Source organism: Variovorax sp. M-6 (assembly GCF_052114385.1).
Taxonomy (GTDB): domain Bacteria; phylum Pseudomonadota; class Gammaproteobacteria; order Burkholderiales; family Burkholderiaceae_C; genus Variovorax.
In genome coordinates this window covers 1-54,075 of the sequence record NZ_JBFREQ010000034.1, presented here as the reverse complement: position 1 = coordinate 54,075, position 54,075 = coordinate 1, and the positions used below count along the sequence as shown (strand labels likewise).

General features: G+C 68.3%; 60 protein-coding genes and 1 pseudogene (1 of these 61 only partly in view). 34 read left to right on the top strand and 27 right to left on the bottom strand.

Annotated elements, in window-relative coordinates:
- The 4 genes in view from AB4Z46_RS28815 to AB4Z46_RS28800 are tightly spaced (at most 7 nt apart) and all read right to left on the bottom strand, a layout consistent with a single transcriptional unit that may run on beyond the window.
- A protein-coding gene (locus tag AB4Z46_RS28815; RefSeq protein ID WP_442286977.1) for a class I adenylate-forming enzyme family protein crosses the window boundary here: on the bottom strand, positions 1-39 show its start. It extends 1,461 nt beyond the left edge of the window; 39 of the gene's 1,500 nt are visible here — the first part of the coding sequence; its start codon is at positions 37-39; its stop codon lies off the left edge, out of view.
- A gap of 7 nt (positions 40-46) precedes the next feature.
- Positions 47-469: a PaaI family thioesterase gene (locus AB4Z46_RS28810; RefSeq protein WP_442286976.1), complete on the bottom strand. Its 423-nt coding sequence runs from the start codon at positions 467-469 to the stop codon at positions 47-49.
- The gene (locus AB4Z46_RS28805) at positions 469-1,017 is read right to left on the bottom strand and encodes a hypothetical protein (RefSeq protein ID WP_442286975.1); all 549 of its coding nucleotides are present in this window, start codon (positions 1,015-1,017) and stop codon (positions 469-471) included. The genes AB4Z46_RS28810 and AB4Z46_RS28805 overlap by 1 nt, the downstream gene beginning before the upstream one ends.
- Positions 1,017-1,769: a GntR family transcriptional regulator gene (locus AB4Z46_RS28800; RefSeq protein WP_442286974.1), complete on the bottom strand. Its 753-nt coding sequence runs from the start codon at positions 1,767-1,769 to the stop codon at positions 1,017-1,019. The genes AB4Z46_RS28805 and AB4Z46_RS28800 overlap by 1 nt, the downstream gene beginning before the upstream one ends.
- 195 nt (positions 1,770-1,964) lie before the next feature.
- Between AB4Z46_RS28800 and AB4Z46_RS28795 the strand changes: the two genes are divergently transcribed.
- Together AB4Z46_RS28795 and AB4Z46_RS28790 are read left to right on the top strand one after the other, a co-directional pair.
- Positions 1,965-3,071 (top strand): M14 family metallopeptidase, encoded by a 1,107-nt coding sequence (locus AB4Z46_RS28795; protein WP_442286973.1) that lies wholly within the window; start codon positions 1,965-1,967, stop codon positions 3,069-3,071.
- Between the two features lie 37 nt (positions 3,072-3,108).
- A complete protein-coding gene (locus tag AB4Z46_RS28790; RefSeq protein ID WP_442286972.1) occupies positions 3,109-3,738 on the top strand; it encodes a VOC family protein in 630 nt (209 codons plus the stop codon).
- Here AB4Z46_RS28790 and AB4Z46_RS28785 read toward each other — a convergent pair.
- The 3 genes from AB4Z46_RS28785 to AB4Z46_RS28775 form a co-directional block, all read right to left on the bottom strand.
- Positions 3,701-4,129, bottom strand: a complete 429-nt coding sequence (locus tag AB4Z46_RS28785) for a hypothetical protein (protein ID WP_442286971.1) — start codon at positions 4,127-4,129, stop codon at positions 3,701-3,703. The two genes, AB4Z46_RS28790 and AB4Z46_RS28785, sit on opposite strands and share 38 nt — an antisense overlap.
- Positions 4,130-4,262: 133 nt before the next feature.
- Entirely contained in the window at positions 4,263-5,582 is a 1,320-nt protein-coding gene (locus AB4Z46_RS28780; RefSeq protein ID WP_442286970.1) for a heavy metal sensor histidine kinase, read from the bottom strand.
- Positions 5,579-6,262 carry a heavy metal response regulator transcription factor gene (locus AB4Z46_RS28775; RefSeq protein ID WP_442286969.1) on the bottom strand — a complete coding sequence of 228 codons (684 nt, stop codon included), beginning with the start codon at positions 6,260-6,262 and terminating at the stop codon, positions 5,579-5,581. The genes AB4Z46_RS28780 and AB4Z46_RS28775 overlap by 4 nt, the downstream gene beginning before the upstream one ends.
- Positions 6,263-6,417: 155 nt before the next feature.
- Between AB4Z46_RS28775 and AB4Z46_RS28770 the strand changes: the two genes are divergently transcribed.
- From AB4Z46_RS28770 to AB4Z46_RS28735, 8 genes are all read left to right on the top strand, one after another.
- Positions 6,418-6,843: a hypothetical protein gene (locus AB4Z46_RS28770; RefSeq protein ID WP_442286968.1), complete on the top strand. Its 426-nt coding sequence runs from the start codon at positions 6,418-6,420 to the stop codon at positions 6,841-6,843.
- A gap of 119 nt (positions 6,844-6,962) precedes the next feature.
- Positions 6,963-7,304: a hypothetical protein gene (locus AB4Z46_RS28765; RefSeq protein WP_442286967.1), complete on the top strand. Its 342-nt coding sequence runs from the start codon at positions 6,963-6,965 to the stop codon at positions 7,302-7,304.
- The gene (locus AB4Z46_RS28760; RefSeq protein ID WP_442286966.1) at positions 7,301-8,725 is read left to right on the top strand and encodes a TolC family protein; all 1,425 of its coding nucleotides are present in this window, start codon (positions 7,301-7,303) and stop codon (positions 8,723-8,725) included. The genes AB4Z46_RS28765 and AB4Z46_RS28760 overlap by 4 nt, the downstream gene beginning before the upstream one ends.
- A gap of 40 nt (positions 8,726-8,765) precedes the next feature.
- Positions 8,766-10,181, top strand: a complete 1,416-nt coding sequence (locus AB4Z46_RS28755; protein WP_442286965.1) for a multicopper oxidase family protein — start codon at positions 8,766-8,768, stop codon at positions 10,179-10,181.
- Positions 10,182-10,214: 33 nt separating this feature from the next.
- Positions 10,215-10,721 carry a cupredoxin domain-containing protein gene (locus AB4Z46_RS28750; protein ID WP_442286964.1) on the top strand — a complete coding sequence of 169 codons (507 nt, stop codon included), beginning with the start codon at positions 10,215-10,217 and terminating at the stop codon, positions 10,719-10,721.
- A 66-nt stretch (positions 10,722-10,787) separates the two neighbouring features.
- A complete protein-coding gene (locus AB4Z46_RS28745; protein WP_442286963.1) occupies positions 10,788-11,129 on the top strand; it encodes a copper-binding protein in 342 nt (113 codons plus the stop codon).
- 69 nt (positions 11,130-11,198) lie between these two features.
- On the top strand, positions 11,199-11,390 hold the full coding sequence (locus AB4Z46_RS28740) for a heavy-metal-associated domain-containing protein (protein ID WP_442286962.1): 192 nt from the start codon (positions 11,199-11,201) through the stop codon (positions 11,388-11,390).
- On the top strand, positions 11,387-13,489 hold the full coding sequence (locus tag AB4Z46_RS28735) for a copper-transporting P-type ATPase (RefSeq protein ID WP_442286961.1): 2,103 nt from the start codon (positions 11,387-11,389) through the stop codon (positions 13,487-13,489). The genes AB4Z46_RS28740 and AB4Z46_RS28735 overlap by 4 nt, the downstream gene beginning before the upstream one ends.
- Here AB4Z46_RS28735 and AB4Z46_RS28730 read toward each other — a convergent pair.
- The 16 genes and pseudogenes from AB4Z46_RS28730 to AB4Z46_RS28655 all read right to left on the bottom strand — a co-directional run bounded on the left by AB4Z46_RS28730 (position 13,486) and on the right by AB4Z46_RS28655 (position 29,467).
- A complete protein-coding gene (locus AB4Z46_RS28730; protein WP_442286960.1) occupies positions 13,486-13,617 on the bottom strand; it encodes a hypothetical protein in 132 nt (43 codons plus the stop codon). The genes AB4Z46_RS28735 and AB4Z46_RS28730 overlap by 4 nt on opposite strands.
- Positions 13,618-13,745: 128 nt before the next feature.
- Positions 13,746-14,123, bottom strand: coding sequence for a VOC family protein (locus AB4Z46_RS28725; protein WP_442286959.1), 378 nt, complete (start codon positions 14,121-14,123; stop codon positions 13,746-13,748).
- A gap of 22 nt (positions 14,124-14,145) precedes the next feature.
- Positions 14,146-15,621, bottom strand: coding sequence for an SRPBCC family protein (locus tag AB4Z46_RS28720; RefSeq protein WP_442286958.1), 1,476 nt, complete (start codon positions 15,619-15,621; stop codon positions 14,146-14,148).
- Between the two features lie 6 nt (positions 15,622-15,627).
- Positions 15,628-16,065 carry an SRPBCC family protein gene (locus AB4Z46_RS28715; protein ID WP_442286957.1) on the bottom strand — a complete coding sequence of 146 codons (438 nt, stop codon included), beginning with the start codon at positions 16,063-16,065 and terminating at the stop codon, positions 15,628-15,630.
- Between the two features lie 3 nt (positions 16,066-16,068).
- Positions 16,069-17,757 carry a flotillin family protein gene (locus AB4Z46_RS28710; RefSeq protein ID WP_442286956.1) on the bottom strand — a complete coding sequence of 563 codons (1,689 nt, stop codon included), beginning with the start codon at positions 17,755-17,757 and terminating at the stop codon, positions 16,069-16,071.
- A 15-nt stretch (positions 17,758-17,772) separates the two neighbouring features.
- Positions 17,773-18,603 carry a phosphoenolpyruvate hydrolase family protein gene (locus AB4Z46_RS28705; RefSeq protein WP_442286955.1) on the bottom strand — a complete coding sequence of 277 codons (831 nt, stop codon included), beginning with the start codon at positions 18,601-18,603 and terminating at the stop codon, positions 17,773-17,775.
- Between the two features lie 29 nt (positions 18,604-18,632).
- Complete coding sequence (locus AB4Z46_RS28700; protein ID WP_442286997.1) at positions 18,633-19,865, bottom strand: Tm-1-like ATP-binding domain-containing protein; 1,233 nt, start codon at positions 19,863-19,865, stop codon at positions 18,633-18,635.
- A gap of 510 nt (positions 19,866-20,375) precedes the next feature.
- A pseudogene (locus AB4Z46_RS28695) lies at positions 20,376-20,822 on the bottom strand (ABC transporter ATP-binding protein); the annotation flags it as partial.
- Between the two features lie 47 nt (positions 20,823-20,869).
- Positions 20,870-21,700 (bottom strand): ABC transporter ATP-binding protein, encoded by an 831-nt coding sequence (locus AB4Z46_RS28690; protein WP_442286954.1) that lies wholly within the window; start codon positions 21,698-21,700, stop codon positions 20,870-20,872.
- A 13-nt stretch (positions 21,701-21,713) separates the two neighbouring features.
- Positions 21,714-22,967, bottom strand: coding sequence for an ABC transporter substrate-binding protein (locus AB4Z46_RS28685; RefSeq protein WP_442286953.1), 1,254 nt, complete (start codon positions 22,965-22,967; stop codon positions 21,714-21,716).
- A gap of 16 nt (positions 22,968-22,983) precedes the next feature.
- A complete protein-coding gene (locus AB4Z46_RS28680) occupies positions 22,984-24,117 on the bottom strand; it encodes a branched-chain amino acid ABC transporter permease (RefSeq protein WP_442286952.1) in 1,134 nt (377 codons plus the stop codon).
- Between the two features lie 58 nt (positions 24,118-24,175).
- The gene (locus AB4Z46_RS28675) at positions 24,176-25,117 is read right to left on the bottom strand and encodes a branched-chain amino acid ABC transporter permease (RefSeq protein WP_442286951.1); all 942 of its coding nucleotides are present in this window, start codon (positions 25,115-25,117) and stop codon (positions 24,176-24,178) included.
- A gap of 90 nt (positions 25,118-25,207) precedes the next feature.
- Positions 25,208-26,491: an amidohydrolase family protein gene (locus AB4Z46_RS28670; RefSeq protein ID WP_442286950.1), complete on the bottom strand. Its 1,284-nt coding sequence runs from the start codon at positions 26,489-26,491 to the stop codon at positions 25,208-25,210.
- A gap of 16 nt (positions 26,492-26,507) precedes the next feature.
- The gene (locus tag AB4Z46_RS28665; protein ID WP_442286949.1) at positions 26,508-27,797 is read right to left on the bottom strand and encodes an amidohydrolase family protein; all 1,290 of its coding nucleotides are present in this window, start codon (positions 27,795-27,797) and stop codon (positions 26,508-26,510) included.
- A 2-nt stretch (positions 27,798-27,799) separates the two neighbouring features.
- The gene (locus AB4Z46_RS28660; RefSeq protein ID WP_442286948.1) at positions 27,800-28,597 is read right to left on the bottom strand and encodes an alpha/beta fold hydrolase; all 798 of its coding nucleotides are present in this window, start codon (positions 28,595-28,597) and stop codon (positions 27,800-27,802) included.
- Positions 28,598-28,600: 3 nt separating this feature from the next.
- A complete protein-coding gene (locus AB4Z46_RS28655; RefSeq protein ID WP_442286947.1) occupies positions 28,601-29,467 on the bottom strand; it encodes a fumarylacetoacetate hydrolase family protein in 867 nt (288 codons plus the stop codon).
- A gap of 170 nt (positions 29,468-29,637) precedes the next feature.
- On the opposite strand from AB4Z46_RS28655, the gene AB4Z46_RS28650 reads away from it, so the two are divergent.
- From AB4Z46_RS28650 to AB4Z46_RS28635, 4 genes are all read left to right on the top strand, one after another.
- A complete protein-coding gene (locus AB4Z46_RS28650; protein WP_442286946.1) occupies positions 29,638-30,345 on the top strand; it encodes a TetR/AcrR family transcriptional regulator in 708 nt (235 codons plus the stop codon).
- 17 nt (positions 30,346-30,362) lie between these two features.
- Positions 30,363-31,232: an alpha/beta hydrolase gene (locus AB4Z46_RS28645; protein WP_442286945.1), complete on the top strand. Its 870-nt coding sequence runs from the start codon at positions 30,363-30,365 to the stop codon at positions 31,230-31,232.
- A gap of 68 nt (positions 31,233-31,300) precedes the next feature.
- The gene (locus AB4Z46_RS28640; RefSeq protein WP_442286944.1) at positions 31,301-32,932 is read left to right on the top strand and encodes a long-chain fatty acid--CoA ligase; all 1,632 of its coding nucleotides are present in this window, start codon (positions 31,301-31,303) and stop codon (positions 32,930-32,932) included.
- A gap of 106 nt (positions 32,933-33,038) precedes the next feature.
- Positions 33,039-34,691: a sigma 54-interacting transcriptional regulator gene (locus AB4Z46_RS28635; protein WP_442286943.1), complete on the top strand. Its 1,653-nt coding sequence runs from the start codon at positions 33,039-33,041 to the stop codon at positions 34,689-34,691.
- Positions 34,692-34,708: 17 nt separating this feature from the next.
- Here AB4Z46_RS28635 and AB4Z46_RS28630 read toward each other — a convergent pair whose 3' ends face one another.
- Entirely contained in the window at positions 34,709-35,239 is a 531-nt protein-coding gene (locus AB4Z46_RS28630) for a Rossmann fold nucleotide-binding protein (RefSeq protein ID WP_442286942.1), read from the bottom strand.
- A gap of 253 nt (positions 35,240-35,492) precedes the next feature.
- Here AB4Z46_RS28630 and AB4Z46_RS28625 point away from each other — a divergent pair, with 253 nt between their 5' ends.
- From AB4Z46_RS28625 to AB4Z46_RS28555, 15 genes are read left to right on the top strand one after another with little or no spacing between them, the layout of a single operon-like run.
- Entirely contained in the window at positions 35,493-35,774 is a 282-nt protein-coding gene (locus tag AB4Z46_RS28625; protein ID WP_442286941.1) for a phenol hydroxylase subunit, read from the top strand.
- Positions 35,775-35,812: 38 nt separating this feature from the next.
- A complete protein-coding gene (locus AB4Z46_RS28620; RefSeq protein ID WP_442286940.1) occupies positions 35,813-36,808 on the top strand; it encodes an aromatic/alkene monooxygenase hydroxylase subunit beta in 996 nt (331 codons plus the stop codon).
- Between the two features lie 20 nt (positions 36,809-36,828).
- Positions 36,829-37,125 carry an MmoB/DmpM family protein gene (locus AB4Z46_RS28615; RefSeq protein WP_442286939.1) on the top strand — a complete coding sequence of 99 codons (297 nt, stop codon included), beginning with the start codon at positions 36,829-36,831 and terminating at the stop codon, positions 37,123-37,125.
- A gap of 34 nt (positions 37,126-37,159) precedes the next feature.
- Positions 37,160-38,746, top strand: coding sequence for an aromatic/alkene/methane monooxygenase hydroxylase/oxygenase subunit alpha (locus tag AB4Z46_RS28610; protein WP_442286938.1), 1,587 nt, complete (start codon positions 37,160-37,162; stop codon positions 38,744-38,746).
- A gap of 29 nt (positions 38,747-38,775) precedes the next feature.
- A complete protein-coding gene (locus tag AB4Z46_RS28605; RefSeq protein WP_442286937.1) occupies positions 38,776-39,138 on the top strand; it encodes a phenol hydroxylase subunit P4 in 363 nt (120 codons plus the stop codon).
- 19 nt (positions 39,139-39,157) lie between these two features.
- Positions 39,158-40,216, top strand: a complete 1,059-nt coding sequence (locus AB4Z46_RS28600; protein ID WP_442286936.1) for an NADH:ubiquinone reductase (Na(+)-transporting) subunit F — start codon at positions 39,158-39,160, stop codon at positions 40,214-40,216.
- A gap of 1 nt (position 40,217) precedes the next feature.
- The gene (locus tag AB4Z46_RS28595; protein ID WP_442286935.1) at positions 40,218-40,559 is read left to right on the top strand and encodes a 2Fe-2S iron-sulfur cluster-binding protein; all 342 of its coding nucleotides are present in this window, start codon (positions 40,218-40,220) and stop codon (positions 40,557-40,559) included.
- 26 nt (positions 40,560-40,585) lie between these two features.
- The gene (locus AB4Z46_RS28590) at positions 40,586-41,518 is read left to right on the top strand and encodes a catechol 2,3-dioxygenase (RefSeq protein ID WP_442286934.1); all 933 of its coding nucleotides are present in this window, start codon (positions 40,586-40,588) and stop codon (positions 41,516-41,518) included.
- A 10-nt stretch (positions 41,519-41,528) separates the two neighbouring features.
- On the top strand, positions 41,529-42,983 hold the full coding sequence (locus AB4Z46_RS28585; RefSeq protein ID WP_442286933.1) for a 2-hydroxymuconic semialdehyde dehydrogenase: 1,455 nt from the start codon (positions 41,529-41,531) through the stop codon (positions 42,981-42,983).
- A complete protein-coding gene (locus AB4Z46_RS28580) occupies positions 42,964-43,821 on the top strand; it encodes an alpha/beta fold hydrolase (RefSeq protein WP_442286932.1) in 858 nt (285 codons plus the stop codon). The genes AB4Z46_RS28585 and AB4Z46_RS28580 overlap by 20 nt, the downstream gene beginning before the upstream one ends.
- A 22-nt stretch (positions 43,822-43,843) precedes the next feature.
- Positions 43,844-44,626: a 2-oxopent-4-enoate hydratase gene (gene dmpE / locus AB4Z46_RS28575; RefSeq protein ID WP_442286931.1), complete on the top strand. Its 783-nt coding sequence runs from the start codon at positions 43,844-43,846 to the stop codon at positions 44,624-44,626.
- A gap of 13 nt (positions 44,627-44,639) precedes the next feature.
- A complete protein-coding gene (locus tag AB4Z46_RS28570) occupies positions 44,640-45,551 on the top strand; it encodes an acetaldehyde dehydrogenase (acetylating) (RefSeq protein ID WP_442286930.1) in 912 nt (303 codons plus the stop codon).
- A gap of 9 nt (positions 45,552-45,560) precedes the next feature.
- Positions 45,561-46,607 carry a 4-hydroxy-2-oxovalerate aldolase gene (dmpG, locus tag AB4Z46_RS28565; RefSeq protein WP_442286929.1) on the top strand — a complete coding sequence of 349 codons (1,047 nt, stop codon included), beginning with the start codon at positions 45,561-45,563 and terminating at the stop codon, positions 46,605-46,607.
- On the top strand, positions 46,604-47,392 hold the full coding sequence (dmpH, locus tag AB4Z46_RS28560; RefSeq protein ID WP_442286928.1) for a 2-oxo-3-hexenedioate decarboxylase: 789 nt from the start codon (positions 46,604-46,606) through the stop codon (positions 47,390-47,392). The genes dmpG and dmpH overlap by 4 nt, the downstream gene beginning before the upstream one ends.
- A gap of 11 nt (positions 47,393-47,403) precedes the next feature.
- Positions 47,404-47,595, top strand: coding sequence for a 2-hydroxymuconate tautomerase (locus AB4Z46_RS28555; RefSeq protein WP_286526486.1), 192 nt, complete (start codon positions 47,404-47,406; stop codon positions 47,593-47,595).
- Between the two features lie 4 nt (positions 47,596-47,599).
- On the opposite strand, the gene AB4Z46_RS28550 is transcribed toward AB4Z46_RS28555, so the two are convergent.
- Complete coding sequence (locus AB4Z46_RS28550) at positions 47,600-48,568, bottom strand: LysR family transcriptional regulator (protein WP_442286927.1); 969 nt, start codon at positions 48,566-48,568, stop codon at positions 47,600-47,602.
- Positions 48,569-48,658: 90 nt separating this feature from the next.
- Between AB4Z46_RS28550 and AB4Z46_RS28545 the strand changes: the two genes are divergently transcribed.
- The gene (locus AB4Z46_RS28545) at positions 48,659-50,053 is read left to right on the top strand and encodes an MFS transporter (protein ID WP_442286926.1); all 1,395 of its coding nucleotides are present in this window, start codon (positions 48,659-48,661) and stop codon (positions 50,051-50,053) included.
- A gap of 61 nt (positions 50,054-50,114) precedes the next feature.
- Here the strand turns inward: AB4Z46_RS28545 and AB4Z46_RS28540 are convergent, their stop codons facing one another.
- Positions 50,115-50,528, bottom strand: coding sequence for a type II toxin-antitoxin system VapC family toxin (locus AB4Z46_RS28540; protein WP_442286925.1), 414 nt, complete (start codon positions 50,526-50,528; stop codon positions 50,115-50,117).
- A complete protein-coding gene (locus AB4Z46_RS28535; RefSeq protein ID WP_442286924.1) occupies positions 50,525-50,812 on the bottom strand; it encodes a FitA-like ribbon-helix-helix domain-containing protein in 288 nt (95 codons plus the stop codon). The genes AB4Z46_RS28540 and AB4Z46_RS28535 overlap by 4 nt, the downstream gene beginning before the upstream one ends.
- A 178-nt stretch (positions 50,813-50,990) precedes the next feature.
- On the opposite strand from AB4Z46_RS28535, the gene AB4Z46_RS28530 reads away from it, so the two are divergent.
- The 4 genes from AB4Z46_RS28530 to AB4Z46_RS28515 form a co-directional block, all read left to right on the top strand.
- Positions 50,991-51,395 carry a DUF2784 domain-containing protein gene (locus AB4Z46_RS28530; protein WP_442286996.1) on the top strand — a complete coding sequence of 135 codons (405 nt, stop codon included), beginning with the start codon at positions 50,991-50,993 and terminating at the stop codon, positions 51,393-51,395.
- A gap of 237 nt (positions 51,396-51,632) precedes the next feature.
- The gene (locus AB4Z46_RS28525) at positions 51,633-52,712 is read left to right on the top strand and encodes a tartrate dehydrogenase (RefSeq protein WP_442286923.1); all 1,080 of its coding nucleotides are present in this window, start codon (positions 51,633-51,635) and stop codon (positions 52,710-52,712) included.
- Between the two features lie 24 nt (positions 52,713-52,736).
- Positions 52,737-53,687, top strand: coding sequence for an ABC transporter permease (locus AB4Z46_RS28520; RefSeq protein WP_442286922.1), 951 nt, complete (start codon positions 52,737-52,739; stop codon positions 53,685-53,687).
- Positions 53,684-54,075: ABC transporter permease (locus tag AB4Z46_RS28515; protein WP_442286921.1), on the top strand; the 392-nt coding region annotated here is incomplete at its 3' end. The genes AB4Z46_RS28520 and AB4Z46_RS28515, both read left to right, overlap by 4 nt.

The window sequence follows — 54,075 nt, the reverse complement described above, 5'->3', positions numbered from 1 at the left end:
GGCGATCACCTCGCCCAGGTTGTGGTGAGGAACCGGCATGCGTGCCTCAGCCTGGCTGAGCGCCGTAGCAACCCCGGCCCACCGCGGTCAAGCGGCCCTGATCGTCGAAGACGTCGATGTCCACCACCCCGACCGTGCGGCCGACGCGCCGTGTGCGCGCCTTCGCCAGCAGGTGGGTGCCGGTCGAGGGCCGCAGGTAGTCGACGCGAAAATTGATCGTGGGAACCCCGCCCTTGACGACCACGGCGACGGCGAAGTCGCCGACGGTGTCGATCAGCGCGGCGATCGGCCCCCCATGGAACTGCCCGCCGATGCCGCCGCCGCGCTCGAATTCGGCGCGCATCGGCATCTTCATGGCCACCTCTCCGCCCTGCGCATCGACGCTGACGACCTCGAGGTTCATGAAGGCGATGAAAGGTGACTGCTTCAGCCACGATTCGATGGTTTCAGGCGTCAATTCGGCGGGCATCAAATATCCTCAGCGTGCGGTTGATGAACAAAACACTGCTCGATCGAGTCTGGGTGGCGATCCGGTCGATAGGCATAGATATGCACCGACACCGCGGTTTCGGCGCGCGTGTTGAGCATCTCGTGGACCAGGCCGCTGTCGAGCGACCCTCCGCCCACATAGCCCGCATCGCGGGTGAAGCGGGCTGTCTCGATGGCGGCGTCGCTGCCCGGCTCGGTCGCATAGCTCACCTCGTCGAGGCTGCCCCGATAGACACCGAAGGCACAGGCGCAGTGGTGGCTGTGGATCGGCGTCTGGCACCCGGGCGGCCAGGTGAGCACCCAGATGCCGAACCGGTTCCCCGGATCGCAGAAGAGCAGCCTGCGCGAGAACTGGTCGACGGCCGCCGGCGGCAGATCGCGCAGCAGGTCGGCGTCGTTCAGCAGAGCGCGCAACGTGCGCTGCGACACCGAGCAGAAGGCCTCGTCGAGCCCGTTGCTGGCGTCGACCAGGCTGCGCATGGCGTCGCCCGACGTGCGGGGCCTGTCGGACAGCGAGAGCCCGGCCATCAGGTGCGCGCCGGCATGGCCGGCGTCCTGGAAATGCTCACGTCGAGCAGCGACTCGCTCGACATCAATGCGCTGGTCACCATGGCCCTTGACGATTCGAGTTCTTCTCGCGTGACCCGCTCGGCCTCGTCGGCATCGCCGCGTGCCAGCGCCGCGATCAGCGCGTGGTGTTCGTCGCCCATTTCTTCCGTCCGGTTGCGTATCGCCAGGCCGAAATGGAACAGGCGCTCCATCTCGCTCAGGGTCTGTGCCAGCATGAGAACCAGGCGCTCGTTGCCGCTCGCACGTGCGATCGCCAGGTGGAACTCGGTATTGGCCTGGAGGAACTCCGCCTCGGTGTCCCGATCGCCGGGTCGATAGCCCTTGGTGCGAATCAACGCCAGGCGCTGAAGGCTCGACTCGCCGATCCGCCCCGCGGCCAGACGCACCGCCGCCACCTCGATGATCGAACGCAGCTGGAACAGATCGTTGACGTCGCGCAAGGTGACCGGCTTGACCACATAGCCGCGCCGATGCACGGGACGCAACAAGCCGACCACCGAGAGCCGGTCGACGGCCGCCCGTGTGGCTGCGGTCTTCAGGTTCAAACGTGCCGCGAGTTCCGCTTCGGACACGATGCTCCCGGGCGCCAGATCGCAGCGGACGATCGCTCGCGTGATGGCCTCGTACGCCTCGTCGCTCTGCCGATGCCGAGCGCCGGTCGGAGCCGGCAGGTCGCTGCGTTCCGGACATTGAGGCGTTGGGGCGTCCATGACTGACATGTTATTAATTTCCCCATTCATTCAACTCAGGGAAAGCCCGGACAGAGGCTCTGGAGTGTGCTCTGTCATCATTCGGCAGTGAATATCCGCGTGAATTCGCAAGCCGGATTCCCGACTTCATACGACGGTTTCAAGCGCATCTGACATGGCTTGAGTCCATAACTAAGATGTTATGAAAGGCGTCCCATGTCCCAAGGCGATGTGATCGACTTCTATGCGGAGACCTACCCGGAGGCGCGCGCCAAGTTCCAGCTCGCCGTCGCGCAAAGCGCGGGGCAGTTGACGTCGTACGTGCATCCCGGTGCCGTCGGACCGGACCACGGCACGCTCGCCATGGACGTCGGCTGCTTTGGCGCCGTCGACGCGCCGAAGGCGTTCCTGATCCTGTCCGGCACCCATGGCGGCGAAGGCTATGCCGGCTCGGCCGCTCAGATCGCCTTGCTGCGCAGCGGGGCGCTCGACCACCTGGCGCCCGACACCCGGGTCGTCCTGGTCCATGGGATCAACCCCTACGGCTTCGCGCACTGGACCCGCACCACCGAGAACAACGTCGACCTGAACCGCAACTTCGTCGACTTCTCCGGCCGGCTCCCGCGCAACGATGCCTACCTCGAGCTCCATGACGCCCTGTGCCCGAAGGAGTGGACGGAGTCGTCGCGTGCGAGTTCCCGGCGCGCGATCGACGCCTGGATCGCGGCGCACGGGCAGCAGGCCTGGATGCAGTCGATCATGATGGGCCAGTACGACGAACCGACCGGCTTGAACTACGGGGGGAGGGCGCCGGAATGGTCGCATCGCACGCTCGAAGCGATCCTCGCGCAGCATCTTCCGTCGGTGAGGAAGCTGGCATTCATCGACTGGCACACCGGGCTTGGCCAGCCGGGCCAGCCCTTCTTCCTTTGCTTCAACCAGCATCGTGACCCCAACTGGGAGCGCGCCTGCAGCTGGTGGGGGCGGGACCGCATCGAAACCGCGGACGGCTACGACGGCGCCGCTCGCCCCACCTACAACGGGCTCATCTTCTACGGCGTGCAGCGCTTCGTGGCGCCCGCGGAAGTAACGGGGGCGGTGATCGAATTCGGCACCTTGCCGGTGCAGGAGTCCTTCGATCAGTTGCGAATCGACCGCTGGCTGAAGTTCGGCCACACGCCGGATGATCCGGACCGACTGGCGGCCATGCGGCGCGGTGTCCGCGATGCCTTCACGCCGCCCGATCCGGCCTGGCGGCGCGGCGTCGTCGCACACGCCACCGAGATCCAGCTGCAGGGCCTGGCCGGCGTCGCCGCCTGGTGACCGGATACGCATTCCAACCCACTCTCAGGAGCATTCCATGACCCTACGCCTCGATCACTTCATCTACGCCGGTCGCGATCTGGATTCGATGAGCCGACAGTTCGAGCAACTGTCGGGCGTCGTGCCGGGAAAGGGCGGACGGCATCCGGGCCTCGGCACTCGCAATGCGCTCGCCTCGCTCGGGCCGGATATCTATCTCGAACTGCTGGCGGTCGATCCGGAGCAGGCCAAGAGCCTCGACGGCACGATGGGCAGCCGCATCGACGCGCTGCCGTTTCCCCGCATGTTCGCCTACATGCTGAAGGGGCAGGAACTGGAGCGCCTGAAGGAAGTGCTGGCGCAGCATGGCATCGGTGCCGATCTGTTCGATGCCTCGCGCACCACGCTGGATGGCCAGACGCTCAGGTGGCGGCTGCTGGTCCCGCATGACAACCCGCTGGGCGATTTCGTGCCGAAGTTCATCGACTGGAAGGACACGACCCACCCCGCGACGACCTCGGTGACGGGCTGCACCTTCGAGAGCTTCGAACTCGGCCATCCCGAATCGGACCGCCTCAACGCATTGCTGAGCGCACTGGGCACGGACATCCGGGTCCGGCGCGCCGACCAGGGCTACTTTCGGCTCAGGATCAAGACCCCGAAAGGCGACCTGTCGTTGGTCGGCTGAGTTCGTTGCCGCCCAGTTCCGGACCGCCGCGCAGGCGCGCGTACTCGGCGGCGGCTTGCCGGTACGCGGGCGTAGACATGTCGGCGCCGGCTTCGCCGTTCTGTGCGGCGGCCAGTCCCGAGCGGATCCAGATCGCGGTGTCGGCCTGGACCGCCGCCCGGCCGTTGGCGGAGACGCTCACCGCGGCGCGCGGATGGCCTTCGGGATACCCGGCGCCTCCCGCGCTCCGCAGCCAGCGCCGGGTGTCGGCCGCGACGTCGGCGCGGCTCGCGGCCGAGGCCAGCGGCGCGGGCCGTGGGTCACCCTCCGCATAGTTGCCGGCCGAAGCGGGGCCCGCGATCGCCGCGAGCAGGGCGGTCAGCAGCAGGGAGTTCTTGAGGGAGAGGTTCATCTTCGATCCTTTGACAGGTAGAGGGGCGTTGTTGCCGGACGAGACAAGCACCAGAGGCTTGTCGCTTTCGGTTCACCCACTCTAGGTTGCGGATCGACGGATTCCCGAACAGGAAGATGACAATCGCGTCATGTCAGCCTTCGGAGGTCGCCACCGAGAAGCTGATCTCGGTGACCCCCGATCGCGACGTGGCCTGCGTCTGCCCCCCATGCATCCGCGCGATCGCCGCCACGATGGCCAGGCCGAGCCCGTGGTGCTCGGACGAGTCGGTGCGCGACCGCTCCGCCCGGAAGAACCGCTTGAACAGATGGGGCAGCACATCGGCCGCCACCGGCTGCCCCCGGTTGGCGACCCTGACCCAGACGCTGGCCGGCTGCGCTTCGATCGCGACCGCGATCGTGGAGCCGCGCACGGCATACCGGCTCGCATTGCTCAGCAGGTTCGAGAGCGCCCGGCGCACCAGCCCGGTGTCGATGCCGACCTGCGCATCGCCGCTGACATGCACGCGCAGTTCCGCGACTTCCAGCATGGCCTCGTGGAAATCCAGCACCGTGCGCACCTGCTCGGCGAGGCTGACCGGCGCCAGGCGGCGCGCGACGGCGCCCCGGTCCGCCTGGGTCAGGAAGAGCATGTCGGTCACGATCGCGGACACGCGTCGCGCCTCTTCCAGCGCCGACAGCAACGCTTCCCGCAGTTCGTCCGCCGATCTCGGCCGGGCCAGTTCGACCTCCACCATTCCGATCAGGTTGGCCAAAGGCGTCCGCAGTTCGTGCGCCACATCGGCGTTGAACGCCTCGAGTTGCTGGTAGGCCTGTTCGGCCCGATCGAGCACCGCGTTGAACTGCGCCACCCAGGGCGCGATCTCCGAAGCGTAGGGCGATGGGTCGATGCGCCGGCCCGGATGGGCGGGGCCGGTGGCCGCCGTCTGTTCCACCAGCTTCTGCAAGGGCTTCAGCCCCCGGCGCACCAGCATCGCGCCGGTCGAGGCGATGAGCATGGAACCGAGGACGACCGCGCCCAGCAAGGTCCAGGCGAGCCGGGCCAGCAGCCGGGCGTCGTCCTGGACGTCGATGCCCAGTCGCAGGTCCATCACGGCATCGCCGGACTGGATCTTCTGTTCCTCGGTGGGCATCCACAGCCAGCGCGCCGAGGCGCGGCTCGGCGTGGTCGCGTAGATGATCTCGCTGCCCTGGCGCAGCACGAGGCTGATTTCCGAATGCGTCAGAAAGAAATCGTCCAGCTTGTGGCGCAGGCCGTCCCGGCCCGTCTCGCTGCGAGACTCCTCGATCAGATGCCTGATCAGTTCGGACTGCCGCTCGAACTCGCTGGCCTGCTTCAGCTGGAAGCTCCAGGCCGTGACCGCATAGATCGCCGCACAGACGAGGCTCAGTCCGAGCAGTGCCTGGACCGCGAACCAGCGGGACAGCGCGGCCTGAATGGAGCCCGCATTCACGGCGAGCTGCCTTGTCGGCTCTCCAGCACGTATCCCATGCCGCGCACCGTGTGCAGCAGCTTCTCCTCGAAGGGATCGTCGATCTTGCCGCGCAGCCGCCGGATGGCGACCTCCACCAGGTTGGTGTCGCTGTCGAAGTTCATGTCCCACACCTGCTCGGCCAGTTGCGTGCGGGACAGCACATTGCCCTGCCGGCGCATCAGCAGGGTCAGCAGCGCGAACTCCTTGGCGGTCAGGTCGAGCCGTTGCCCGTTGCGCGAAGCCTTGCGCGAGATCACGTCGAGGCTCAGGTCCCCGAGCGCGTAGCTCGACATCTCGTGCAGCTTGCCACGCCGCAGGAGTGCCTGAATCCGGGCGAGCAATTCCGAGAAGGCGAACGGCTTCGCGAGGTAGTCGTCCGCGCCGCTTTGCAAGCCGCGCACCCGGTCGGCCACCGCGTCGCGAGCCGTCAGCATCAGGACCGGCATCGACTTGGACTTTCGCACTGCGTCCAGCACCGCGAAGCCGTCGATGCCCGGCAGCATCACGTCCAGCACCAGCAGGCTGTAGTCGCCGTCGAGCGCCAGGTTGCGCCCCTCGGTGCCGGTGCGCGCCAGATCGACCGTGAAGCCGCTTTCCGAGAGCCCCTTGACGAGGTAGTCGCCCAGTTTGTGTTCGTCCTCGATGACCAGAATTCGCATCGCCGGATCGTACGGCGCAAGCATCGGCAGGAGGATTACATCTTTGTAATCCGGCTGTTCGGCGATTGCCGGACTGTCTTCCTAGAGTGCCGGCATGCACAGGTCACCCGCGAACCACGGCTTCTCGACAGGCCTCGGACACGACACCAACTAGAATGCGCGACATGCACCGGGTTCGCCTGCTCGTCCTTTGGATCATGATGATCGCCGTGCCCTTCCAGGGGTACGCGGCGGCAGCCATGATCTACTGCGGGCCTGGGCATTCCGGCGCGACGGCTGCGGTGGTGTCCGCCGAGCCTTCCGCGGCGCACGACCATGCCCAGCACCAGCACGGTGATGGGCACGGCGACAAGCACCAGGTCGCGAAGCCACCCGCCAACGACGATGGCGGCAAGAACGCCAGCGCGACACACGACACCCTGCACAAGTGCAGCACCTGCGGCGCGTGCCATGCCACCGCGCTCACCAGCACCCTGCAACTGGCCGTGTTCCACGACCTTCCCAACGCCGACCTGGCGGAGCCGGCCATCGCCATGGCCACGCTCGCACCGCGCGTTCTCGACAAACCGCCTCGCGCCTAACGCGTTCGCTCGCCTGTGACCCGGCGTCACGGGCCGCTGCGAACGCTCATGCATCGCCTGCGTCCTGCCCCTTTGGGGGCGGCTCCGACGCACTCCGTTCATGAACTCGCGAGGACTCCATGTTCCATTCATCGCCAGCCCGTTGGCTGGCCGTATTTCCCGCCATGGCGGCGCTGGCTGCCGTGGCGCAGCCCGTGCCCACGCCGTCCGGCACGGCACCGACGGCGGCGCCACCGGTCCTGAGCTACCGGTCCGCGTTCGAGGGCTACCGGCCCTTCGCCGATGAAAATCCCATCCCCTGGAAGGAGGCCAACGACACCGTCCACCGCCGCGGCGGTTGGCAGGCCTATGCCAGGGAGGCGTCGGACACCCGCCCCGACGAAGCCGGATCGCCCCCGCCGGGCCACGCGATGCCGATGCACGGGACGCCCGCAACAGCGGCGAAGAAGGACCAGCCATGAAGCGCGCCTTGCGTTTGACGACCGTCGCTGTCGCGGTCGTCTTGCTGGCCGGCTGCGCCTCGGTGAGCATCGACGACGCCTTGCAGGAGACAAACACCCGTGCCCAACCCTTCACCCAGGGCAAGCTGGAGCTCAGCCGCACCCAGGAACAGCGTGACCGCCGCTCGGCGCTGACGCAGGAACTGCTGTCGAGGCCGTTGTCGCAGAACGATGCGATACAGGTCGCGCTGGCCAACAGTCCGGCGGTCCAGGCCCTGGTCGCCCAGAGCTGGGCCGACATCGCCGCGGCCAACCAGACCAGCCGGATGCCCAACCCGATCTTCACGTTCGAGCGCATGACGCTCAACAGCGAGCTCGAACTGGGCCGCCTGCTGTCCTTCGGCCTGGTGGATCTCATCCTGCTGCCGCAGCGGCTGGAGATTTCCAGGAGCCAGTCGAACCAGGCCAAGGTCCAGCTCACGGGCACGGTGGTCGACCAGGTCACGCAGGTGAAGCAGGCCTGGGTCCGCGCGGTCGCCGCGCAGCAGATGCGACGGTACGCCGAGCAGGTCCACCGGTCGGCCCAGGCCAGTGCCGAGCTTGCGCGCCGGATGCAGCTGGTCGGCAACTTCAGCAAGCTCCAGCGCGCCCGCCAACAGGTCTTCTATGCCGATGCCACCACCCAGCTCGCCTCGGCACAGCACGCCGCCACCGCAGCGCGCGAAGAGCTGATCCGTGCCTTGGGGCTGGACGACGCCCAGGCCGCCGGGCTGACCCTGCCCGAGCGGCTCCCCGATCTGCCGAAGGCGCCGCGCGAAGCGAAGGACGTCGCGGCCACCGCGACAGAGCAGCGCCTCGATGTGCAGCTCGCTCGCGCCCAGCTGGACGTGGCGGGCCAGTCGCAAGGCATCAACCTGCTGTCGACCTTCATCGACGTGGAGCTCAGCGGCCGCCACGACACCGTGTTCGAGAACAACGCGGAAGGCACGAAGAGCACCCGGCGCGGTTACGAGCTCGACATCCGGCTGCCGCTGTTCGACTGGGGAACCGCGCAGCGCGATGCGCTCAATGCCCAGTCCCTGGCGGCCGCCAACCGCTACGACGCCACCGTGCGCGGCGCGTCCTCGCAGTTGCGCGAGGGCTATTCGGCCTACCGCACCGCCTACGACATCGCTCGCCACTACCGCGACGAGGTCGTCCCGCTGCGCCAGGCCATGGCCGAGGAGAACGTGCTTCGCTACAACGGCATGCTGATCGGCGTCTTCGAGCTGCTGGCCGAAGCGCGCGATCAGGTCACGGCCGTGTCCAACGCCATCAACGCCCAGCAGCAGTTCTGGCTCGCGGATGCCGCCCTGGCCGCCTCGGTCATCGGCAAGCCGACCGCCGCCGGGGCACCCATGGCCAGCTCCGGGACAGCAGCCTCCTCTGGCGCCGCGCATTGAGCGCGACCCGAATCCAATGACACATCGATCGATGAACGACATGACAAACAGACGCAACTTCCTCGGCGGTGCCGGCGCCATCACGGGCGCCATCGCGGCCGCGAGCGTCGGCAAGGTGGCCATGGCCGCATTGCCCGAGCCCGTGCTCCAGACGACGCCCGACACCATGCCGCCGCTCGCGCCTTCGAGCGGCCGGCCGTACAACCCCGTGGTCACGCTCAACGGCTGGACCTTGCCCTGGCGCATGAACAACGGCGTCAAGGAGTTCCACCTGGTGGCCGAGCCCGTGGTGCGCGAGATGGCGCCCGGCTTCAAGGCCAACCTCTGGGGCTACAACGGCCAGTCGCCGGGCCCTACCATCGAAGTCGTGGAAGGCGACCGGGTCCGGATCTTCGTGACCAACAAGCTGCCCGAGCACACCAGCATCCACTGGCATGGCCAGCGTTTGCCCAACGGCATGGACGGCGTGACGGGCCTGACCCAGCCGGCCATCCGGCCCGGCAAGACCTTCGTCTATGAATTCGTGGCGCGCCGCCCGGGCACCTTCATGTACCACCCGCATGCGGACGAGATGGTGCAGATGGCGATGGGGATGATGGGCTTCTGGGTGACGCACCCGAAGGGCGAGCACCCGCTGATCGACAAGGTCGACCGCGACTTCGTGTTCCTGCTCAATGCCTACGACGTCGAGCCCGGCAGCGCCACGCCCAAGATCATGACGATGCTGGACTTCAACCTCTGGTCCTGGAACAGCCGGATCTTTCCCGGCATCGACTCGCTCAACGTCCGGCTCAACGACAAGGTGCGCATCCGCGTCGGCAACCTGACGATGACGAACCACCCGATGCACCTGCACGGTCACGAGTTCCTGGTCACGGGGACGGACGGCGGACCCACGCCGAAGAGCACCCGCATGTACGAAGTCACCACCGATGTGGCGGTCGGGCAGATGCGCCAGATCGAGTTCCTGGCCGACGAGGAAGGCGACTGGGCCTTCCACTGCCACAAGAGCCATCACACCATGAACGCGATGGGCCACGACGTCCCCACCCTGATCGGCGTCGACCACAAGGACATCACCCGGCAGATCGCGGACCTGGTGCCCGACTACATGGTGATGGGCGAGCGCGGCATGGCGGACATGGGCGAGATGGAGATGCCGATCCCCGACAACACCGCGCGAATGATGACGGGCGAAGGCCCGTTCGGCTCGGTCGAGATGGGCGGCATGTTCAGCGTGGTGAAGGTGCGCAAGGGCCAGAAGCCGGGCGACTACACCAACCCGGGCTGGTTCAAGCATCCGAAGGGCACGGTGGCCTACGAACTGGGCGGTCCGCCGCCCGAGGCGCCGCGTCAACGCGGTGCCGGCGCGGCCGCGATGCCTGCGAAGAACATGCCCGCCAGGAACATCGAAGTCCAGGTTCGCAAGCCCGCCGGCGGTCACTCCGGCCACTGATTCTCTTCCTCCCTTCCCACCCCAAAGGACCCCATGAAGCACGTACTCCGCAACACATCCCTCGCAGCGCTGCTCGCCGTGGCCGCCGTGGCCGCCTCCGCGTCGGGCACCCATGCCGGTGGCCACGGCCACGACGCCGACCAGGCGATCGGCAAGCCCGGCGTGGCCGCCAAGAGCACCCGCACGATCCATGTCGACATGACGGACGCCATGCGCTTCACGCCTGCCGACATCACCGTCAAGCAGGGCGAGACGGTGCGCTTCGTCATCAAGAACTCCGGCGCCTTGAAGCACGAGTTCGTGCTCGGAACCGAGAAGGAACTCAAGGAACACTATGAGGCCATGAAGAAGAACCCGGAGATGGAGCACGCCGACCCGAACATGGTGACCCTTGCGGCCGGCAAGACCGGCGAAGTCGTCTGGCAGTTCACCAGGGCCGGCAAGGTCGACTTCGCGTGCCTTCAGCCCGGCCACTACGACATGGGCATGAAGGGCGCCGTGAGCGTCGCCCGACCGGCCGGCAAGGCCGACCGCAAATAGCACCCTCGACGCGCCGGACATCCGGTCCGGCGCTCTCCAGCTTTCCAATCACTTCAGCGACATCCCATGATCAACATTCGTATCGCCTTCACGGCATTCATTGCAGCACTCACGATCGCCGGGACGGCCAGCGCCCAATCCGGCACGCCCGGCCAGGCTTCCGCCGCCGCGTCCACCGAAGCCTCGGAACTCGCCGAGGGCGAGATCCGGAAGATCGACAAGGCCGGCAAGAAACTCACGATCAAGCACGGCCCGCTCAAGAACCTCGACATGCCGGGCATGACCATGGTCTTCCAGGTGACCGATGACGCCATGCTCGAGAAGGTCCAGGTCGGCGACAAGGTCCGGTTCCGGGCCGAGAAGGTCGATGGAAAGTTCACGGTGACCCAGCTCGAAGCGGCGCACTGAATCATCGGGCTTGACTCTCCCATAGTGTCAACCTTGAAACTGGACTTCACTTTCAACCAAGGAGTCTCCATGCAAGAGTTCGAAATCCAATCGATGACCTGCGGCCATTGCGCGAGCCGGGTGGCGCAGGCGGTCAAGAACCTGGACGCCCAAGCGAAGATCGAAGTGGACCTGCCGACCAAGACGGTGCGCGTCGATACCGCGGAGGATCGCGCGTCGGTCGCCGCGGCCCTGGCGGAGGCAGGCTACGCGCCGAAATGACCGGCGCGATCTACACCTGCCCGATGCACCCGGAGATCCGGCAGGATCATCCGGGCCATTGCCCCAAGTGCGGCATGGCGCTCGAACCCGAGATGCCGAGCCTCGATGAAGGGGAAGATCCCGAACTGCGCGACTTCAGGCGCCGCTTCGTCTGGACGCTACCCCTCACCCTCGTCGTCACCGTGCTGGCGATGGCCGGCCACCGCCTGCAATGGTTCGACATGGCCACGCAGAGCTGGATCGAGTTCGTGCTCACGGTGCCGATCATGCTGTGGGCCGGCTGGCCCTTCTTCGAGCGTGCGGTGCAATCGGTCGCGCATCGAAGCCCGAACATGTGGACGCTGATCGGCCTGGGCACCGCCGCCGCGTTCATCTACAGCGTCGTGGCCACGGTGGCACCCGGCGTGTTTCCCGCTTCGTTCGTGTCGATGGGACGCGTGGCGGTGTACTTCGAAGCGGCCGCAGTGATCATTTCGCTGACCCTGCTGGGCCAGATTCTCGAACTCAAGGCGCGCTCGCAAACCTCCGCGGCCATCAAGTCGCTGCTGGGTCTTGCGCCCAAGACCGCGCGCCGGATCGGCGCCGACGGTGTCGAGGTGGATGTGCCGATCGCCCACGTGCATGTCGGCGACAGGCTGCGCGTGCGCCCCGGCGAGAAGGTGCCCGTCGACGGCGTGGTGGTCGAAGGCGGCAGCGCGGTCGACGAATCCATGCTCACCGGCGAGCCGCTGCCGGTGAGCAAGCGGGTCGGCGACAAGCTCATCGGCGCGACGCTGAACACCCACGGCGCGCTGGTGATGCGGTCGGAGCGGGTCGGATCGCAGACCGTGCTCGCGAGTATCGTGCAGATGGTCGCGCAGGCCCAGCGCTCCAGGGCCCCCATGCAGCGCATGGCCGACCAGGTGGCCGGCTACTTCGTGATGGCCGTCATCGGCATCGCGGTCCTGACCTTCTTTGCCTGGGGCCTGTTCGGGCCGGAGCCGCGCTGGGTCTACGGCCTGATCAATGCCGTGGCGGTGCTCATCATCGCCTGCCCCTGCGCGCTCGGCCTCGCGACGCCGATGTCGATCATGGTGGCGACCGGCAACGCCGCCACCCAGGGCGTGCTGTTCCGCGACGCCGCCGCGATCGAGAACTTCCGCAAGGTCGACACGCTCATCGTCGACAAGACGGGCACGCTGACGGAGGGCCGGCCGCAATTCGAACGCGCGCTGGCCTCGCCCGGCTTCACCGAGGACGAGGTGCTGCGCCTCGCGGCGAGCCTGGACCAGGGGAGCGAACACCCTCTGGCGAACGCCATCGTCCAGGCCGCACGCGAACGCCATCTGGCACTGGCCAAGGCCGACGGCTTCGAATCCGGCAGCGGCATCGGCGTGAGCGGCCGCGTGGACGGCAGGAAGCTGGCGCTCGGCAACACGGCGCTGATGGACCAGCTCGGCATCCCGGTCGACGGCCTCAAGCCCAAGGCCGAAGCGATGCGTGCCGAAGGCGCCAGCGTGATGTTCCTCGCGGTCGACGGGCGACTTGCCGGCCTGCTCGCGGTGTCGGACCCGATCAAGGCCACCACCGTGGAAGCGCTGGCCGCCCTCAAGGCGTCGGGCCTGCGGGTGATCATGGCGACCGGAGACGGGCTGACCACGGCCAGGGCCGTCGCCTCGAGGCTGGGCATCGACGAGGTGCACGGCGAAGTCAAGCCAGCCGACAAGCTGGCCTTGGTGGACAGGCTGCAGCGGGAGGGCCGCATCGTCGCGATGGCCGGCGACGGCATCAACGATGCGCCCGCGCTCGCCAAGGCCGACGTCGGAGTGGCGATGGGCACCGGCACCGATGTCGCGATGAACAGCGCGCAGGTGACGCTGGTCAAGGGCGACCTGCGGGGCATTGCGCAGGCGCGCGTGGTCTCCGAGCAGACCATCGCCAACATGAAGCAGAACCTCGGCTTCGCCTTCCTCTACAACGCGCTCGGCGTGCCCCTGGCCGCAGGCGTGCTGTTTCCGTTCACGGGGTGGCTGCTGTCACCGATGATCGCGGCGCTGGCGATGAGCCTGAGCTCGGCGTCGGTGATCACCAACGCCTTGCGTTTGAGAGGGAAGCCCTAGCGTTCGCAGCGGAACAGGATGCCGGATTCCGCCGGCGCCTTCCCGAGCATCCGCAGGGTGGAGCGATCCTTCTGGCAGTACGCCGCGGCTTGGGACGAGGTCGTGGCACGCAAGACGCCGTCGCTCATGCGGACGACTTCATTGGGGGGTGTGGCGGCGCAGGCAGCGAGCGCCAGGGCGAGGATAGGTAGGACAAGGCGGTTCATGGACTGACTGTAGCGCCAGAGGCCTCGGGCCTCGGGCAATCGCCGCTCGCTCACGGTGTCTCCGAAGCGTCGAAGTCGAGTTCGACCTTGGCGCCATTGGGGTCGTGGCAGAACAGCTGCCAGGTGCCGGCGCCGGCCTGCTGCCGCAACTCGTACGGGATTCCGCGCTCCTCGAAGCGGGCCTTGACCGCGCGCAGGCCCTGCGCCGTGAACGCCATGTGGTCGATGACCCCGGTGCGCTGCGCCGGCACCGGCCGCCCGAAGTACAGGTGCAGTACCGCCTGCGGGCCATTGCCGTAGAGCCAGGCGCCGGGAAAGCCGAGATCCGGCCGATGCCCGACGCGCAGGCCGAGCAGGCCGGTATAGAAGGCGAGCGTCTTCTGCTCGTCCTCCGCCGTCACGGTGAAGTGGTTCATGCCGACGATCATGGCTTGTTCTCCTGTGCGGGTCTCATGGCAACAGCACCAGCGCGCCGATCGTCGCGCGCGACTCCAGCCGCGCGTGCGCCTGCGCGGCGGCCTCCAGCGCGAAGCGCTCGATGGGCGGCTGGCGGATCGAGCCGTCCGCGAGCGCGCGCCAGACGCGCTGCGCCCGCTCGGCCAACTGCGCCTGGGTCGAGACGTAGTCGAACACGACGGGGCGCGAGAAGCTCAGCGACTTGGCCACCAGCGCATCCGGCGCCAGCGGCGCCAAGGGGCCGCTGGCCTGGCCGAGGCTGATCCAGTGGCCCCGGCGCGCGAGGGCGGCGAGGTTCTCTTCGCGGGCCGCGTCGCCCAGGCCATCGATCACCACGTCGGCGCCGCCGCAGGTGCGCTGCACGGCATCGGCGAAGCGGTAGTCGCGGGTCACGATCACGTGTTCGCAGCCGTGCTCGCGCGCGACGCGGGCCTTCTCCTCGCTCGACACCGTGCCGATCACCACGGCGCCGAGACGGTGCGCCCAGGCGCACACCAGCAGCCCGACACCACCGGCCGCGGCGTGAACCAGCAGCCGGGTGCCGCGCTGCACGCGCCCGAGGTCGTGCAGCAGGTAGTCGGCCGTGATGCCCTTGAGCAGCAGGGCGGCGGCGACGTCGTCCTCGACCGCGGCGGGCAATCGCACCACCCACTCGGCCGGCACGCAGCGCACGCCGCAATAGGCGCCAGGCACGGGACCGAGGTAGGCCACGCGATCGCCAGGCAGGAAGCCGGAGACCTGGGCACCCACATCGAGCACGCCGCCCGCGGCCTCCATGCCCGGCACGCCCGGCGAGCCCGCGGAGAGCGGCAGCATCGACGGAATCCAGCCGCGGCGCAGGTACACGTCGATGAAGTTGACGCCGACGGCGCGCTGCCGGATGCGCAGTTCGCCGGCGCGCGGCGCGGCGGCCTCGGCATCCTGCGCCCGAAGCTCATCCGGGCCGCCATAGCGCTCGATGGCGATGCGGCGCGTCGGCACCGGCAGCGCCGCCGGCATCGCGTGGCCGTCGGGCGCGCGCCGGTCGGCGCCCCCGCGCAGGTAGCGCCGCAGATCCTCGAAGCCGGTCTCGTACACGCCCTGCGCCACGGTGTCGCGCAGTTCGTGCTCCATCCCCGGCGGCGTCGCAAAGCTCGACTCCCAATGCCAGAAGGTCCGGTTGCCGTCGGTCACCGGCTTCAGGCTGACCGTGGCCACGTAGCGCTGCAGCGGCAGGCTCGCCTCGACGATGCAATAGGTGCTCTTGTGCTCGCTGTCCGACAGCGTCAGCAACTGCTCGCGGATGCGGTGGCCGTCCTTCAGCGTGAAGCTGCGCACGCAGCCGACCTGGTCGCTGCGCTCGCCGCCCTCGATGTGGCTGGAGGCGATCGCGCTGTGCCATCGGTCGTGGCTGTTGAAGTCGCGCAGCACCGCCCAGACGCGCTCGATGGGCGCGTCGATGACCGCGGAGCGAACGACCTTCTGAAGCATGGCTCGTCAGCGCAGCGATCGCCGCTTCAACGCATCGAAGCCGGCCTGGAACACGCCGTTGCCGATCGAATCCGTCAACTCGCGCTCCCGGCCGGCCTCGCACTCGAACTCGGCGCTCCATTCGGCGAAGCAGCGCCCGCCATCGGTGACCGGCGTGAGCTTGAGCGTGGCGGTGTAGTTCGCCACGCCCATCGGGCTTTCGAGAATCTCGTAGGTGCAGCTGTATTCGTAGTCGGACAGCGCCAGCAGCTTCTCGCGGATCATGCCGCCGTCCTTCAGGTGAAAGTGGCGGATGCAGCCGACCCGATCGGCCGGCTGGTCGTTCTCGATGCGGCTGTCGGCGATCAGCGGATGCCATTGCGGCAGGCCGTTGAAGTCGCGCACGCGCGACCACACGCTGTCCGCGCTGGCATCGATCACGCTCGAGACATAGACATTCACCATGCGCTATTCCTTCGGCGTCGGCGCCGAGGGCAGGGCGGCATGGGCGCCGCTCGCGTCGCCGACCAGGCGCTGGATGTCGCCGCCCTCGATGCCGATCTCGCGCAGCAGCTGGTCGACCAGCGGCGCCTGCGCCCTGAAGCGCAGCGCCGAGTTGACCAGTCCGTCGGCGAAGCTGCCTCCGCCAGCGCCATCGCCGCCGGCCGACCCGCCGCCGAGGCCGTCGACATGCAGGATCTTGATGCCTTCGATGCGCTCCAGCGGGCGCACCGATTCGCGAATGATGGCCTCGGCCTTCTCGACCAGCTTCATGCGCAAGGCCGACATCCGCGCCTCGGGCGTGAGCATGTTGTGGGATTCGTTCATCATGCGCGCCGCGTCGGCCTCGATCTCGGCGCGCACCCGCATCGCCATCGAGCGGATCTTGTCGGCATCGGCGTCGGCTTCGGCCTGTGCGCGCACCGCGGCGCCGCGCGCGGTACTGGCATCGCTCTCGGCCTGCGCCGCGGAAGTCAGGCGCAGGGCATCGCGCTCGGCAACCTGCTGCGCGCCGATCAGGTCGATGGCCTTCTTGCGCTCGGCCATCTCGACCTCTCGCGCCGTGAAGACCTTCTCCTCCGCCGACACCGCCAGCGCCCGCGCGATCTCGGCCTCGGCCTGCGCCTCGCTCTGGGCCTTGCTCTCGCGCGCGACCGAGATGGCGCGCTGCTGCTCCGCCAGCTCGAGCGACATGCGGCGCTCGATCTCGGCGCTCTGGATCGCGCGCTCCTTGCCGATGCGGCCTTCCTCGATCGTCTGCTCGGAGCGGATGCGGGCCTGGTCGATGCCTTGCTTCGCCGCGATCTGCGCGGCCTCGGCGTCCTGCTCGCGCTGCGCGCGCTCGGCCGACACCTCGGCGCGCTGGCGGGCGCGCGCGATCTCGAGCTCGCGCTGCTGCGCCAAGCGCGCGTGTTCGGCTTCGCGATCGATGTTCAGTGAGAGCTTCTCGGCTTCCAGGTTCTTGTTGCGGATCGCGATCAGCGTGTCCTGCTCGACGTCGTTGCGCTGCTTCTTGCGATGCTCGATCTGCTCCGTGAGGCGGGTCAGGCCCTCGGCGTCGAAGGCGTTGCTCGGATTGAAGAACTCCATGCCGGTCTGGTCGAGCTGCGTCAGGGAAGCCGCTTCCAGCTCGAGGCCGTTCTTGGTCAGGTCCTCGGCGACGGCGTCGCGCACGCGCTTCACGTAGGTGCCGCGCCGCTCGTGGAGCTCTTCCATCGTCATCTCGGCCGCCGCGGTGCGCAGGGCATCGACGAACTTGCCCTCGACCAGTTCCTTGAGCTGCTCCGGCTCCATCGTCCGCAGGCCCAGGGTCTGGGCCGCCGCGGCGACCGCCTCTTCGCTGGTCGCCACCCGCACGTAGAACTCGGCGATGACGTCGACGCGCATCCGGTCCTTGGTGATCAGCGCCTTGTCGCGGCCGCGGTTGACCTCGAGGCGCAGCGTGTTCATGTTGACCGGGATCACGTCGTGCACGATCGGCAGCACGAAGGCGCCGCCACCGAGCACCACCTTCTGCCCGCCCAGGCCGGTACGCACGAAAGACCGCTCCTTGGAGCTGCGCAGGTACAGCCAGTGGAGCAGCCACACCGCGATGGCGACGACGATCGCGACGACGATCAGCCCGAGGATGAAACTTCCGAATTGAGCGCCTGACATGGATCTCGTCTCCTGTTATCTCTTGATCTGAACGAAGCGTCGCGTCGTCTCGGTGAGCGCCGCCTCGGCCGGCAGGCGCTCCATCGAGCTCGCGCCGTAGAAGCCGTGGCATGCCGGGCAGCGCGACAGCACGTACTGCGCGTCCTCCGGCGTGGCGATCGGGCCGCCATGGCACAGCACGATCGTCTCGGGGTTCACCGCGTGCGCCGCCGCCGCCCAGGCGTTGATCCGCGGCACGCAATCGGCCAGCGCGAGCGCGGTCCCGGCGCCGATGGCGCCGCCGGTGGTGAGGCCCAGGTGGCACACCACGATGTCGGCGCCGGCCGCGGCCATCGCGCGCGCATCGGCCTCGCAGAACACGTAGGGCGTGGTCAGCAGGTCGAGCGCGCGGGCGCGGGCGATCAGTTCGACCTCGAGCGCATAGCCCATGCCGGTCTCTTCGAGGTTGGCCCGGAAGACGCCGTCGATGAGGCCGACGGTCGGGAAGTTCTGCACGCCCGAAAAACCCAGCGAGACCAGCCGGCCCAGGAATTCGTCCGGGATCATGAACGGATCGGTGCCGTTCACGCCGGCCAGCACCGGCGTGTGCTTCACGATCGGCAGCACCTCGCGCGCCATCTCGCAGACGATCTCGTTGGCATTGCCGTAAGCCAGCAGGCCCGCCAGCGAGCCACGGCCCGCCATGCGGTAGCGCCCCGAGTTGTAGATCACGATCAGGTCGATGCCGCCGGCCTCTTCGCATTTGGCCGACAGTCCGGTGCCCGCGCCGCCGCCGATGATCGGTCGGCCGGCGTCGATCTTGGCGCGCAGGCGCTCCAGCAGGGTCGATCGGGAGATGCGTGGCATGGTCGGGGTCCTCCTGATTTCCGGAGCGTTCAGGCGCGCCGCGCGCCGGCCGGCGTTCGCGACACTTCGTGCCAGGCGCTCACCAGCGCCTCGGCGAAGGCTTCGTCGTTGATGTGCAGCGGCAGCCGCTGCAGCTTGCGGTCGGGGCCGCTGCGAAAGCCGCGCTCGATGCTGCCGAAGAGCTGCCGGTCGGCGTCCGGGTCGTGGAAGGGCTGGCCGGGCCGGTCGATCGCGGAGACGCCGCCTTCGGGGATCAGGAAGCGCACCGGCCCGCGCATCGCGTTGAGCTTCGCGGCGATGAACTCGCCGATCGCACGGCATTCGTCGGCCGAGGTCCGCATCAGCGTCACGGTGGGGTTGTGGCGGTAGAGCCGGCGCGCCTTGAAGCGCTCGGGCACCGTGTCCCAGGCGCCGAAATTCACCATGTCGAGCGCGCCGCAGGAGCCCACGTAGGGCAGCGCGTGGCGGGCGAACACGTCCAGCCGTGTCGCACCGGCCGACAGCACGCCGCCGGCGATCTCGTCCGCGATCTCGGTCGTCGTGACGTCGATCGCACCGGCGATCAGGCCCGACTCGGCCAGCTTCTCCATCGACTGGCCGCCGACGCCGGTGGCATGGAACACCAGGCAGTCGAAGGCGTCCTCCAAGCGCCGGGCGACGGCCTGGACGCAGGGCGTGGTCACGCCGAACATCGTCAGGCCGATCGCCGGCCGGCTGACGCTGGAGGCCGCCGGCGGATGCGCGATCATGCCGGCCAGCGCGTTCGCCGCGTTGGCGAGCACCAGCTCGCTGATGCGGTGGATGCCCTGCACATCGGTGACCGAATACATCATGCAGATGTCGCTCGGGCCCACGTAGGGCCGCGTGTCGCCGCTGGCCATGGTCGAGACCATCATCTTGGGCACGCCGATCGGCAGTGCGCGCATGCCCTGGGTCGCCATCGAGGTCCCGCCGGAACCACCCGCCGAGATGATGCCGCCGAGGTCGCGGCGAGTGCCGAGGAAGGCCTCGAAGGCCAGCGCCATGCCCGCCATGGCACTTCCCCGGTCGTTGCCGAACACCGCCGACTCGCCCTGCGGGTGATGGCGCGCCACTTCGCGTGGGTGCACGCTGGCCGGCGAGGGCTGGCCCGAGGTGGACAGGTCGACCGTGACCACGCGCAGGCCGAGCTTTTCGAGGCACTGGCGCAGGAAGGCCAGCTCGCGGCCCTTGGTGTCGAAGGTGCCGGCGACATAGGCCGAGCGGTCGCTGCTCGCGGCCACCGGAAACTCGAACACGCGCGGCGAGGCGGCCGCAGGTGGGGCCGGTGCCGCTGCCGGTGCCGACGCCGGCGCCAGGCGGACGATGTCGGTCACCGGCGCGGCGGTGCCGCCGGCGTTCCAGCGCGTGAAGCCGCGCACCGTGCCCGGCGCCGGATCGCTGAACGACGGCGCGCCGTCGCCGTGCGCGCGGCGCACCGTGAACACCTGCGTGGACCCGGTCGGCTCGGCATCGACGGCGGCGCCCGGCGCCTCGAGATCGTCCTCCTGCCCGCCCGAGCGTACGCCCAGCAGGCGCTCCTGCAATTCGCGGTCGGCCGCCAGCTGCGCCGCAGGCATCTCCTGCGCGATGCGGCCGTTGATCATCAGGCCGATGCGGTCGGCCACCGAGATCGCGACGCCGAGGTTCTGCTCGATCAGCAGCACCGCGATGCGGCCTTCGGCCGCCAGCTCGCGCAGCGACTGCGCCACCTGCTCGACGATCACCGGCGCCAGGCCCTCGGTAGGCTCGTCCATCACGAGCAGCCTGGGGTTGAGCAACAGGGCACGCCCGATCGCCAGCATCTGCTGCTCGCCGCCCGACAGCTGCGCGCCGCCATGGCCGCGGCGCTCCGCCAGGCGCGGGAACATCGCATAGACGCGATCGACCTCGCGCCGGCGGCTGGCCACCAGCCGGAGGGTCTCGTCCACCGACAGCGATGGCCACACCCGGCGGCCTTGCGGCACGTAGGCGATGCCGCGCTTCGTGATCTCGTTCGGCGCCAGGCCGAGGATCTCCTCGCCCGCCAGCCGGATGCTGCCGCGTGCCGGCACCAGGCCGGTGATGGCGTTGCACAGCGTCGTCTTGCCCATGCCGTTGCGCCCGACGATGCCCAGCACGCCGCGTTCCAGCGTCAGGCCGACGCCCTGCAGCGCATGGGCGCGGCCATAGAAGACGTCGAGCGCCTCGATGGCCAGCATCGGCGCGCCGCTGGCCGCGACCGCCCGGTCGGTGCGAAACCATGCCATCAGTGCCTGCTCCCCATGTAGATCGCCTGCACCTGGGCGTCGTTCTCGATCTCGCCGGGCGTGCCGGTGCGCAGCACGCGCCCGTTGTGCATCACCGTGACGCGGTCGACCACGCGCAGCGCGATGTCGAGGTCGTGCTCGATCAGCACGAAGCTCATGTGTGCCGGCAGCGAGCCCAGCAGCGCGACCAGCTCGCGCCGTTCGACCGGCGACAGGCCGGCGGCGGGCTCGTCGAACAGGATCAGGCGCGGCGCGCCAGCCAGCGCCATGCCGATCTCCAGCTGGCGCTGCTGGCCATGGGCCAGGTTGGCGACGCGCTCGTCCGCGATATGGCTCAGGCGCGAGCGCTCGAGCAGGTCGTGGGTGGCCCGCGTCGAGGCATGCCCGCCTCGCGCGCGCAGGAAACTGAAGCGGCCGCTGGCCACGCCGCGCACCGCCAGGAACAGGTTGTCGCGCACCGACAGGTCGCGAAACAAAAGCGACGACTGGTAGGTGCGCCTGAGTCCCTTGCGGATGCGGTCGTGCGGCGGCAGCTCGGTGATGTCTTCGCCGAAGAAATGGATGCGCCCCGCCGTCGGCGGAAAGTCGCCGGTGATGGCGTTGAAGAGCGTGGTCTTTCCCGCCCCGTTGGAGCCGAGGATCGCGTACTTCTGCCCGGCCGTGACGGTGAGCGAGACGTCGTCCACCGCGCGCAGCGCGCCGAAGGCACGCGTCACCCCGTCCAGCCGCAACGCGTCGCCCGAGAGCAACTGCGCGCCGGCGCCGGCCAGCGGGCCGGCAGCCGCGGCGCCGCGCGACGCGATGGGCCTGAGCGGGGTGATCGAAGCCATGCCGCTCGCCGCGCTACTTGCGACAATCGGGCACGTCGCGGGTGCCGAGGCCCATCTTCTTGAACTCCGCCTCGGGCAGGCCCAGCGTCTGCGTGATGTTGGGCACCGACTTGACGACCTTGTTGTAGAACGAGCCGTCGGGTGCCTTCGCCACTTCCGTGATGTAGGTGGTGCCGACGCCGTTGCGGTTGGCGTCGATCCTGACTTCGCCGGCCGGGCCCTTGAAGTTGGTCTTCTGCAGCGCGTCGCGGTAGGCCTTCTGGTTGTTCGAGAGGTCGCCCTTGACCGCATCGAGGGCATCCAGCGTGGCCTTGGTGTTGATGTAGTACAGGTAGGCGAACAGCGAGGGGCTCGGGAATCCGTCCTTGAAGGTGGCCTTGTAGTCGGCCACGAACTTCTTCCACTCGGGGGTGTCGATCGAATCGGCCATCGGCCCGGCGGACGCCGTGCCGAGCAGCGACTCGCGGCGCTTGCCCTTGAAGTTGAGCACGGTCTGGTCGACCGTGATCGAGCCGCCGACCATCGGCTTGTCGCCGCCGGCCTGCTCGTACTGGGTCAGGAAGTTGACCGCGTCCGAACCGCCGAGCACGACGACCAGGGCGTCGACGTCCTTGGGGATCTTCGCGATCACCGAGGCGTAGTCCTTGGTGCCCAGCGGAACCCAGGCCTTGTCGACCACCTTGCCGCCCTTGGCGCAGTAGCTCGCCATGAAGCCCTGCACCTGCGAATACGGGAAGCCGTAGTCCTCGGCGATCAGGAAGGTCTTCTTGTAGCCCTTGGAGAGCGCATGCTCGCCCAGGCCGACCATCCATTGGGCGCCCTCGGTGTTGAAGCGGTAGAAGTTCGGCGCCGGGTCCGACAGCGTCGTCGCCTGCGCGCCAGACGAGCCGTTGATGAAGGTGATGTTGGGCTGCGTCTTCGCGTAGTTCTTGACCGCGATGCCCTCGTCGCCCGACAGCGGGCCGATCATGATCTGCACCTTGTCCTGCTCGACGGCCTTGCGCGTGGCGTTGACCGCCTTGTCCGGCGTGGCGTCGGACGAGACCTTGACGAACTCGATCTTCTTGCCCCCGGCCATGCCGTTCTTTTCCTTCAGCGCGAGATCCGCGCCGCGCATGCTGTCCTGGCCGGGCGCCGCGAACGGCCCCTCCAGGGTCGCCAGCAGGCCGATCTTCAAGGTCTCCTGGGCATGGGAAAAGCCGGCCACCGTGACCAGCACCGCCGCAGCAATGATGCTGCGCCCGAACAATCGCTTGCCTCTGCTCATGTCTCGCTCCTTCTTGTCATCGATGAATGCGGCCACGGCCGCGGGGGGTGAAAGGGGCGCCCAGGCGATTGCGCAGGCTCTGCCACAGGCCCAGCAACCCATCGGGGGAAAACAGCACGATCGCGAGGAAGACCCCGCCGATCACGAGGTTGAAGCGTTCGCGGTCGACCAGGTCGATGGCGAAGTTCTGCAGCAGCACGAAGACGATCGCGCCGATGAAGGCACCGATCGGGTGCTTCATGCCGCCGAGCACGGCGATGATGAGGATGTTGATCATCGCGCCGATACCGATGGTGCCGGGCGAGATGCGGCCGTTGTACCAGACCATGAGCACGCCGCCCACCGCGGCAAGGAAGCCGGCCACCGCATAGGCGCCGACGCGGTGCGCCGTCACGTTGTAGCCCAGCGCCTGCATGCGGCGCGGGTTGTCGCGGATGCCTTGCAAGGCCACGCCGAAGGGCGCCCGCACCAGGTGCTTGACGAAGAAGTAGCCGCCCGCCGCGCAGGCCAGCACCAGGAAGTAGAAGGGCATGGGCTCGTGCAGGTCGAGCTCGAACACCGTCGGCGGCCCGATGCGGCTGAAGCCCTGGAAGCCGTTGAAGACCGTGTAGTTCTGCTGCGCGAGATAGAAGAAGGCCACGCCCACCGCGAGCGTGATCATGATCGTGTAGATGCCTTCGGTGCGCACCGACAGCCAGCCGATGGCGGCCGCGACCAGGGTGGCCAGCGAGATCGCCACGATCAGCGCCAGCCACCAGGGCCAGCCCAGGCTGATCGCGACGTTGCTGCTGGTGCCGAAGATCGCCAGCATGTAGGCGGCGAAGCCCGCGACCGTCATCTGGGCCAGCGACACCATGCCGCCGTAGCCACCCAGGAAGGTGAGCGACAGCGCGATGAGGCCGAGGGCCAGCGCCTGGGCGCCGATCTGGAAGGTGAAGAAGGGCGAGGCCACGAAGGGATAGGCCAGGACGAACGCCGCAACGAGCAGGTGGCGCAGCTTCACGGCGCCCAGCGCGGAGCGCCACCATGCGGGGGCCGCCGCCTGCGGGCGGGTCGCGCTTCCGGCCAGCCGCGGCGGGGCGGCCGAACGCGCCGGCGCCGCCGCCGTCGAGGACGCCTGCATGGCGCGCCGCCAGCGTGCGGCGCTCATTCTGAAACCTCCGTGCTTCGCGCTCCGGTGCGATCGCCTTCGGGCGGCCGGGCGGCGCTCATGTGCTCTTCCCCATCAGTCCGCGCGGCTTGAACGCCAGCGCGACGACCATGATCACGAAGGTGAAGACCACGCTGTAGGTCGGCGCATAGGCCAGGCCGAACTGTTCGGCCAGGCCGATCAGCAGCGCGCCGATCGCGGCGCCCACCACGCTGCCCATGCCGCCGACGATCACCACCACAAGCGAAGCCAACAGGTAGCGCGTGTCCTCGCCGGGCGAGATCGACAGCGCCGTTCCGCCGACGACACCCGCCAGCCCGGCCAGGCCGGCGCCGATCGCGAAGGTGAACGCGAAGACGCGTTGCACGTTGACGCCCGAGGCGGCCAGCATGGCGCGGTCGTCCACGCCGGCGCGGATCATCATGCCGATGCGCGTGCGCGCGAGCAGCAGCCAGAGGCCGACGCCGATCACGACCGATGCCAGCAGCACGAACAGCCGATAGGTCGGGAACTTCGCGACCAGCGGCAGGGTGGTCGAGCCGTAGATCCACGAGGGCGGATCGAAGGTATAGATCACGGCGCCCCAGATCCAGAGCATCAGGTCGGCCAGCACGATCGACAGCCCGATGGTGACCAGCGTCTGCCGCAGGTCCTGGCCCTGCATGTGGCGGAACACCAGCAGCTGCATCAGCAGGCCGAGCAGCGCGGCGGCGAGAAAGCCCGCGATCACCGCCAGCACCCAGGAGCCGGTGTGCTCGCCGACGAACCAGCCGACATAGGCGCCGAAGAGGTAGAGCGAGCCGTGCGCGAGGTTGACGTTGCGCATCAGGCCGAAGACCAGCGTGAAGCCGCTGGCAACCAGGAAGTAAAGCGACGCGAGCGTCGTCCCGTTCAGCAACGTCTTGAAGAACAGCGTCGCGTTGTCGGTGATCGCCCAGACCACGAACACGGCGATCGGGACGCCGAACAACAACCACAGGGCCCAGCTCTTGCGGCTCATCAGGCAAGCTCCGTGCTTCGGGTGGCGCTCATTCTGAAACCTCCGTGCTTCGCACTGCGGTGCGAGCGCCTTCGGGCGGCCGGGCGGCGCTCACGCGACGCGCTCCCAGGCCCGCTGCGAAGCGATCGCCGGCGCCTTGGCAAATTCGCCGTCCTTCATCACGGCAAGGATCCGCTTCGGATCGCGCAGGATCGACAGGTCGGCGAGCGGATCGCCGTCGACCAGCAGCAAGTCGGCCAGATAGCCGTCCCGGACGACGCCGAGTTCGTCGGGCTTCATCATGATCTGGCCGCCGTAGAGCGTCGCCGACCGGATCGCCTCCATCGGCGTGAAGCCGAGGTACTTGACGAAGAATTCGAGGTCCCGCGCGTTCTGGCAATGCGGCGTGAAGGCGAATCCGTAGTCGCCGCCCGGCAGTACGCGGATGCCGCGCTGGTGCATCTTCCGGAGCGAAACGATCGCGGCTTCCCACTCGATCTCGTAGCCCATGCCGACCGCCATGTCGTGCGTGATGCCGTAGGGCCCGGCCTCGTTCAGCATGGCATAGAGGATCGCGATGCCCGGGGCCACGAAGACCCGGTCCTTGGCGGCCTCGAGCAGGTCGAGCGCCTCGTTGTCGACGAAGCTCGCGTGGTAGATCAGGTCGATGCCGTGGCGCAGCGCCTGCTTCACGCTGTCGGAGGAGCGCGCATGGGCGATGCCGCGCTTGCCCCGGATGCGCACCTCGCGCATGCCGGCGGCGACCTCCTCGTCCGTCATCCAGGTGGTCTCGGAGGGCGACTGGGGCGTGAAGTTGTCGCCCGACAGGTTGATCTTGATCGAGTCGACACCGTACTTGAGGAACAGGCGCACCGCCTTGCGCATCTCTTCGGGTCCGGAGATGTTGACGCCGAAGCTGAACTCGGGGAAGGGCAGGTGCGGCAGGGTCTCGTCGCCGAGGCCGCCGACCACGGTGATCTCCTGGCTGGCGGCGAGGTAGCGCGGGCCGGGGATCTGCCCGGCGTTGATCGCATTGCGGATCACCACGTCGAGCCTCGGCTTGGCGCAGGCGGCGCCCACGCACGAGGTGAAGCCGGCCTCGAGGTAGCGCCGCGCCACCTTGGCGCACCACAGCACGTGCTCCTCCAGCGGCAGCGTCTGGATCTCGGCCAGCGTGGCGGCGTCGTTCCACGAGAAATGCGTGTGGGCCTCGCACATGCCGGGCATCAGCGTGGCACCGGCGCCATCGATCACCGTCGCGCCGCCCGGCGCGATCGGCGCCGTGCTGCGGCCCACCTGGCGGATCCGGTTGCCGCGCACCAGCACGCTGCCGGAATAGGGGTTCTGCCCCGTGCCGTCGAGGATGCGGACATTGGTGAAGACGACATCGGCCATGAGCTTCTCCTGTCAGCTAAGCTGACCAGCGCGTGGTGCGCGCCGAACGCACCGGCGGCGCGCGATGGAACTCGCCGCCCTTCATGACGGCCATGATGCGTGCCTTGTCCTGCAGCACCGTGATGTCGGCCAGCGGGTCGCCGTCGATCAGCAGGAGATCGGCCAGGTAGCCCTCGCGGATGTAGCCGAGGACCTTGCCCATGCGCATCATCGGACCGCCCCAGGCGGTGGCCGACAGCAGCGCCTCCATCGTGCTCATGCCCACGTACTTGACGAAGTACTCGAGATCCTTCGCGTTGGTGCCGTGCGGCGTCCAGGCGAAGCCGTAGTCGCCGCCGGGCAGGATGCGGATGCCGCGCCTGCGCATCGCGCGCATGCTCTCGACCGCCGCCTCGAGCTCGCGGTGGTAGCCCATCTTGCGGGTCACCTCCTCGGTCAGGCCCCACTGGCTCGCGTGGTGGCAGGTGTTGATGAGCCAGGCCAGGCCCGGTGCGATGAAGTGCTCGGTCTTGTGGGCCTCGAGCATGTCGAGCGCCTCTTCGTCGCTGAAACTGGCGTGGTAGATCACCTCGATGCCCTGCTTCACGCACTGCTTGATGGCCCAGGTGGAGCGCGCGTGCGCGGCCACGCGCTTGCCCCAGGCCTTGGCCTCCTGCACGCAGACGGCGACCTCTTCCTCGGTGAACTGGCTCATCTCGCTCGGCATGCCGGTGATCGACTCGCCGGAGAGATTGATCTTCACGGAGTCGACGCCGTACTTGGCGAACATGCGCACGCAGCGGCGCATCTCCTCGGCGCCGCTGACGATCGCGCCGAAGGCGAACTCGGGCTGCAGCAGGTGCGGCCGGGTGGTGTCGCCCAGGCCGCCGGGCACGGTGATCTCCTGGCTGGCGGCCAGGTAGCGCGGGCCGACGATGGTGCCGTCGTTGATCGCGTTGCGGGTCACCACGTCGAGCCTGGGCTTGGCCGCCGCGGCGCCGACGCAGCTGGTCCAGCCCATGTCCAGGTAGCGTTTCGCGACTTGGGCGCACCACAGGATGTGCTCTTCGGGCGGCATGCGCTGGATGGCGTCGAGGCTGGGCTGGTCGTTCCACGAGAAATGCGTATGGGCCTCGACCATGCCCGGCATCAGGAAGGCGCCGGCGCCATCGATCACCTGTGCGCCGGAGACCGGCGGCGATCGTTCGCCGTAGCCGGTCTTGACGACGCGGGCGATGCGGTTGCCCTGCACCAGCACGTCGCCGGTGAAGGGCGCATCGCCGCCGCCGTCGAAGACCCGCACGTTGGTGAACATCACGTCGGCCATGCTCAGCTCCTTGCTTGTGCGGCCAGAAAGTCGCGCAGCTCGCGCTGGCACTCGTCGGGGCGCTCGATCGGGGTCCAGTGGCCACAGCGCGGCAGCACCACGACGCGCTTGCTGGCGGCGCGGTGCAGCCGCTCGGCCATGGCGCGCACCGCCTGCGGCGGCGCCACGCCGTCTTCGTCGCCGGTCACCAGCAGCACGGGCGCTTCGATCTGCTCGACCGCGGCCGCCGTAGCGCCGGCCAGCGCTTCGCAGCTGCGGGCGTAGGCCTCGCCCTCCTGGCGCATCAGGCTCTCGCGCACGAAGGCCACCGCCACCGGCAGGCGCTGGCGGGTGTCGGCCGAGATGGCGCCCTGCAGCAGCGCCTGCGTGATCTCGTGCATGCCGGCGGCACCTTCGCGCGCCTTGGCCGCCCGTGCGGTCATCGCCGCGCGCGCCGCATCGGGCGGTGCGATCAGCGGGCCGAACAGCGCCACGCTCGCGACCCGCTTCGGATGCGCCGCGGCGATGTGCTGGCAGACGATGGTCCCCATCGAGTGGCCGACCCAATGGGCCCGCGCGACCTTCAGCCGCTCGCAGACCTCGAGCAGCGTCTCGACGTAGCGGGCGATCGACAGCGGCCCCTCGGCCCGCTGCGAGCGGCCGCTGCCCGGCAGGTCGACCCGGACCACGCGGTGCCGCGCCATCGCCGGCATCAGCGGCGTGTAGGTGTTGGCGCTGCCGCCGAGCCCGTGCACGCAGACGATGGCCGGGCCTTCGCCTTCCTCTTCCACCGCGACGCGGTCGATCATTTGAAAGCCCATGGCCTACTCGAACCGGTTCTCGATGACACCGACGCCGTCGATCTCGATGCGGACCACGTCGCCCGCCCTCAGCCATTGCGGCGGCTTCAGGCCCATGCCCACGCCCGCGGGCGTGCCGGTGGCGATCACGTCGCCGGGGTGCAGCGTGATGCCGCGCGAGCAGGTCTCGATCAGCGTCGGGATGTCGAAGATCATGTCGCGCGTCTGGCCGTCCTGGCGCAGCGCGCCGTTGACCCAGCCGCGCACGCGCGTGGCGCGGCCGTCGAGCTCGTCGGCGGTCACGATCCACGGGCCCATGGGGCAGAAGGTGTCGAAGCTCTTGCCCAGGTCCCACTGCTGGTGGCGCATCTGCACGTCGCGCGCCGTGACGTCGTTGACCACCGTGTAGCCGAACACGTGGTCCATGGCATGGGCCGCGAGGATGTCGCGCCCGCCGCGGCCGATGACCACGGCGAGCTCCGACTCGTAGTCGATCTGGATCGAGGCGGCGGGCGAGGGCAGGCGCACCGCGTCGTGCGGACCGACGACGCATTCGCCCAGCTTGCCGAAGACGATCGGCCAGGGGTCGGTCTCGGGCATCGCGGCGCGGAACACCGAGCCCGCCAGTTCGGCCGCGTGCGCGCGGTAGTTGCGCCCGACGCAGAACAGGCTGCGCAGCGGACGCGGCAGCGGGGCGCGCAGCGTGATCATCTCCACCGGAAGCCGCGTGCCGGAAGGCTGCGGCAAGGGCTCCCCGCGTGCCAGCGCCTGGATCAGCGGCAAGGTGCCGAGCGATGGGTCGCGCACGCCCAGCGGCGTGGCCTCCCGCCCGTCCGGCGAGATCGTGCCCACGTGGTCGCGTCCACCCCAATTCCAGCTGGCCAAGCGCATCGACTTTGTCTCCATATCGCCCCGGGGTCCTGCCGGTGCAAACCGGCTGCCTCGAAGTCCAGGAAGTCATGTTTGAGACTTGCGTCTCAAATCGGGATGGCTGCATCATACGATCCGGCATCCGCTGTTCACAATAGACGCCGAGCCCCTCATAGCCCCGTACAAACCCCATGGCGAGACTGAAACACAAGCTGAGCGAACCTCCGACTCCCCCCGAACGCGGCGTCAGGGCCGCCACGTTCCGGCTGCTGCTGGATACGGCCATGACCATCATCCAGGAGAGCGGCCACATCCCCTCGGTGGCCGAGGCCGCGGCGCGCGCGAAGGTGTCGCGCGCCACCGCGTACCGCTACTTTCCGAGCCGCAGCGCGCTCGTCACCGCGGTGATCGACAGCTCGCTCGGGCCGGTGCGCAAGCTGGCTTCCGCCAACCCGAACGGCCGCGACCGCGTGCACGAGCTGTTCCTGCAGACCTTCCCGCGCTTCAAGGAGTTCGAGGCGCAATTGCGGGCCGCCGCCCAGCTCTCGCTGGAGCAGTGGGGGCTGGAGCGCGCCGGGCTGCTGGAAGAGGAGCCCTACCGGCGCGGCCACCGGGTGCGCATCCTCGAGCACGCGATCGAGCCGCTGGCGCCGCTGATGCGCCCGGCCGTGCGCGACCGGCTGCACCACGCCCTGTCGGTGGTCTACGGCATCGAGCCCTACGTGATCCTCAAGGACATCTGGGGCCTGGGCGATCGCGAGGTCGAGCGCACCGCGCTCTGGATGGCCGATGCCCTGATCGACGCCGCGCTGCGCGACGCCGAGCAGAAGCCGGCCACCCGGCGCCCGGCCCGGCCCCAAGGTGCGAAGGCCGTCGCGACGGCCGCCAAGCGCAGCTGACCATGCCGGGGAGCCGCATGCCGCGTCCATCGCCCGCCTGGTTCGACGCCCAATACAACGCCCGCGCCCGCATTCCCGGGCATCCCGCGATCCTGAAGCACTGGGCCGACGCCTCCGCCCGCGCGCTGGCCCGGCCCGGCTGGGCGCTCGACCTGGCGTACGGCGACGACGCCAGCGAGCGGCTCGACATCCTTCTGCCGCCGCGCTCCGGGGCGCCGGTGCTGGTGTACATCCACGGCGGCTACTGGCGCGCGCTCGACAAGCGCGACCAGGCCTTCGTGGCGCCGCCCTTCGCCGACGCCGGCGCAATGGTGGTGCAGCTCAACTACGCGCTGTGTCCCGCGGTCGGCATCGCGCACATCGCGCTGCAGCTCGCGCGGGCGCTGGCCTGGGTCTGGCGCCACGCGGCCGCGCATGGCGGCGATCGCGAACGCATCGTGGTGGCCGGCCATTCCGCGGGCGGACACCTGGCGACGATGCTGCTGGCCTGCGACTGGCGGGCCGTGGCCGCGGACCTGCCCGCGGACCTGGTGAAGTCCGCGCTGTCCATCTCGGGCCTGTACGAGCTCGAGCCGCTCCGGCATGCGCCCTTCCTGGCCGCCGACATCGGCCTGAGCGCGGCGTCGGCCCGGCGACTCAGCCCCTCGGCGTGGCCCGCGCCGTCGCGCGGGTCGCTGGTGACGGTGGTCGGCGGAGACGAAAGCGAGGAGTTCCTGCGGCAGGCCGCCCTGATCGCGAAAGCCTGGGGATCGGCGGTCGTCGTCGGGTCCGACACCGTGCCGGGGCGCAATCACATGGACGTTCTGCACGAACTCGCCGACCCGCGCTCGCGCACGCATCGGCGAGGGCTGGACATGCTCGGAATCCCTCGGACCCCTGGCGGGTAGGGCCTGCCTCGCCCTATCATGCGGCGCAATTCCGGATTCGCCTGTGCACTCGCCATGGAGACAGCCCGATGAAATCGACCATGATGCCGGTGCAGCTCAGCACCAACCAGATCCTCGATCGCGCCGGCACCTACTTCGGCGACCAGAACGTCCTGGGCCGGCTGCCCGACAAGTCCACCTACCGGCGCAGCTACCGCGAGATCCGCCGCCGGGCCCGACAGCTCGCGCAGGCCCTGCGCGACAAGGCCGGCATCGCCCGCGGGGAGGCCGTGGCCACGATGAGCTGGAACCATGCCTGGCACCTGGAATGCTACTTCGGCATCCCGGCCGCGGGCGCGGTGCTCCACACCCTCAACCTGCGGCTGTCGCCCGAGGACATCGCCTACATCATGGACGACGCCGGCGATCGGGTGCTGATCGTCGACGACGTGCTGCTGCCGATCTGGCAGCGCGTGTCGCCGCTGCTCAAGCAGCAGCCGCGCGTCATCGTCGTGCCCTTCGGCGGCGGCGTGCTGCCCGCCGGCCTGGAGAGCTACGAAGACTTCATCGAAGGCGACGCCACCGCCTACCGGTACCCCGAGCAGGACGAGAACGAGGCGGTGGGCATGTGCTACACCTCCGGCACCACCGGCCGCCCGAAGGGCGTCGTGTACTCGCACCGCTCGATGGTGCTGCATGCCATCACCGGCTGCATCCCCGACCTGTTCGCGCTGTCGGCGGGCGACCAGGTGATGATGGTCACGCCGATGTTCCACGCCAATGCCTGGGCCGTGCCCTTCTCGGCCATGATGGTGGGCGCCGGCCAGATCCTGCCCGGCCCGCACCTCGGCGGCGAAGACCTTCTCGACCTGATGGAGGAGGGGCAGGCCACCATGGCGCTCGGCGTGCCGACCATCTGGATGATGATCTGGCAGTCGCTCTCGCAGCCCACCCGCGAGCGCAAGCTCGTCAAGGGCATGCGGATGCTGATCGGCGGCGCGGCGGTGCCGCAGACCCTGATCGCCAACTTCGAGCAGCACGACATGCGCATCGTCCAGGGCTGGGGCATGACCGAGACCTCGCCGCTGGGCAGCGTCCCGATCATCAAGCCCGAGCACCTGACGCTGCCCAGGGAACGGCAGCATGCGGTGCGCGCGATGCAGGGCGTCGCCGCCCCGCTGGTCGAGATGCGCATCGTCGACGAGGCCGAGGGGGTCCAGCCCTGGGACGGCAAGGCCACCGGCGAGGTCCAGGTGCGGGGCCCCTGGGTCACGGGCGCCTACCACGCGACGCCGAACGATCCGGGCAAGTTCACGGCCGACGGCTGGCTGCGCACCGGGGACGTCGGCACCATTGATCCCCAGGGCTACATGCACCTGGTCGACCGCAGCAAGGACATGATCAAGTCGGGCGGCGAATGGATCAGCTCGGTGGAACTCGAGAACCTGGCCATGGGCCATCCCGCGGTCGCCGAGGCCGCGGTGGTCGCGATTGCGCATCCGAAGTGGGGCGAACGGCCGCTGGTGGTGGTGGTGCGGCGTCCGGGCGCCGAGCTCGACGCACCGGCGCTGCGCGAATTCCTGCGCCCGAAGCTGGCGCGCTTCCAGCTGCCCGACGACTTCGAGTGGGTGGAAGCGATCCCCAAGACCGCCACCGGCAAGTTCCTGAAGACGCGGCTGCGCGAGATGTACCGCGACCGGGTGTCTCAGTCGCCCGACTGAAGCTTCGAGCGCCCGGCCTGCCGGGCTGCCGGCCGGTGCCGTGCTGCTAGCATCATGGACTGCGCCGGCGTGGCACCGCCACCCGGCCTTCATCCAAGGAGACAACGTGGGAGAACTTCTTTCTCTCCTGCGCTTCAACGCCGGCTCCGGCCATATCTGGCTGGACGAGCAGCGCATGCTGCTGTTGCACGCGCGGGCATTTGCCGAGCTTCGCAAGGAGCTGCTGGATTCGCTGGGCGTCGAGCGCGCGCGCGGCCTGCTGGTGCGCATGGGCTTCGCGTCGGGCCAGCGCGACGGCGAACTGGCCGTCAAGGAACGCCGCGCCGGCCTGCGCACCGAGGACGCCTTCATGCTCGGCCCGCGCCTGCATTCGATCGAGGGCATCGTCAGCGTCGAGATGATCCAGCTCGAGATGGACCTGGCCAGCAAGCACTTCTTCGGCGAGTTCGTCTGGGAGAACTCCTGGGAATGCGAGGCCCACGTGGCCGACTTCGGCTACGGCGACGATCCGCAATGCTGGTCGCAGATCGGCTATGCGTCCGGCTACACCAGCGCCTTCCTGGGGCGGCTGGTCGTCTTCAAGGAGGTCGAATGCACGAGCATGGGCGACAGCCGCTGCCGGATCGTCGGCCACCCGGCGGAGGAGTGGCAGGACGAGCGCTACCTCGACTACTTCAGGCAGCACCACGTCGCCGAGCGGCTGATCGAATTCAACCTCGGGCTCGAACACATCCGCGCCCTGCAGCCGCGCCGGGAGTACGACCACAAGCTGGTCGGCGTCTCGCCGGGCTTTCGTGCGGCGTTCGACCTGTTGCGCACCGCCGCCAGCAGCGCCATCACCGTCCTGCTCCTCGGTGAAACCGGCGTCGGCAAGGAACTGTTCGCCCGCTGGCTGCACGACAACGGTCCGCGCGCCAAGCAGCCATTCATCGCGGTCAACTGCGCGGCAATTCCGGCCGAGCTGATCGAGGCCGAGCTGTTCGGGGTCGAGAAGGGCGCCTACACCGGTGCCCACCATGCGCGTGCCGGCCGCTTTGAGCGCGCCCACGGCGGCACCTTGTTCCTCGACGAGGCGGGCGATCTTCCGCCGGCCACCCAGGTGAAGCTGCTGCGCGTCCTGCAGACCGGCGAGATCGAGCGTCTCGGCGCCGATCAGCCGACCCGGGTCGACGTCCGCATCGTCGCCGCGACCAACGTCGACCTGCCGCAAGCGATGCAGGCCGGCAAGTTCAGGAGCGACCTGTTCTACCGCCTGAACACCTTTCCGATCACCATTCCGCCGCTGCGCGAACGCACGGCCGACATTCCGGCGCTGGTCGCGCGCTTCGTCGAGAAGTTCAGCGCGCTGTACGGCAAGAAGCTGCGCGGCCTGACGGACAAGGCGATGCGCGAAGTGCTGAAGCACTCGTGGCCGGGCAACATCCGCGAGCTCGAGAACGTGATCGAGCGGGCGGTGCTGCTCGCGCCCGACCATGGCGACATCGAGGCGGCCTGCCTGTGGAGCGCGCCAGCCGGCGCGTCGAGCGGCGGACAGATCGGCGCCGGCGGGCAGATCACCCCATCGGAGGCGGGCACGCTGGACACGCTCTGCGAGCGGGTGCTCGAGGAGAGCATCGACATCGCATCGTTCGAGCAGCGGCTGATGCAGATGGCCATGCAGCGGGCCAAGGGCAATCTGTCGCAGGCCGCCCGGCTTTTGGGCATCACGCGGCCGCAACTGGCCTACCGGCTCAAGAAGGAAGGGCTGCCGGCGTCCTGAGGCCGGCCAGGCGTCGTCTACGTCCCCATCGCCGGCGGAGCCAGCGCGAGGGATTGAAGCTGGGCCTGCAACTCGTCGACGGACCTCCATGCCAGTATCGGAGAGTTTCGGCGTTCGTCAGGCGGGTTGTCGGGAAGACCATCGGACCAACCTCCACAGCCCACCAGAGGTAGCAATGGTCGCTTGTGCAACCAGGCCAAGCAGACTTCCGAGATCGTCCCGGCGCGACCACCGATCACGATGCAGGCGTCGCCAGCCAACGCCATCAGGAGATTGCGCGCATCGCCCATGCCGGAGGGGATGACGACCGTTGCCGGCCAGTCTGGATCTGGCATTTCCCCGCCGGGAATGATGCTGATGACCAGACCACCGGCGCTCACGGCACGCTCGGCCGCCACCCTCGTGGCCGGACTGCCGCATCCGCTGATCAATGAAATGCCCAATCGGGCCAGAAGTTCACCGGCCTCGCCGGCCATTTCGTAGGCACGTGAGCCTGGCTCGGCACTGCCCAGCACGCAAACCTGCGCTCGACGATTCAATCTGGTCATGCATTTCTTCCCGTGTGACGTTCTCTAAGCCGAATCAGCCGCTCGACGCACAGTCGGCGGCCTGTTCGATTTCACCATTTGATCAAGCTGCACCGCAGCAAATGATCAACCCATCATCCGGGACAACCCGGATCGACCGGCAACTTCGCCGGCCGGGTCCATACAAATCAACCACTTAGCGGCGCTGGCACGCCCGTTGCCCTTATAGGCCGGGGCGGCGCTGTTGCCGCCTCCGATTTGATGGATTGAACAAGTGACCCCAACGACCAGGACGAGCAAGCGCAGCGGCAGTGCCAGCGCGATGACCGGGCAGCCGTGCTTCGTGCGTGTCACCGGCACGCGGGACGCGCGCTTCGTCGAGTTCGAGTTTGCCATCGGCGACCCCGAGCTGGCGGTCGAGCTGGTCATGCAGTTCGACCAGTTCCGCGAATTCTGCGAGCGCCACGAGGTGCGCCACCTGACGACCGAAGAGGGCGCCCGGCTCGACTTCGAGCGCATGAAGTGGCGCTACGGCGCGCCCGGCATCGATCACTAGAACCCAGCCCCCCCGACCCCACCCAGAGGAGACATCCCGTGCAAGTCGACATCAAGACCACCGACATCCGGCCGATCCGCCAGACCTTTTCGCACGTCGCGCGGCGGCTCGGCGACAAGCCGGCCTCGCGCTACCAGGAAGCGACGCTGGACATGCAGCCGACGGCCAACTTCCACTACCGGCCGCTGTGGCAGCCCGAGTACGAGCTCTACGACAAGCGCCGCACCGCGATCGTCATGGCCGACTGGTACAGCTTCAAGGATCCGCGCCACTACTACTACGGCGTCTACACGATGACGCGTGCCAGGCAGCAGGAAGGGGCCGACCGCCAGTTCGAGTTCGCCGACAAGCGCAAGCTGCTGGCGCAGGCCGACGCGGGCACCCGCGAGTCGCTGCAGCAGGTGCTGGTGCCGCTGCGCCACTACGAATGGGGCGCCAACATGAACCACAGCTACTGCTGCGGCTACGGCTACGGCACGGCGGTGACGCAGCCCTTCATCTTCGCCGCCATGGACCGGCTGGGCATCGCGCAGTACCTGTCGCGCATCGGCCTCCAGCTCGACGGCAACTCCGGCACGGCGCTGGACGCCGGCAAGGAGGCCTGGCTCACCCATCCGGCCTGGCAGGGCGTTCGCCGGTTGATGGAGAACCTCTTCGTCACCCGCGACTGGTTCGAAGTCTTCGTGGCGCAGAACCTGGTCTTCGACGGCCTGCTGTATCCGCTGGTCTATCGCCGCTACGTGAACGAGCGCAGTGCCGCCACAGGCAACGCGCTGGCGATGCTCACCGAATTCCAGAACGACTGGTTCGACGAGAACACGCGCTGGGTCGACGCCACGGTCAAGACCGCGGCCGACGAATCCCCGGCCAACAAGGCGCAGCTCGCGAACTGGTACCGAGGCTGGCGCGCGCAGATCGTCGAAGCGCTCGGGCCGCTGGCGGCGCTGGCGCTGGGCGCCGCCGGCGCCGACGCGCTGCGCGCCGTCGCCGCCGAACTCGACACCCGTGCCGCTCGCCTCGGCATCGCCGCTTGAAGAGAACCCAGGAGAAACGAATGACAAACGCCACCGCAGAGCTTGCCCGCCCCCCCGTCTTCATCGCGTTGCAGACCAGCGAAACCGCGCGCGCCATCGTCGAGGCCATCGTGGCCGACAACCCCGATGCGAGCGTCGTCGACTACCCGGCGATGGTGAAGATCGATTCGCCCGGCCGGCTGGTGATCCGCCGGGCATCGGTCGAGGAGCGCGTCGGCCGCCGCTGGGACCTGCAGGAGATCCATCTCAGCCTGATCTCGCTGTCCGGAAGCATTGAAGAGACCGACGACGAATTCATCCTCCATTGGGGCGCCTGAGCGCGCCGCATCACCGCATTCAAGGACACACGCCATGACCCAAGCAGACCACTCGCAGCGACCCGCCGCCCGCCTCGGACTGAAGGAGCGCTACGCCATGATGACCCGCGGCCTCGGCTGGGACACCACCTACCAGTCGATGGACGACGTCTTTCCGTTCGACAAGTTCGAGGGCATCAAGATCCACGACTGGGACAAGTGGGAAGACCCGTTCCGCCTGACGATGGACGCCTACTGGAAGTTCCAGGGCGAGAAGGAAAAGAAGCTCTACGCCATCATCGACGCCTTCCAGCAGAACAACGGCCAGTTCAACATCAGCGACCCGCGCTACCTGAACACGCTGAAGCTCTTCCTCACCGGCGTGTCGCCGCTCGAATACGCCGCGCACCGCGGCTACGCGATGGCCGGGCGATCGTTCCGCGGCGTGGGTGCGCGCGTGGCCTGCCAGATGCAGTCGATCGACGAGCTGCGCCATGCGCAGACGCAGTTCCACACCATCAGCCACTTCAACAAGCACTTCCACGGGCTGCACGATCCGCAGCACATGCACGACCGGGTCTGGTATCTCTCGGTGCCCAAGAGCTACTTCGAGGACGCGATGAGCGCCGGGCCCTTCGAGTTCGTCACCGCGATCTCGTTCTCCTTCGAGTACGTGCTGACCAACCTGCTGTTCATGCCCTTCATGAGCGGCGCCGCCTACAACGGCGACATGGCGACCGTGACCTTCGGCTTCTCGGCGCAGAGCGACGAGTCTCGCCACATGACGCTGGGCCTGGAGGTGGTGAAGTTCATCCTCGAACAGGACCCGGACAACGTGCCGATCGTGCAGAAGTGGGTCGACAAGTGGTTCTGGCGCGGCTACCGCCTGCTGACGCTGGTGGCGATGATGATGGACTACATGCTGCCCAAGCGCGTGATGAGCTGGTCCGAGGCCTGGGAGATGTACTTCGAGAAGAACGGCGGCGCGCTGTTCCAGGATCTGGCGCGCTACGGCATCCGCATGCCCAAGTACCACGAGGTGGCGTCGAAGGAGAAGAGCCGGATCTCGCACGAGGCCTGGGCCATCTTCAACAACTACGGCCACGCGGCCAACTTCAATGTCTGGGTGCCCCGGCCTGAAGAGATGGACTGGCTCTCGGAGAAGTACCCCGAGACCTTCGACACGATGTACCGCCCGCGCTTCGAATGGCTCGCCGAGCAGGAGCAGCAGGGCAAGCGCTGGTTCAACAACACGTTGCCGATGCTGTGCCAGACCTGCCAGATCCCGATGGCCTTCACCGAGCCCGACGACCCGACCCGGATCTGCTACCGCGAGAGCACCTACCACGGCATGAAGCACCACTTCTGCTCCGACGGCTGCAAGGACATCTTCGACGGCGAGCCCGAGAAATACGTGCAGGCCTGGCTGCCGGTGCACCAGATCTACCAGGGCAACTGCTTCCCCGAAGGCACCGACCCGACGGTGCCGGGCTTCAACCCGCTGGCCGCGGTGCTGAAGTATTACCACATCAACGAAGGCGCGGACAACGGCGAGTTCAACACCTCGCCGGACAAGGCGAACTGGGAGCGCTGGACCGGCCAGGACCTGTCGGCGCCACCGGCGCAGCCCAAGGTCGCCTGAACCCCATCACTGCATAACCGGAGAACCCCATGTCTGTTGTTGCACTCGCACCCGGCTACACCGGCACCGTCGCGGACAGCGAAGACCGCTTCCATGGCAACCGCCTTCTCTACATCGGCTGGGACGACCACCTGCTGTTCTGCGCGCCGGTGTGCCTGCCGCTGCCCGCGGCGATGCCTTTCGGCGCGCTACTGACCGATGTGCTGCCCGGCGTCTACGGCAGCCATCCCGACTTCGAGAAGATCGACTGGGCCGAGGCGCAGTGGTTCGACTCGGGCAAGCGCTTCGTGCCCGACGCGGCGAAGTCGCTGGCCGACAACGGCCTGGTCCACAAGTCCGCGATCCGCTTCCGCGTGCCCGGCCTGAAGGGCATCAAGGGCTCGCACAGCTGAGCCCGCGAGGACAAACGCCATGAGCTTCCAGATCATGATCGAGCCGCTCGGCCAGGGCATCGCCGCCCGCGACGGCCAGACGGTGCTCGACGCCTGCCTGCGCGCCGGCGTGTGGCTGCCCCACGCCTGCGGCCACGGCGTCTGCGGCACCTGCAAGGTGCAGGTGCTCGAGGGCGAATGCGATCACGGTGAGGCTTCGAATTTCGCGCTGATGGACTTCGAGCGCGACGAAGGGAAGATCCTCGCGTGCTGCGCCATGGCGCAGGGCGACCTGGTGATCGAAGCCGAGATCGACGAAGACCCCGATGCGCAGTTCCTGCCGCTCGAGGACTTCGACGCCGAGGTGGTCGAAGCGCGCATGCTCACGCCGACGATCCGTGGCCTGTGGCTGCGCACCGGCACGCCCACCGCGTTCCAGGCCGGCCAGTACGTGATGCTGCACGTGCCCGGCGTCGAGGGCGAGCGTGCCTTCTCGATCGCCAACGCGCCGCACGAGGACCTGATCGAACTGCACATCCGCCGCGTGCCCCAGGGCCGTGCGACGGGCTGGTTGCACGACGAGCTGCAGGTGGGCCAGCGGCTGCGCTTCACGGCGCCCAACGGCCGCTTCTTCGTGCGCAAGTCGGCGCGGCTGCCGATGATCTTCGTGGCGGGCGGGTCGGGGCTGTCGAGCCCGAAGTCGATGGTGCTGGATCTGCTGAACGAGGGCTGCCGGCTTCCGATCACCTTGATCCAGGGCGCGCGCAACCTCGACGAGCTGTATTTCAGCGACGTCTTCGAGGGGCTGGCGGAGCGGCATCCCAACTTCAGCTATGTCCCTGTGCTGTCCGACCTGCCGGCCGACGCCGAATGGACCGGCGCGCGCGGCTACGCCCACGAGGCGCTGAAGGCGCACTTCGCGAACGACTTCCGCGGCCACAAGGCTTATCTGTGCGGGCCGCCGCCGATGACCGAAGCCTGCATCTCGACCCTGATGCAAGGGCGGCTGTTCGAGCGCGACATCTACACCGAGAAGTTCTTCACCGCGGCCGATGCTGCCACCGCGGCGCCGCGCAGCCCGCTGTTCAAGGCATTGTGAGATGGAACAAGTTCCCTGCTTCTCGGTCGCGATCGGCAACACGCAGGAGCGCTATGCCTGCCGCACCGACCAGACCCTGCTCGGCGGCATGGAGCAACTCGGCCGCAAGGGCATCCCGGTCGGCTGCCGCGGCGGCGGCTGCGGCATCTGCAAGGTGCGCATCGAATCCGGCCGCACCCGCTGCGAGCGCATGAGCCGCAGCCACATCAGCGCCGACGAAGAGGCCGACGGCTACGTGCTCGCCTGCCGGGCCTACCCACAGAGCGACCTGCAGCTGCATGCGGTCGCGAGGATGGCGCGCTGCATCGAGCGCCATTTCACGATTTCCCGTTCCCCCACCTGAACTTCAACCACCGAAGGAGACTCCCCATGGCACTCACTGGCGTACTGCGACCGGGCCACGTTCAACTGCGCGTGCTCGACCTGGAAGCGGCCCTCAAGCACTACCGCGACGTGCTGGGCCTGATCGAAACCGCGCGCGACGCGCAAGGCCGCATCTACCTCAAGGCCTGGGACGAGCACGACCACCACAGCGTGGTGCTGCGCGAGGCCGACACGGCCGGCATGGACTTCATGGGCTTTCGGGTCGACACGCCGGCCACGCTCGAGAAGCTGGCGGACGACCTCAAGACCAGCGGGCTGGCGACCGACATGCAATGGATCGCGGCCGGCGAGCACCTCCGGACCGGCAAGCGCTTCCGCTTCACGGTGCCGACCGGCCACTCGATCGAGCTCTTCGCCGAGAAGGAGAAGGTCGGCAACGGCATGCCCTACGAGAACCCGGAGATCTCCCCGGACGATCTCAAGGGCATGGCGCCCTCGCGCTTCGACCACTGCCTGCTGTATGGCGACGACCTCGACGGCACCATCAAGCTCTTCACCGAGGTGCTGGGTTTCGCATTGGCCGAAAGCGTGGTGGCCGGTCCCGAGCGCATGGCGATCGCCGCCTTCCTGACCTGTTCGACCAAGCCGCACGACATCGCCTTCATCCGCCATCCGGAGAAGAACAAGTTCCACCACGCCTCGTTCCTGCTCGACAACTGGGGCGAAGTGCTCAAGGCGGCCGACATCATCACCAAGAAGCGCGTCTCGCTGGACATCGGGCCGACCCGGCACGGCATCACGCGCGGCGAGACGATCTACTTCTTCGATCCGAGCGGCAACCGCAACGAGGTGTTCTCGGGCGGCTACGTGTTCTACCCGGACAAGCCGCCGCTGACCTGGACCGACGACGAGCTGGGGCGCGCGATCTTCTATCACGACCGCAAGCTCAACGAGAACTTCCTCTCCGTGGTGACCTGAAGGACTCGCCGTGAAGCAATTCCTCAATTTCATCAATGGCGACTTCGTCGCCACGTCGAAGACTTTCGACAACCGCGCGCCGGCCGACAACCGGCTGCTCGGCCGCGTCCACGAAGCCGGCGCCGCCGAGGTCGATGCGGCCGTGCGCGCGGCCCGTGCGGCGCTCCAGGGCGAGTGGGGCCGCATGAGCGTGGGCCGGCGGGTCGAGCTGCTGCACGCGGTGGCCGACGAGATCAACCGCCGCTTCGACGACTTCCTGGCCGCCGAGATGGCCGACACCGGCAAGCCGCATTCGCTGGCCTCGCACATCGACATCCCGCGCGGCGCGGCGAACTTCAAGGTCTTCGCGGACATCGTCAAGAACGTCCCGACCGAAAGCTTCGAAACCACCACGCCCGACGGCGGCCAGGCGCTCAACTACGCGATCCGTTCGCCGCTGGGCGTGATCGGCGTGGTCTGTCCGTGGAACCTGCCGTTGCTGCTCATGACCTGGAAGGTCGGGCCGGCGCTGGCCTGCGGCAATACCGTGATCGTCAAGCCCTCGGAAGAAACGCCGGCCACCGCCACGCTGCTCGGCGAGGTGATGAACGCGGTCGGCATCCCGCCCGGCGTCTACAACGTGGTGCATGGCTTCGGGCCACAGTCGGCCGGCGAGTTCCTGACGACGCATCCCGGTGTCGACGGGATCACCTTCACGGGCGAGACCCGCACCGGCGAAGCGATCATGGCCGCGGCGGCGAAGGGCGTGCGGCCGGTGTCTTTCGAGCTCGGCGGCAAGAACGCGGGCATCGTCTTCGCCGATGCCGATTTCGAGAAGGCGGTGGCCGGCATCACGCGATCGGTGTTCGAGAACTGCGGCCAGGTCTGCCTGGGCACCGAGCGCGTCTATGTGCAGCGGCCGATCTTCGACAAGTTCGTCGCCGCATTGAAGGGCAAGGCGGAAGCGCTGAAGCTCGGGCCCTCGGAGGAGGCCGGCGTGAACCTCGGACCGCTGATCTCGCGCGAACACCAGCAGAAGGTGCTCTCCTACTACCAGAAGGCGAAGGACGAGGGCGCCGCCGTGGTCACCGGCGGTGGCATTCCGCAAATGAAGGGCGCGCTGGCCGAAGGCCACTGGGTGCAGCCGACGATCTGGACCGGTCTGCCCGAGACGGCCGCCGTCATCCGCGAAGAGATCTTCGGCCCGTGCTGCCACATCGCGCCCTTCGACACCGAGGAAGAAGCCGTCGCGCTGGCCAACGCCACCGATTACGGCCTCGCCACCACGGTGTGGACCGAGAACCTGGGCCGGGCGCATCGCGTCGCGAAGCAGATCGAGGTCGGCATCTGCTGGATCAACAGCTGGTTCCTGCGCGACCTGCGAACCGCCTTCGGCGGCGCCAAGGCCTCGGGCATCGGCCGCGAGGGCGGTGTGCACTCGCTCGAGTTCTATACGGAACTTCGCAATGTCTGCATCAAGCTGTGAGGAGCGGACGGCCGTGAGCAATCCGGAGATCGGGCAGCGAATTCGCACCGGCGCCTTCGAGACCAACGTGCACGACATGGGGGAGGGCGCGCCAGTCCTCTTCATCCACGGCTCGGGTCCGGGCGTCAGCGCCTGGGCCAACTGGCGCCTCGTGATGCCGGAGCTTGCGAAGACGCGGCGCGTCCTCGCACCCGACATGGCGGGCTTCGGCTACACCGACCGTCCGCCCGGCATCGCCTACACGATGGACACCTGGGTTCGGCAGGCGACCGATCTGCTCGATGCGCTGGACATCGAACGCGCCGACGTGGTGGGCAATTCGTTCGGCGGCGCCTTGTCGCTCGCACTCGCGATTCGAGCCCCGCATCGGGTTCGCCGGCTGGTGCTGATGGGCAGCGTGGGCGTGCCCTTCGCGATCACACCCGGGCTCGATGCCGTGTGGGGCTACACGCCGTCGTTCGAGAACATGCGCCGCATCATGGACGTGTTCGCCCACGACCGCGCGCTGGTCACCGACGAACTGGCGCAGCTGCGCTACGAGGCCAGCATCCGGCCCGGCTTCCAGGAGTCCTTCGGCGCGATGTTCCCGGCGCCGCGCCAGCGCTGGGTCGACGCCATGGCGAGTCCGGAAGCGGCGATCCGCGCCTTGCCGCACGAGACGCTGCTGATCCACGGCCGCGAGGACCAGGTGATTCCGCTCGCCACCTCGCTGACCCTGGCCGACTGGATTCCGAACAGCCAGCTGCACGTGTTCGGCCGCTGCGGCCACTGGACGCAGATCGAGCACAGCGCCCGCTTCGCACGGCTGGTCGGCGACTTCCTCGCCGAGGCCGACTGATTTCACCCTTCGAACGCTCACCATGGACACCCCACTCATCCACCGGCTCGGCGACGAGCTCTACGCCGCGCTGCGCGACCGCCAGGTCGTGGAGCCCCTCACCAACCGGCATGAAGGCATCACCATCGAGGACGCCTACCACGTGCAGCAGCGCATGATCGCGCGCCGGCTCGACGCCGGCGAGCGCATTGTCGGCAAGAAGATCGGCGTCACTTCGCGCGCCGTGATGAACATGCTCGGCGTCTTCCAGCCCGACTTCGGCTACCTGCTCGACGGCATGATCGTCGGCGAAGGCGAATCCATCGACAGCAGGACGCTGATCCAGCCCAAAGCCGAGGGCGAGATCGCCTTCCTCCTCAAGCGCGACCTGATGGGCCCGGGCATCGGCAACGCCGACGTGCTGGCGGCCACCGAATGCGTCATGCCCTGCTTCGAGATCGTCGATTCGCGCATCCGCGACTGGAAGATCAAGATCGCCGACACCGTGGCCGACAACGCCTCCTGCGGCGTCTTCGTGCTCGGCGACAGCGCGGTCGATCCGCGCCGGATCGACCTCGGCACCTGCGGCATGGTCCTCGAGAAGAACGGCGAAATCATCGCCACCGGCGCCGGCGCCGCCGCGCTCGGATCGCCCGTCAATGCCGTCGCTTGGCTCGCCAACACGCTCGGCAAGCTGGGCATCGGCCTGAAGGCGGGCGAAGTCATCCTGTCGGGCGCGCTGGCCGCCATGTTCCCGGCCGCGGCGGGCGACAACTTCCGCGTTTCCATCGGCGGCCTCGGCGGCTGCTCGGTCCGCTTTCACTGAAGGACACACACCCATGAAGAAGATCAAGTGCGCCCTGATCGGGCCCGGCAACATCGGCACCGATCTGCTGGCGAAGCTGCAGCGCAGCCCGCTGCTCGAACCCGTGTGGATGGTCGGCATCGACCCCGCGTCCGACGGCCTGCAGCGGGCCCGCGAGATGGGACTCAAGACCACCGCCGAAGGTGTCGACGGCCTGCTGCCGCACGTGGAGGCCGACGGCATCCGCATCGCCTTCGACGCCACCAGCGCCTATGTGCATGCCGAGAACTCGCGCAAGCTGAGCGCGCTCGGCGTGCGGATGATCGACCTCACGCCAGCGGCGATCGGGCCGTTCTGCGTGCCGCCGGTCAACCTGAAGGACCTGCTGCGCGACGCGCCGATGAACGTCAACATGGTCACCTGCGGCGGGCAGGCCACGATCCCGATGGTGGCCGCGGTCTCGCAGGTGCAGGGCGTGGCCTACGGCGAGATCGTCGCGACCGTGTCGAGCCGTTCGGTCGGCCCCGGCACGCGCAGGAACATCGACGAGTTCACCCGCACGACGGCCGGCGCGGTGGAGCAGGTCGGAGGGGCAGCCAAGGGCAAGGCCATCATCATCGTCAACCCCGCCGAGCCGCCGCTGATCATGCGCGACACCGTGCACTGCCTGACCGAGGACGAGCCCGACCAGGCGCGTATCACGGCCTCGGTGCACAGGATGATCGCCGAGGTGCAGAAGTACGTGCCGGGCTACAAGCTCGTGAACGGGCCCGTGTTCGACGGCAAGCGCGTGTCGATCTACCTTGAAGTCGAGGGGCTGGGCGACTACCTGCCCAAGTACGCGGGCAACCTCGACATCATGACCGCCGCCGCGGCGCGCACGGCGGAGCTTTTCGCCGAGGCGATGCTGGCCGGCGAACGCCACCCCGAAACCGTTGCAGCCTAGGAGGCCCCGATGAATCTCGAAGGAAAACGCGTCACCGTCCACGACATGACGCTGCGCGACGGCATGCACCCCAAGCGCCACCTCATGACGCTCGACCAGATGCGCCACATCGCCACCGGCCTGGACGAAGCCGGCGTCCCGCTGATCGAAGTGACGCACGGCGACGGGCTGGGCGGCAGCTCGGTCAACTACGGCTTTCCGGCCCACAGCGACGAGGAATACCTGGGCGCCGTGGTCCCGCTGATGAGAAAGGCCAAGGTCTCGGCGCTGCTGATTCCCGGCATCGGCACGGTCGATCACCTGCGCATGGCGCACGGCGTGGGCGTACACACGGTGCGCGTCGCCACCCATTGCACCGAGGCCGACGTGTCGGAGCAGCACATCGCGATGGCGCGCAAGCTCGAGATGGACACCGTGGGCTTCCTGATGATGGCGCACATGGCCAGCCCCGAGAAGCTCGTGAGCCAGGCGCTGCTCATGGAAAGCTACGGCGCCAACTGCATCTACGTGACCGACTCCGCCGGCTACATGCTTCCCGACGACGTGAAGGCGCGCGTCGGCGCGGTACGCGCGGCCTTGAAGCCCGCAACCGAACTCGGCTTCCACGGCCATCACAACCTGGCGATGGGCGTCGCCAATTCCATCGCCGCGGTCGAGGCGGGGGCCAACCGCATCGACGCCGCGGCCGCAGGGCTGGGCGCGGGCGCCGGCAACACGCCGATGGAGGTCTTCATCGCGGTGTGCGACCGCATGGGCATCGAGACGGGAGTGGATGTCTTCCGCATCCAGGACGTCGCAGAAGACCGCGTGGTGCCGATCATGGATCACATCATCCGGGTCGACCGCGACTCGCTGACGCTGGGCTACGCGGGCGTCTACTCGTCGTTCCTGCTGTTCGCCAAGCGCGCCGAGGCCAAGTACGGCGTGCCGGCGCGCGAGATCCTGGTCGAGCTCGGGCGGCGCGGCATGGTCGGCGGCCAGGAGGACATGATCGAGGACACGGCGATGACGCTCGCGCGGGCCCGCAAGGTGGCCGCGCAGGAGGTGGCCGCATGAAGCTCGACCGCAACACGATCTCGGCCCTCGCCGAGCATCTGGAGAGCTGCGAACTCAACGCGCAGGACACGCCGAAGATCACCGACGAGTATCCCCAGATGGACTGGGACGACGCCTACGCGATCCAGAACGAAATCCGCCGGCGCAAGATCGCGCGCGGACACCGCATCATCGGCCTCAAGGCCGGCCTGACCTCGCACGCGAAGATGAAGCAGATGGGCGTGACCACGCCGGTGTTCGGCTTCATGGCCGACAACTATGCCGTGCCCGAAGGCGGCGAATGCCGCATCGCCGAGCTGATCCATCCGAAGGTGGAGCCTGAGATCGCGTTCGTGACCCGCGCGCCACTCAAGGGACCGGGCTGCCACATCGCCGCGGTGCTCGCGGCGACCGATTTCGTGCTGCCCGGCATCGAAGTGATCGACAGCCGCTACCGCGACTTCAAGTTCGACTTGAAGAGCGTGGTGGCCGACAACACCTCCGCCTCGCGCTTCGTGGTCGGCGGGCGTGCGCTGCCGGCGGCCGAGGTCGATCTGCGCACGGTCGGCATCGTGCTCGAGAAGAACGGCGAGCCGGTCGCCTTCGGTGCCGGCGCCGCCGTGCTGGGCCATCCGGCCGCGGCCATCGCGATGCTCGCGAACCACCTGGGTGCGCGAGGCGAGGAGATCCCGGCCGGCACGCTGATTCTCTCGGGCGGCATCACCGAGGCGGTTGCGGTGAAGGCCGGCGATTCAGTCACGCTCAAGGTGCAGGGCCTGGGCAGCGTCGGCCTGCGTTTCGTCTGAAGGAGAAGGTCATGCCCTTTGCACAGATCTATCTCATCGAAGGCCGGAGCGAGGAACAGAAGCGGGCGCTGATCGAAAAGGTCACGCATGCGATCGTCGAAGCCGTCGGCGCGCCGAAAGAGAACGTGCGCGTCTGGCTGCACGACGTGCCGAAGGAAAACTGGGGGATCGCCGGGGTCAGCGCCAAGGACCTGGGGCGCTAGTCGCTCAGACGACGCCCCTCTTCGCCCCCGTCGTCAGCGATGCGACCGACGGAACGATCCAGCGCGGTTCGTTGAGCACCCGCTGCATGCGCTCGCGCAGCCATTGATGCGCCGGGTCGGCGCCTTGACGCGGGTGCCAGGCCATGCGCATGGTTTCGGACGGCACGGAGACCGGCAGCTCGAACACCTGCAGTCCGAGCGAGGCCGCCATGCCGCGCGCCGTGCGCTCGGACACGCTGGCGACCAGGTCGGTGCGCGAGGCGGCGATCAGCGCCGAAAAGGAACTGGGCACGAACAGCGCCACGTGCCGTTCGAGCCCGAGTTCGTCCAGCGCCGTGTCGACGGCGGAGACTTCGCCCGAACGCGGTGTCACGCCGACATGGCGCGCGGCGGCAAAGCGCTGCGCTGTCAGCGCATTCCCCTTGCGCAGCTTCAACAGCGGGTGACCCGTGCGGACGGCTCCCGCCAGCTTTTGCTGCGACAGGACCTGGGTTTCTGTTTCGGGATCGGTGCTCCGGAAGCTGCCGACGTCGAGGTCGAGCCGCCCTTCGCGCAAGGCTCCCGGGTCGACATGCGTCTCGGGCAGGAACTGCAGGGAGGCCAGCGGCATGTCGATCTCCAGCGCACGCGACAGGCTGGCCCCGAACACCACCGCGATCCCCTCGGGTGCCCGAACGACGAAGCGCCGGCGCACGGAAGTCAGGCCTTGCGCGTCGACCGGTGCGCGCAGCGCCTGCGCCTGCGCCAGCAGCGCGCGCACCGGCTCCACCAGTGCCAGGGCGCGCGGCGTGGGCACGAGCTTGCGGCCCGCCCGCACCAGGATCGGATCGCCGAAGGCTTCGCGGATGCGCGCCAGGGTGTGGCTCATGGCGGGCGTGCTCAGGTGCATGCGCGCGGCCGCCGCCGTCACGCTGCCGGTGGCCAGCAGGGCGTCCAGCGCGGTCAGCAGATTGAGGTCGTATGTGTTCGCCATACGAAATCATATGTTCGATTCATTGCACTGTACAAAACTGACTCCGCTGTCGACACTGGCGCCCCTCGCTCCGGTCGAAAGCACACCTCCATGAAGAACCACCCCAAGTCATCCATGCTGCTGCCGTTTGGCATGCTCGTGCTGACGCTCGTCCTGGCCGCGCTGGACCAGACCATCCTCTCGACGGCGCTGCCCGTGATGGCGCATGAACTCGCCGGTGGATGGCCGCTGGCGTGGGCCTTCTCCGCCTACCTGCTGGCCGCCACCGTGGTCATCCTGCTGTACGGCCGGCTGGCCGACGTGGTGGGCAAGAAGCCGATGCTGCTGCTGGCGATTGGCCTGTTCCTGCTGGGGTCGCTGGCCTGCGGCGCGAGCCACGACGTGCGCCAGCTGGTGCTGGCGCGGGCGCTGCAGGGTGCAGGCGGAGGCGGCCTGATGACCTTGACCATGTTGACCGTGCCCGACCTGTTCGCACCCGACGACCGGGGCCGCTACCAGGCCTTGCTGGGCGCGGCCTACGGCGTCTCGACGATGTTCGGACCGCTCGTGGGCGGCGCACTGGTGCAGCATTTGTCGTGGCACTGGGCTTTCTGGCTGAATGTCCCGCTGGCGGCATTGGCCTTGAGCGTGCTGGCCCTGACCTTGCCGTCGAAGCCCGCGCCGGCGCAGCAGGGCCCGCGTCCTCGCATCGACTGGCTCGGCGCGGTGCTGCTCACCGGTGCGCTCGTCAGCCTGCTGCTGGCCACGCAGCACGGCAAGCTGAACCTGCCGGAGCGCGTGTCGCTCCGGCTGCTGTTGACGCTCGGCGCCACGTTCACGCTGGGCTTCCTGTGGCGGCAGCGCCGGGCGGCACATCCCTTGCTGCCGCTGTCGCTGTTCGGCCGCCCGGCCTATGCGGCGGTCAGCTTCATCGGAATGACCACCGGCGTCGCGCTGTACGCGGCGGTGGCGTTCCTTCCGCAGTATCTGCAGATCGGCCTGCACCTGTCGCCCACGGCATCGGCCTGGCACCTGCTGCCATTGATGGTGGGTGTGACGGTGGCCGCCGTGACCAGCGGCAAGCTGCTGCGTGCGCAGATGCCGGCCGGTGCGCTGGCGCGGAAAGCCTGCATGCTGATGCTGCTGTCCTTCGGCTTGCTGATCGCCGTGCTGCGCTGGCTTCCCGATGCCGCGCTGGCGCTTTCGGCGAGCTTGCTGCCGCTGGGCCTCGGCCTGGGACTGCTCTTTCCGATCGTCACCGTGGTGGCGCAGCGGGTCTCGCCCGTGCAGCACATGGGCATCGCCACGGCGGCACCGATCATGCTGCGCAGCCTGGGCGGGGCGTCCGGCGTGGCCTTGCTGGCCGCCTGGGGGCACGGGCTGCAACCCGTCTTCGGCTGCGCCGCCGGCGCCGTCCTGCTGGCGCTGCTGGCCTGCAGGTGGTTGCCGCAGGGAGGTGCGCGACAAGGCGCCGAACAGCCTGTCTACCGCCAGGCTGCATCCTGAAGTTCCGCCGACCCCCGCTAGCATTCCCTTCCATGGGAATGACCGACCGGGCACTTGGGTTTCAGGCCGTCCAGGGGTTGATCACTTTGAGACCCATGGCTTCGAAGGGGCCGGTGTCGCGCGTGACCACCGCTTCGATGCCGCTTGAATGCGCGGTCGCTGCGATCTGGGCGTCGCCGATGGAAACAGCATGCCCGGCCCTGCGGGCTTTTTCCGCCAACTGTGCGTAGCTGCGGGCGGCGAACTCGTCAAACGGCAGGCATCGGAATCGCGGGAGCAGGCTGTTGATGGCCTCCTCCAGACGCAGCCTGCGGGCACCCACGTCCAGCCGGGCCGCGCCATCGAGCATTTCCATGACAGTGACGGCGCTGATGCACAGTTGGTCGACCGCCTGGCTGTCCAACCAGGCAATGACGGCCGGCGCGGGTTCAGGTTTGAGCGGCTCGGACAGAACGTTCGTGTCGAGCAGGATCATTCAAACGTCGCCGGTTCGCCTTGCTCGCCCGATCGCTTGAACAAGGCGTCCATCTCCTCGTTCCCCATGCTCTCTCCCGCCGCGGCCAGGCTGGCGTGGAACTGGCGGCCAATGGCAAGGAGCTGGCTACCCAGACCCGGCCCCCTGCGGCGAGTCGCCTCGACCAGCAGTGTTCGGGCGAAACCTTCCACGCTGCGCCGACCGCCCGTCTGCGCAGTGGCGGCCATGACCTTGAGGGCCGCGTGTGCCTCCTCGGGAATATCGCGAACGGTGATTGTGGACATTGCTGTCACTCCTTGAGTTTGCTAGCAATTTTAGGCATTGACTGCGCTTTTGCAAGCCTGCAGGTGGGTTGCCGCGGGGAGGGCAAGCAGGTGCGCGGCAAAGCACCGCACAGGCCGTCTGCTGCCAAGCTGCATCCTGAAGTCCTTCCAACCACCGTTAGCATGCCCTTCCATGGGAATGACCGACCGCCTGCTGGCCGACGCCGTGCTGCTGCTGCACGGCCTGTTCATCCTGTTCGCGGTGCTGGGCGGCCTGCTGGTGTGGCGCTGGCCGAGGCTCGCCTGGCTGCACCTCCCCGCGGTCGCCTGGGCCGCCTGCGTGGCGGTGACAGGCTGGGATTGTCCGCTGACCCCGCTCGAGATCGCGTTACGCCGCAGCGCCGGCGAGGCGGGCTACAGCGGCGGGTTCATCGACCACTACCTGCTCGGCACGATCTATCCGGAAGGACTGACGCGACCGGTCCAGGTCGCGTCGGGCGTCGGGGTCGCGCTGCTCAACGCGGTCGTCTATGCGCTGCTCATCGCGAGGCGCGCCCGGGCGGCCGCCGCGCGCTCGGCGCAAGAGTCGTCACCCCCTGAATAGGCGGCCCGGGCCCGACCGAGCCTTCTAATAGAGAGAAGGCAAACCCCATTTTTCTACCGCCAGGAGGCGATCTTTCATTGGAAGACCCTGCTCGATGGCCTTCTTATTTTGGCAAGGCAAAGTACGTATCAACCCCGATCGGGCGGCGCGGCCCGAGTTCTAGACTTCTTCGAGAAATGCCCGTGTCACATTCGCGGGCGCTGGAATCGAAACAGTTTTGAAGCGGGTGCTTGATCGATGCAAAGAAAACACAGAATCGCCGTCGTCCCGGGGGATGGCATCGGAATCGAAGTGGTGCCCGAAGGTCTGCGCGTGCTCGACGCCGTGGGTCGCCGCTTCGGCATCGAGTTCGGCTTCGACCATTTCGACTGGGGCTCCGACCACTACGTCCGGCACGGGCTGATGATGCCCGCGGACTGGGCCGAGCGCATCGGGGGCCACGACGCGATCTATTTCGGCGCGGTGGGTGCGCCGGACAAGGTGCCCGACCACGTCGCGGTCTGGGGCCTGCTGATCAAGATTCGCCGGGAGTTCGACCAGTACGTGAACCTGCGCCCGGTGCGCCTGATGCCCGGCGTGCCGGGGCCGCTCGCGCATCGCAAGCCGGGCGACATCGATTTCCTCGTGGTGCGCGAGAACACCGAAGGCGAGTACACCTCGGTGGGCGGCCGGCTGTTCGAGGGCACGCCGCGCGAAATGGCGATCCAGGAAGCCGTGTTCACGCGCGTCGGGGTCGACCGGATCCTTCACTACGCCTACGAGCTCGCCAGCAAGCGGCCGCGCAAGAACCTCGTGGCGGCCACCAAGTCGAACGGCATCTCGGTCACCATGCCGTACTGGGACGAGCGGCTGGCGGAAATGGCCCGGCGCTATCCCGACATCGCGACCAGCAAGTTCCACATCGACATCCTGTGCGCGCACTTCGTGCAGCATCCCGACTGGTTCGACGTGGTCGTGGCCTCCAACCTCTTCGGCGACATCCTGTCCGACCTCGGCCCCGCCTGCACCGGCACCATCGGCATCGCGCCGTCCGCCAACCTGAATCCCGAGCGCCGCTTCCCGTCGCTGTTCGAGCCGGTGCACGGCTCCGCGCCCGACATCGCCGGCAAGGGCGTGGCCAATCCGATCGGCCAGATCTGGTCCGCCGCCTTGATGCTGGACCACCTGGGCAACGGCGACAGTGTCTATGCGCAAGCCTCGGCGTCGATCCTCGCCGCCATCGAGACCGTGCTGACCGACGGTCCCCGGACCCGGGACATGGGTGGCACCGCGACCACGGTGGACGTCGGCCGCGCCATCGCAAGCTGCATCGGATGAAGAAGCTCTCGGTGAGGGACTGAGATGGGACTCTTCCTGCTCAAGCGCCTGGCCACGCTGGTCGGGACGCTGATCGGCGCTTCGGTCATCGTGTTCCTGGTCCTTGAAATCCTGCCCGGCAACGCCGCGCAGATGCTCATGGGCCCGGACGCCTCGCCCGACGCGGTGGCCGCACTGGCCACCAAGCTGGGCCTGGACCAGCCGGCCTGGACGCGCTACTGGCACTGGATCGGCGGCCTGCTGACCGGCAACCTCGGCGACAGCTATGCCTACGGCTCGCCGGTGCTCGACCTGATCCTGGAGCGGCTCGCGCTCACCATCCCGCTGGCCGTGCTGGCGATGACCTTCACGACCGTGCTGGCGCTGGTGGTCGGCGTGACGGCTGCGGCGCGCCACAACAAGCTCGGCGACGTCGGGCTCATGAGCCTGACGCAGGTGGGCATCGCCGTTCCCAACTTCTGGTTCGCCATCCTGCTGATCCTCCTGTTCTCCGTGAAGCTGCAGTGGTTCTCCGCGGGCGGCTTCGACGGCTGGGACGAAGGCGTGCTGGGCGGGCTCAAGTCGCTGCTGCTGCCCGCGCTGTCGCTGGCGGTGGTGCAGGCCGCGATCCTGGCGCGCATCACGCGCTCGGCGGTGCTCGAGGTGATGCGCGAGGACTTCGTGCGCACCGCGCGCGCCAAGGGCGTGTCGCAGCGCGCGGTGCTCTGGCTGCACGTGCTGCGCAACGCGCTGATTCCGGTCATTACCGTGATGGGCATGCAGTTCTCGGAGCTGCTGGCCGGCACCATCGTGATCGAGAACGTGTTCTACCTGCCGGGCCTCGGCCGCCTGATCTTCCAGGCCATCAGCAACCGCGACCTGATCGTGGTGCGCAACTGCGTGATGCTGCTGGCGGCGCTGGTGGTGTTCGTCAACTTCGTGGTCGATGTGCTCTATGCGGTGATCGACCCGCGCATCAAGGCCAGCGACATATGAGCGCCATCGCACTCCCGGGCGCAGGCGCGCCCAAGGCCGCGCCTGGTTTCTGGCGCCGCGCGCTGCAGCACCGCAGCTTCACGATCGGCGCCGTCCTGAGCCTGCTGCTGATCCTGGCCGCGGCCGTCTCGCTGGTCTGGACGCCCTGGTCGCCCTACGAGATGGACATGGCCAACAAGATGCAGGCGCCCTCGGCCCGGCACTGGCTGGGCACCGACGCCTTCGGGCGCGATGTCGCCTCGCTGCTGCTGGTCGGTGCGCGGGCGTCGATCCTGGTCGGCGTGATCGCCGTGGGCATCGGGCTGGTGGTCGGCACCGCGCTGGGCCTGCTCGCGGCGGCGCGGCGCGGCTGGGTCGAGGAAGCCATCATGCGCTTCGCCGACGCCGA

What these genes read in the sequence shown, in the direction of transcription:
- AB4Z46_RS28810 (WP_442286976.1), bottom strand. Translation starts at nt 469, where the DNA reads ATGCCCGCCGAATTGACGCCTGAAACCATCGAATCGTGGCTGAAGCAG.
- AB4Z46_RS28805 (WP_442286975.1), bottom strand. Translation starts at nt 1,017, where the DNA reads ATGGCCGGGCTCTCGCTGTCCGACAGGCCCCGCACGTCGGGCGACGCC.
- AB4Z46_RS28800 (WP_442286974.1), bottom strand. Translation starts at nt 1,769, where the DNA reads ATGGACGCCCCAACGCCTCAATGTCCGGAACGCAGCGACCTGCCGGCT.
- AB4Z46_RS28795 (WP_442286973.1), top strand. Translation starts at nt 1,965, where the DNA reads ATGTCCCAAGGCGATGTGATCGACTTCTATGCGGAGACCTACCCGGAG.
- AB4Z46_RS28790 (WP_442286972.1), top strand. Translation starts at nt 3,109, where the DNA reads ATGACCCTACGCCTCGATCACTTCATCTACGCCGGTCGCGATCTGGAT.
- AB4Z46_RS28785 (WP_442286971.1), bottom strand. Translation starts at nt 4,129, where the DNA reads ATGAACCTCTCCCTCAAGAACTCCCTGCTGCTGACCGCCCTGCTCGCG.
- AB4Z46_RS28775 (WP_442286969.1), bottom strand. Translation starts at nt 6,262, where the DNA reads ATGCGAATTCTGGTCATCGAGGACGAACACAAACTGGGCGACTACCTC.
- AB4Z46_RS28770 (WP_442286968.1), top strand. Translation starts at nt 6,418, where the DNA reads ATGCGCGACATGCACCGGGTTCGCCTGCTCGTCCTTTGGATCATGATG.
- AB4Z46_RS28765 (WP_442286967.1), top strand. Translation starts at nt 6,963, where the DNA reads ATGTTCCATTCATCGCCAGCCCGTTGGCTGGCCGTATTTCCCGCCATG.
- AB4Z46_RS28760 (WP_442286966.1), top strand. Translation starts at nt 7,301, where the DNA reads ATGAAGCGCGCCTTGCGTTTGACGACCGTCGCTGTCGCGGTCGTCTTG.
- AB4Z46_RS28755 (WP_442286965.1), top strand. Translation starts at nt 8,766, where the DNA reads ATGACAAACAGACGCAACTTCCTCGGCGGTGCCGGCGCCATCACGGGC.
- AB4Z46_RS28750 (WP_442286964.1), top strand. Translation starts at nt 10,215, where the DNA reads ATGAAGCACGTACTCCGCAACACATCCCTCGCAGCGCTGCTCGCCGTG.
- AB4Z46_RS28745 (WP_442286963.1), top strand. Translation starts at nt 10,788, where the DNA reads ATGATCAACATTCGTATCGCCTTCACGGCATTCATTGCAGCACTCACG.
- AB4Z46_RS28740 (WP_442286962.1), top strand. Translation starts at nt 11,199, where the DNA reads ATGCAAGAGTTCGAAATCCAATCGATGACCTGCGGCCATTGCGCGAGC.
- AB4Z46_RS28735 (WP_442286961.1), top strand. Translation starts at nt 11,387, where the DNA reads ATGACCGGCGCGATCTACACCTGCCCGATGCACCCGGAGATCCGGCAG.
- AB4Z46_RS28730 (WP_442286960.1), bottom strand. Translation starts at nt 13,617, where the DNA reads ATGAGCGACGGCGTCTTGCGTGCCACGACCTCGTCCCAAGCCGCGGCG.
- AB4Z46_RS28725 (WP_442286959.1), bottom strand. Translation starts at nt 14,123, where the DNA reads ATGATCGTCGGCATGAACCACTTCACCGTGACGGCGGAGGACGAGCAG.
- AB4Z46_RS28720 (WP_442286958.1), bottom strand. Translation starts at nt 15,621, where the DNA reads ATGCTTCAGAAGGTCGTTCGCTCCGCGGTCATCGACGCGCCCATCGAG.
- AB4Z46_RS28715 (WP_442286957.1), bottom strand. Translation starts at nt 16,065, where the DNA reads ATGGTGAATGTCTATGTCTCGAGCGTGATCGATGCCAGCGCGGACAGC.
- AB4Z46_RS28710 (WP_442286956.1), bottom strand. Translation starts at nt 17,757, where the DNA reads ATGTCAGGCGCTCAATTCGGAAGTTTCATCCTCGGGCTGATCGTCGTC.
- AB4Z46_RS28705 (WP_442286955.1), bottom strand. Translation starts at nt 18,603, where the DNA reads ATGCCACGCATCTCCCGATCGACCCTGCTGGAGCGCCTGCGCGCCAAG.
- AB4Z46_RS28690 (WP_442286954.1), bottom strand. Translation starts at nt 21,700, where the DNA reads ATGGCTTCGATCACCCCGCTCAGGCCCATCGCGTCGCGCGGCGCCGCG.
- AB4Z46_RS28685 (WP_442286953.1), bottom strand. Translation starts at nt 22,967, where the DNA reads ATGAGCAGAGGCAAGCGATTGTTCGGGCGCAGCATCATTGCTGCGGCG.
- AB4Z46_RS28680 (WP_442286952.1), bottom strand. Translation starts at nt 24,117, where the DNA reads ATGAGCGCCGCACGCTGGCGGCGCGCCATGCAGGCGTCCTCGACGGCG.
- AB4Z46_RS28675 (WP_442286951.1), bottom strand. Translation starts at nt 25,117, where the DNA reads ATGAGCCGCAAGAGCTGGGCCCTGTGGTTGTTGTTCGGCGTCCCGATC.
- AB4Z46_RS28670 (WP_442286950.1), bottom strand. Translation starts at nt 26,491, where the DNA reads ATGGCCGATGTCGTCTTCACCAATGTCCGCATCCTCGACGGCACGGGG.
- AB4Z46_RS28665 (WP_442286949.1), bottom strand. Translation starts at nt 27,797, where the DNA reads ATGGCCGACGTGATGTTCACCAACGTGCGGGTCTTCGACGGCGGCGGC.
- AB4Z46_RS28660 (WP_442286948.1), bottom strand. Translation starts at nt 28,597, where the DNA reads ATGGGCTTTCAAATGATCGACCGCGTCGCGGTGGAAGAGGAAGGCGAA.
- AB4Z46_RS28655 (WP_442286947.1), bottom strand. Translation starts at nt 29,467, where the DNA reads ATGCGCTTGGCCAGCTGGAATTGGGGTGGACGCGACCACGTGGGCACG.
- AB4Z46_RS28650 (WP_442286946.1), top strand. Translation starts at nt 29,638, where the DNA reads ATGGCGAGACTGAAACACAAGCTGAGCGAACCTCCGACTCCCCCCGAA.
- AB4Z46_RS28645 (WP_442286945.1), top strand. Translation starts at nt 30,363, where the DNA reads ATGCCGCGTCCATCGCCCGCCTGGTTCGACGCCCAATACAACGCCCGC.
- AB4Z46_RS28640 (WP_442286944.1), top strand. Translation starts at nt 31,301, where the DNA reads ATGAAATCGACCATGATGCCGGTGCAGCTCAGCACCAACCAGATCCTC.
- AB4Z46_RS28630 (WP_442286942.1), bottom strand. Translation starts at nt 35,239, where the DNA reads ATGACCAGATTGAATCGTCGAGCGCAGGTTTGCGTGCTGGGCAGTGCC.
- AB4Z46_RS28615 (WP_442286939.1), top strand. Translation starts at nt 36,829, where the DNA reads ATGACAAACGCCACCGCAGAGCTTGCCCGCCCCCCCGTCTTCATCGCG.
- AB4Z46_RS28610 (WP_442286938.1), top strand. Translation starts at nt 37,160, where the DNA reads ATGACCCAAGCAGACCACTCGCAGCGACCCGCCGCCCGCCTCGGACTG.
- AB4Z46_RS28605 (WP_442286937.1), top strand. Translation starts at nt 38,776, where the DNA reads ATGTCTGTTGTTGCACTCGCACCCGGCTACACCGGCACCGTCGCGGAC.
- AB4Z46_RS28600 (WP_442286936.1), top strand. Translation starts at nt 39,158, where the DNA reads ATGAGCTTCCAGATCATGATCGAGCCGCTCGGCCAGGGCATCGCCGCC.
- AB4Z46_RS28595 (WP_442286935.1), top strand. Translation starts at nt 40,218, where the DNA reads ATGGAACAAGTTCCCTGCTTCTCGGTCGCGATCGGCAACACGCAGGAG.
- AB4Z46_RS28590 (WP_442286934.1), top strand. Translation starts at nt 40,586, where the DNA reads ATGGCACTCACTGGCGTACTGCGACCGGGCCACGTTCAACTGCGCGTG.
- AB4Z46_RS28580 (WP_442286932.1), top strand. Translation starts at nt 42,964, where the DNA reads ATGTCTGCATCAAGCTGTGAGGAGCGGACGGCCGTGAGCAATCCGGAG.
- dmpE (WP_442286931.1), top strand. Translation starts at nt 43,844, where the DNA reads ATGGACACCCCACTCATCCACCGGCTCGGCGACGAGCTCTACGCCGCG.
- AB4Z46_RS28570 (WP_442286930.1), top strand. Translation starts at nt 44,640, where the DNA reads ATGAAGAAGATCAAGTGCGCCCTGATCGGGCCCGGCAACATCGGCACC.
- dmpG (WP_442286929.1), top strand. Translation starts at nt 45,561, where the DNA reads ATGAATCTCGAAGGAAAACGCGTCACCGTCCACGACATGACGCTGCGC.
- dmpH (WP_442286928.1), top strand. Translation starts at nt 46,604, where the DNA reads ATGAAGCTCGACCGCAACACGATCTCGGCCCTCGCCGAGCATCTGGAG.
- AB4Z46_RS28555 (WP_286526486.1), top strand. Translation starts at nt 47,404, where the DNA reads ATGCCCTTTGCACAGATCTATCTCATCGAAGGCCGGAGCGAGGAACAG.
- AB4Z46_RS28550 (WP_442286927.1), bottom strand. Translation starts at nt 48,568, where the DNA reads ATGGCGAACACATACGACCTCAATCTGCTGACCGCGCTGGACGCCCTG.
- AB4Z46_RS28545 (WP_442286926.1), top strand. Translation starts at nt 48,659, where the DNA reads ATGAAGAACCACCCCAAGTCATCCATGCTGCTGCCGTTTGGCATGCTC.
- AB4Z46_RS28540 (WP_442286925.1), bottom strand. Translation starts at nt 50,528, where the DNA reads ATGATCCTGCTCGACACGAACGTTCTGTCCGAGCCGCTCAAACCTGAA.
- AB4Z46_RS28535 (WP_442286924.1), bottom strand. Translation starts at nt 50,812, where the DNA reads ATGTCCACAATCACCGTTCGCGATATTCCCGAGGAGGCACACGCGGCC.
- AB4Z46_RS28530 (WP_442286996.1), top strand. Translation starts at nt 50,991, where the DNA reads ATGACCGACCGCCTGCTGGCCGACGCCGTGCTGCTGCTGCACGGCCTG.
- AB4Z46_RS28525 (WP_442286923.1), top strand. Translation starts at nt 51,633, where the DNA reads ATGCAAAGAAAACACAGAATCGCCGTCGTCCCGGGGGATGGCATCGGA.
- AB4Z46_RS28520 (WP_442286922.1), top strand. Translation starts at nt 52,737, where the DNA reads ATGGGACTCTTCCTGCTCAAGCGCCTGGCCACGCTGGTCGGGACGCTG.